The organism is Thalassovita autumnalis, from assembly GCF_001458255.1.
GTDB classification, from domain to species: Bacteria; Pseudomonadota; Alphaproteobacteria; order Rhodobacterales; family Rhodobacteraceae; genus Thalassobius; species Thalassobius autumnalis.
Map to the genome: position 1 here is coordinate 224,229 of NZ_CYSB01000030.1, position 48,975 is coordinate 273,203.

Annotated in this window: 48 protein-coding genes, 1 tRNA gene and 1 riboswitch (1 of these 50 cut by a window edge); of the genes, 30 read left to right on the forward strand and 19 right to left on the reverse strand. The window is 59.9% G+C overall.

Features of this window, described 5'->3' with window-relative positions:
• From TL5118_RS12720 to TL5118_RS12740, 5 genes are all read left to right on the forward strand, one after another.
• Positions 1 to 173 carry the end of a lysoplasmalogenase family protein gene (locus tag TL5118_RS12720; RefSeq protein WP_058244590.1) on the forward strand. It extends 466 nt beyond the left edge of the window, so 173 of the gene's 639 nt are visible here — the last part of the coding sequence; its start codon lies beyond the left edge, outside the window; it ends in the stop codon at positions 171 to 173.
• Positions 174 to 289: 116 nt separating this feature from the next.
• Entirely contained in the window at positions 290 to 1,468 is a 1,179-nt protein-coding gene (gene ftsY / locus TL5118_RS12725; protein WP_058244591.1) for a signal recognition particle-docking protein FtsY, read from the forward strand.
• Positions 1,461 to 1,898, forward strand: a complete 438-nt coding sequence (locus TL5118_RS12730; RefSeq protein ID WP_058244592.1) for a hypothetical protein — start codon at positions 1,461 to 1,463, stop codon at positions 1,896 to 1,898. Before ftsY ends, TL5118_RS12730 begins: the two co-directional genes overlap by 8 nt.
• 20 nt (positions 1,899 to 1,918) lie before the next feature.
• Positions 1,919 to 2,821, forward strand: coding sequence for an SMR family transporter (locus TL5118_RS12735; RefSeq protein ID WP_058244593.1), 903 nt, complete (start codon positions 1,919 to 1,921; stop codon positions 2,819 to 2,821).
• 53 nt (positions 2,822 to 2,874) lie between these two features.
• Complete coding sequence (locus TL5118_RS12740) at positions 2,875 to 3,516, forward strand: inner membrane-spanning protein YciB (RefSeq protein ID WP_082626371.1); 642 nt, start codon at positions 2,875 to 2,877, stop codon at positions 3,514 to 3,516.
• Positions 3,517 to 3,706: 190 nt separating this feature from the next.
• Here the strand turns inward: TL5118_RS12740 and TL5118_RS12745 are convergent, their stop codons facing one another.
• The gene (locus tag TL5118_RS12745; protein ID WP_058244594.1) at positions 3,707 to 4,414 is read right to left on the reverse strand and encodes a glutathione S-transferase N-terminal domain-containing protein; all 708 of its coding nucleotides are present in this window, start codon (positions 4,412 to 4,414) and stop codon (positions 3,707 to 3,709) included.
• Positions 4,415 to 4,538: 124 nt separating this feature from the next.
• Positions 4,539 to 4,617, forward strand: a riboswitch (SAM riboswitch).
• Between the two features lie 59 nt (positions 4,618 to 4,676).
• On the opposite strand from TL5118_RS12745, the gene TL5118_RS12750 reads away from it, so the two are divergent.
• The 5 genes from TL5118_RS12750 to TL5118_RS12770 all read left to right on the forward strand — a co-directional run bounded on the left by TL5118_RS12750 (position 4,677) and on the right by TL5118_RS12770 (position 9,766).
• The gene (locus TL5118_RS12750; protein ID WP_058244595.1) at positions 4,677 to 5,858 is read left to right on the forward strand and encodes an aminotransferase class I/II-fold pyridoxal phosphate-dependent enzyme; all 1,182 of its coding nucleotides are present in this window, start codon (positions 4,677 to 4,679) and stop codon (positions 5,856 to 5,858) included.
• Between the two features lie 179 nt (positions 5,859 to 6,037).
• Positions 6,038 to 7,129, forward strand: coding sequence for a GTP cyclohydrolase FolE2 (folE2, locus tag TL5118_RS12755; protein WP_058244596.1), 1,092 nt, complete (start codon positions 6,038 to 6,040; stop codon positions 7,127 to 7,129).
• A 290-nt stretch (positions 7,130 to 7,419) separates the two neighbouring features.
• Positions 7,420 to 7,644: a YjiS-like domain-containing protein gene (locus TL5118_RS12760; protein WP_058244597.1), complete on the forward strand. Its 225-nt coding sequence runs from the start codon at positions 7,420 to 7,422 to the stop codon at positions 7,642 to 7,644.
• 205 nt (positions 7,645 to 7,849) lie between these two features.
• Positions 7,850 to 9,298, forward strand: coding sequence for a TrkH family potassium uptake protein (locus TL5118_RS12765; RefSeq protein ID WP_058244659.1), 1,449 nt, complete (start codon positions 7,850 to 7,852; stop codon positions 9,296 to 9,298).
• 30 nt (positions 9,299 to 9,328) lie between these two features.
• Positions 9,329 to 9,766 (forward strand): hypothetical protein, encoded by a 438-nt coding sequence (locus tag TL5118_RS12770; RefSeq protein WP_207383451.1) that lies wholly within the window; start codon positions 9,329 to 9,331, stop codon positions 9,764 to 9,766.
• Positions 9,767 to 9,830: 64 nt separating this feature from the next.
• On the opposite strand, the gene TL5118_RS12775 is transcribed toward TL5118_RS12770, so the two are convergent.
• On the reverse strand, positions 9,831 to 11,582 hold the full coding sequence (locus TL5118_RS12775; RefSeq protein ID WP_058244599.1) for a trypsin-like peptidase domain-containing protein: 1,752 nt from the start codon (positions 11,580 to 11,582) through the stop codon (positions 9,831 to 9,833).
• Between the two features lie 185 nt (positions 11,583 to 11,767).
• Between TL5118_RS12775 and TL5118_RS12780 the strand changes: the two genes are divergently transcribed.
• The 7 genes from TL5118_RS12780 (at position 11,768) to folP (ending at position 21,280) form a co-directional block, all read left to right on the forward strand.
• On the forward strand, positions 11,768 to 12,718 hold the full coding sequence (locus TL5118_RS12780; protein ID WP_058244600.1) for a glycine--tRNA ligase subunit alpha: 951 nt from the start codon (positions 11,768 to 11,770) through the stop codon (positions 12,716 to 12,718).
• Positions 12,719 to 13,246: a DUF6446 family protein gene (locus TL5118_RS12785; protein WP_058244601.1), complete on the forward strand. Its 528-nt coding sequence runs from the start codon at positions 12,719 to 12,721 to the stop codon at positions 13,244 to 13,246.
• 1 nt (position 13,247) lies between these two features.
• Positions 13,248 to 15,512, forward strand: a complete 2,265-nt coding sequence (gene glyS / locus TL5118_RS12790) for a glycine--tRNA ligase subunit beta (RefSeq protein WP_058244602.1) — start codon at positions 13,248 to 13,250, stop codon at positions 15,510 to 15,512.
• 358 nt (positions 15,513 to 15,870) lie between these two features.
• On the forward strand, positions 15,871 to 18,420 hold the full coding sequence (locus tag TL5118_RS12795) for a putative PEP-binding protein (RefSeq protein WP_058244660.1): 2,550 nt from the start codon (positions 15,871 to 15,873) through the stop codon (positions 18,418 to 18,420).
• A gap of 178 nt (positions 18,421 to 18,598) precedes the next feature.
• Positions 18,599 to 19,255: a cell wall hydrolase gene (locus TL5118_RS12800; RefSeq protein WP_082626378.1), complete on the forward strand. Its 657-nt coding sequence runs from the start codon at positions 18,599 to 18,601 to the stop codon at positions 19,253 to 19,255.
• Positions 19,256 to 19,343: 88 nt separating this feature from the next.
• Entirely contained in the window at positions 19,344 to 20,264 is a 921-nt protein-coding gene (locus TL5118_RS12805) for a dihydroneopterin aldolase (protein WP_058244603.1), read from the forward strand.
• Positions 20,265 to 20,278: 14 nt separating this feature from the next.
• The gene (gene folP / locus TL5118_RS12810; RefSeq protein WP_058244604.1) at positions 20,279 to 21,280 is read left to right on the forward strand and encodes a dihydropteroate synthase; all 1,002 of its coding nucleotides are present in this window, start codon (positions 20,279 to 20,281) and stop codon (positions 21,278 to 21,280) included.
• Here folP and TL5118_RS12815 read toward each other — a convergent pair.
• Positions 21,270 to 22,175, reverse strand: coding sequence for a DMT family transporter (locus TL5118_RS12815; RefSeq protein WP_058244605.1), 906 nt, complete (start codon positions 22,173 to 22,175; stop codon positions 21,270 to 21,272). The two genes, folP and TL5118_RS12815, sit on opposite strands and share 11 nt — an antisense overlap.
• 121 nt (positions 22,176 to 22,296) lie before the next feature.
• On the opposite strand from TL5118_RS12815, the gene TL5118_RS12820 reads away from it, so the two are divergent.
• Together TL5118_RS12820 and TL5118_RS12825 are read left to right on the forward strand one after the other, a co-directional pair.
• Entirely contained in the window at positions 22,297 to 22,623 is a 327-nt protein-coding gene (locus TL5118_RS12820; protein WP_058244606.1) for an ArsR/SmtB family transcription factor, read from the forward strand.
• On the forward strand, positions 22,616 to 23,086 hold the full coding sequence (locus TL5118_RS12825) for an SRPBCC domain-containing protein (protein ID WP_058244607.1): 471 nt from the start codon (positions 22,616 to 22,618) through the stop codon (positions 23,084 to 23,086). Before TL5118_RS12820 ends, TL5118_RS12825 begins: the two co-directional genes overlap by 8 nt.
• Positions 23,087 to 23,128: 42 nt before the next feature.
• Here TL5118_RS12825 and TL5118_RS12830 read toward each other — a convergent pair whose 3' ends face one another.
• From TL5118_RS12830 to ilvC, 4 genes are all read right to left on the reverse strand, one after another.
• Positions 23,129 to 23,695, reverse strand: coding sequence for a hemerythrin domain-containing protein (locus TL5118_RS12830; RefSeq protein ID WP_058244608.1), 567 nt, complete (start codon positions 23,693 to 23,695; stop codon positions 23,129 to 23,131).
• A 77-nt stretch (positions 23,696 to 23,772) separates the two neighbouring features.
• Positions 23,773 to 24,225 carry a hypothetical protein gene (locus TL5118_RS12835; protein WP_058244609.1) on the reverse strand — a complete coding sequence of 151 codons (453 nt, stop codon included), beginning with the start codon at positions 24,223 to 24,225 and terminating at the stop codon, positions 23,773 to 23,775.
• A 25-nt stretch (positions 24,226 to 24,250) separates the two neighbouring features.
• Complete coding sequence (locus TL5118_RS12840; RefSeq protein WP_058244610.1) at positions 24,251 to 25,171, reverse strand: DMT family transporter; 921 nt, start codon at positions 25,169 to 25,171, stop codon at positions 24,251 to 24,253.
• 113 nt (positions 25,172 to 25,284) lie between these two features.
• Complete coding sequence (ilvC, locus tag TL5118_RS12845) at positions 25,285 to 26,307, reverse strand: ketol-acid reductoisomerase (protein WP_058244611.1); 1,023 nt, start codon at positions 26,305 to 26,307, stop codon at positions 25,285 to 25,287.
• A 141-nt stretch (positions 26,308 to 26,448) separates the two neighbouring features.
• Between ilvC and TL5118_RS12850 the strand changes: the two genes are divergently transcribed.
• From TL5118_RS12850 to TL5118_RS12865, 4 genes are all read left to right on the forward strand, one after another.
• Positions 26,449 to 26,904 carry an Lrp/AsnC family transcriptional regulator gene (locus TL5118_RS12850; RefSeq protein ID WP_058244612.1) on the forward strand — a complete coding sequence of 152 codons (456 nt, stop codon included), beginning with the start codon at positions 26,449 to 26,451 and terminating at the stop codon, positions 26,902 to 26,904.
• A complete protein-coding gene (locus tag TL5118_RS12855) occupies positions 26,901 to 27,485 on the forward strand; it encodes a DUF3885 domain-containing protein (protein ID WP_058244613.1) in 585 nt (194 codons plus the stop codon). The genes TL5118_RS12850 and TL5118_RS12855 overlap by 4 nt, the downstream gene beginning before the upstream one ends.
• Positions 27,482 to 27,952 (forward strand): Lrp/AsnC family transcriptional regulator, encoded by a 471-nt coding sequence (locus TL5118_RS12860; protein WP_058244614.1) that lies wholly within the window; start codon positions 27,482 to 27,484, stop codon positions 27,950 to 27,952. The genes TL5118_RS12855 and TL5118_RS12860 overlap by 4 nt, the downstream gene beginning before the upstream one ends.
• 69 nt (positions 27,953 to 28,021) lie before the next feature.
• Positions 28,022 to 29,149 (forward strand): aminotransferase class V-fold PLP-dependent enzyme, encoded by a 1,128-nt coding sequence (locus tag TL5118_RS12865; protein ID WP_058244615.1) that lies wholly within the window; start codon positions 28,022 to 28,024, stop codon positions 29,147 to 29,149.
• Between the two features lie 131 nt (positions 29,150 to 29,280).
• Here TL5118_RS12865 and TL5118_RS12870 read toward each other — a convergent pair whose 3' ends face one another.
• The 3 genes from TL5118_RS12870 to TL5118_RS12880 form a co-directional block, all read right to left on the reverse strand.
• Positions 29,281 to 30,495 (reverse strand): UbiH/UbiF family hydroxylase, encoded by a 1,215-nt coding sequence (locus TL5118_RS12870; protein WP_058244616.1) that lies wholly within the window; start codon positions 30,493 to 30,495, stop codon positions 29,281 to 29,283.
• A gap of 64 nt (positions 30,496 to 30,559) precedes the next feature.
• On the reverse strand, positions 30,560 to 30,772 hold the full coding sequence (locus tag TL5118_RS12875; protein WP_058244617.1) for a hypothetical protein: 213 nt from the start codon (positions 30,770 to 30,772) through the stop codon (positions 30,560 to 30,562).
• Positions 30,773 to 30,951: 179 nt separating this feature from the next.
• Complete coding sequence (locus TL5118_RS12880; protein ID WP_058244618.1) at positions 30,952 to 31,602, reverse strand: pyrimidine 5'-nucleotidase; 651 nt, start codon at positions 31,600 to 31,602, stop codon at positions 30,952 to 30,954.
• Positions 31,603 to 31,724: 122 nt separating this feature from the next.
• Here TL5118_RS12880 and TL5118_RS12885 point away from each other — a divergent pair, with 122 nt between their 5' ends.
• The gene (locus TL5118_RS12885) at positions 31,725 to 32,375 is read left to right on the forward strand and encodes a GntR family transcriptional regulator (protein WP_058244619.1); all 651 of its coding nucleotides are present in this window, start codon (positions 31,725 to 31,727) and stop codon (positions 32,373 to 32,375) included.
• Here TL5118_RS12885 and TL5118_RS12890 read toward each other — a convergent pair.
• Complete coding sequence (locus TL5118_RS12890; RefSeq protein WP_082626374.1) at positions 32,316 to 34,226, reverse strand: glycosyltransferase family 2 protein; 1,911 nt, start codon at positions 34,224 to 34,226, stop codon at positions 32,316 to 32,318. The two genes, TL5118_RS12885 and TL5118_RS12890, sit on opposite strands and share 60 nt — an antisense overlap.
• Before the next feature lie 97 nt (positions 34,227 to 34,323).
• Positions 34,324 to 35,478: a glutamine-hydrolyzing carbamoyl-phosphate synthase small subunit gene (gene carA / locus TL5118_RS12900; protein WP_058244622.1), complete on the reverse strand. Its 1,155-nt coding sequence runs from the start codon at positions 35,476 to 35,478 to the stop codon at positions 34,324 to 34,326.
• Between the two features lie 232 nt (positions 35,479 to 35,710).
• On the opposite strand from carA, the gene TL5118_RS12905 reads away from it, so the two are divergent.
• Positions 35,711 to 36,169 carry a GatB/YqeY domain-containing protein gene (locus TL5118_RS12905; protein WP_058244623.1) on the forward strand — a complete coding sequence of 153 codons (459 nt, stop codon included), beginning with the start codon at positions 35,711 to 35,713 and terminating at the stop codon, positions 36,167 to 36,169.
• A 98-nt stretch (positions 36,170 to 36,267) separates the two neighbouring features.
• On the forward strand, positions 36,268 to 36,945 hold the full coding sequence (locus TL5118_RS12910) for a hypothetical protein (protein ID WP_058244624.1): 678 nt from the start codon (positions 36,268 to 36,270) through the stop codon (positions 36,943 to 36,945).
• Positions 36,946 to 36,947: 2 nt separating this feature from the next.
• On the opposite strand, the gene TL5118_RS12915 is transcribed toward TL5118_RS12910, so the two are convergent.
• From TL5118_RS12915 to TL5118_RS12925, 3 genes are all read right to left on the reverse strand, one after another.
• Positions 36,948 to 37,457, reverse strand: a complete 510-nt coding sequence (locus TL5118_RS12915) for a DUF2244 domain-containing protein (RefSeq protein WP_058244625.1) — start codon at positions 37,455 to 37,457, stop codon at positions 36,948 to 36,950.
• Positions 37,458 to 37,594: 137 nt separating this feature from the next.
• Positions 37,595 to 39,253: a cytochrome c oxidase subunit I gene (locus TL5118_RS12920; RefSeq protein ID WP_058244626.1), complete on the reverse strand. Its 1,659-nt coding sequence runs from the start codon at positions 39,251 to 39,253 to the stop codon at positions 37,595 to 37,597.
• A gap of 268 nt (positions 39,254 to 39,521) precedes the next feature.
• The gene (locus TL5118_RS12925; RefSeq protein ID WP_058244627.1) at positions 39,522 to 39,971 is read right to left on the reverse strand and encodes a c-type cytochrome; all 450 of its coding nucleotides are present in this window, start codon (positions 39,969 to 39,971) and stop codon (positions 39,522 to 39,524) included.
• A 294-nt stretch (positions 39,972 to 40,265) separates the two neighbouring features.
• Here TL5118_RS12925 and argC point away from each other — a divergent pair, with 294 nt between their 5' ends.
• Entirely contained in the window at positions 40,266 to 41,174 is a 909-nt protein-coding gene (gene argC / locus TL5118_RS12930) for an N-acetyl-gamma-glutamyl-phosphate reductase (RefSeq protein ID WP_058244628.1), read from the forward strand.
• A 70-nt stretch (positions 41,175 to 41,244) separates the two neighbouring features.
• On the opposite strand, the gene TL5118_RS12935 is transcribed toward argC, so the two are convergent.
• A complete protein-coding gene (locus TL5118_RS12935; protein ID WP_058244629.1) occupies positions 41,245 to 42,156 on the reverse strand; it encodes a DMT family transporter in 912 nt (303 codons plus the stop codon).
• Between the two features lie 176 nt (positions 42,157 to 42,332).
• Here TL5118_RS12935 and TL5118_RS12940 point away from each other — a divergent pair, with 176 nt between their 5' ends.
• Positions 42,333 to 43,193: a helix-turn-helix transcriptional regulator gene (locus tag TL5118_RS12940; RefSeq protein ID WP_058244630.1), complete on the forward strand. Its 861-nt coding sequence runs from the start codon at positions 42,333 to 42,335 to the stop codon at positions 43,191 to 43,193.
• A 15-nt stretch (positions 43,194 to 43,208) separates the two neighbouring features.
• Here the strand turns inward: TL5118_RS12940 and lipB are convergent, their stop codons facing one another.
• Entirely contained in the window at positions 43,209 to 43,889 is a 681-nt protein-coding gene (gene lipB, locus TL5118_RS12945; RefSeq protein WP_058244631.1) for a lipoyl(octanoyl) transferase LipB, read from the reverse strand.
• 121 nt (positions 43,890 to 44,010) lie between these two features.
• Between lipB and TL5118_RS12950 the strand changes: the two genes are divergently transcribed.
• Both TL5118_RS12950 and TL5118_RS12955 read left to right on the forward strand, forming a co-directional pair.
• Positions 44,011 to 45,639, forward strand: coding sequence for a peptidoglycan-binding domain-containing protein (locus TL5118_RS12950; RefSeq protein WP_058244632.1), 1,629 nt, complete (start codon positions 44,011 to 44,013; stop codon positions 45,637 to 45,639).
• A 168-nt stretch (positions 45,640 to 45,807) separates the two neighbouring features.
• Positions 45,808 to 45,894, forward strand: a tRNA-Leu gene (locus TL5118_RS12955).
• 74 nt (positions 45,895 to 45,968) lie between these two features.
• Here TL5118_RS12955 and TL5118_RS12960 read toward each other — a convergent pair.
• Entirely contained in the window at positions 45,969 to 46,652 is a 684-nt protein-coding gene (locus TL5118_RS12960) for a YbaY family lipoprotein (protein ID WP_058244633.1), read from the reverse strand.
• Positions 46,653 to 46,834: 182 nt separating this feature from the next.
• Positions 46,835 to 48,975, reverse strand: a 2,141-nt coding sequence (locus TL5118_RS12965; protein WP_131727443.1) for a choice-of-anchor D domain-containing protein, incomplete at its 5' end; no start/stop codon positions are given.

Here is a 48,975-nt window from a genome sequence, read left to right on the forward strand (position 1 = left end):
TTCCCCAAACATGGGTGTTTTGGGGCGCATTGGCGTTCATTTTGTCGGATTTGGTGCTGTCGGTGCAGATTTTTGTCAAAAATGACGGTCCTTTCGGTCGGGTGGCGCCTTTTGTCATCTGGTTCTTTTACTACGTTGCGCAAGTGCTTATTTTTTATGGATTCATCGCGTGAAAATACATTGAGTCTCACAGGGTTTTCCACAGGCTAATCCCCAAGAAAACAAGGGCTTGGCCTTTCAAAGGGGGCGGGAACTGGCTAGGTGAAATCAAACACTTGCGGAGTCCCGGATGTCCTTTTTCGGCAAATTGAAACAGCGATTGATGAAGTCGTCCTCACGTCTTGAGGACGGGTTGGAGTCGATTGTTGAGGATGGTGGCGAAGTTGAGGAGGTTGTGGAGGCAACCCCCGAAGCGCAGCCAGAGCCGCAGTCTGCACCCGCGGACGAGCCTGAAGAGCAGGGCGCAGAAGAGGTTTCAGAGGCTGCTCCGGAACCTGAGGTGTCAGAGCCTGAGGCAGCGGAACAACCCGCCGCTGAACCCGCGGCAGCACCCGAGCCCGAACCTGAACAGCAAGCCAGCAAACCCGGCTTCTTCGGGCGCCTCATGGGGCGGAGCGAAACCAAACAGGTGACCCGTCGCGTGTTGGATGACGACATGCTGGAACAGCTCGAAGAGCTGTTGATCGCATCGGACATGGGCGTGGAAACCGCGACTCGCGTCACCGCCAATATCGCGGAAGGCCGTTTTGGCAAGAAGCTGTCGACTGATGAAATCAAATCCCTGCTGGCCCAGGAAGTGGCCCGCATCATGGAGCCGGTGGCCAAGCCGCTGCCAATTTATGCCAAAACCCCGCAGGTGGTTCTGGTGGTGGGCGTCAACGGATCCGGCAAGACCACAACCATCGGCAAACTGGCCAGTCAATTCCGCGCTGCGGGCAAATCCGTGGTGATTGCGGCGGGCGATACCTTCCGGGCGGCCGCGGTTGAACAGCTGCAGGTCTGGGGCGAACGTGCCGGTGTGCCTGTGTTGACCGCGCCCGAAGGTTCAGATCCCGCAAGTCTGGCGTTTGACGCTATGACCAAGGCCGAGGCAGAGGGCGCCGATCTGTTGCTGATCGACACGGCGGGCCGGCTGCAGAACCGCGCTGATCTGATGGAAGAGCTGGCCAAGATCGTGCGGGTGATCCGTAAGAAAGATGAAACCGCACCGCACAATACGTTGCTGGTGCTGGATGCGACCACCGGACAAAACGCTTTGAACCAGGTTTCGACCTTTGGGGAGTTGGCGGATGTCTCGGGTCTGGTCATGACGAAACTAGATGGGACCGCAAAGGGCGGCGTGCTGGTGGCCTTGGCTGACCGGTTTGGCCTGCCGATCCACGCGATTGGCGTGGGGGAGCAGATCGACGATCTGCAGGCCTTTGATCCCGAAGAATTTGCGAAGGCGCTGACGGGTCTCGATGCTTGAAATTCATGATTCACTGAAAAACGAACACGGCTGGGATATCGTGGCGCTGCATGAGGCGGTGGACGAGCTGCTGGATGGCAGCCGGTTGAGCCACCCGTTCCCCGGCGATGATATCTGGGGCGACGATCGCATTCTCTATGCGGAGGTCGTGGTGACCCATGGCGATATCCTGATCGGTGCGGGCCGTTTGATCTGGGATTCTGCCCAGGATCAGGCGCTGCCGCGGATCACTGATCTGTGCCTGCTGCGCCGCTATCGCAATGCCTTCACGGTTGAGACGATTGTGTCGAGCCTGATCGATGAATACGCCAAACATGCCGATGGGGGCCCGGTCATTCTGGGCCATGACGGGCGTGAGATCGATATCTCGGAACGGCTGGAGCGGCTGCGCGATATCGAAATGGGGCAGTTTGAACCCCGTGTGATCTGAAACAGAAGGCGTGAGTTGAGATGAGTGCGTGGCTGACATCTCTGGAAGGGACGGAGGCCGGGCACCAGTTGGCACTGGCCTTGGCTCTGACGGCGGCCTTCCTACATGCGGTGTTCGGTGCCCTTCAAAAGGGGCGGCACGATCCCTGGCTGACCCGTGGCGCCATTGATTTCAGCTACGGCGTCATGGCGGCGCCTTTTGCTTTCTTTGTGGTCCCATGGCCCGAACCACATATGTGGCCGATCCTTGGTGGTGCCTTTGTGATCCACGTCGGCTACAAACTGCTGCAGAGCTATGCCTACACCAAGGGCGATTTCACCGTGGTCTACCCGGTGGTGCGCGGCATGGGGCCGTTGTTTACCGTGGTTGGCGCCTATCTGGTGTTTGGCGAGACGTTCAGCTGGATGCAATGGGCCGGTGTCGGCGTGTTGTTGGCGGGTATCTTCGGGCTGGCGATCTACAATATGATCTTCCTGACCTCATCGCGTGACACGCTTGGGGTGGCGATGGTGCTGGCCTCTTTCACCGGGTTGTTCGTGGCGCTTTACACCACCTATGACGCCTATGGCATCCGGGCGACGGCGGATCCTTTTACCTTTTTGGCGTGGTTCTTCCTGATTGATGGTCTGGCGATGCCACCGATTGCTTACCTGCGCTGGCGCCGCATGGCGCATCCCCCGGCCGTGGCGCCGCTGATGCTGCGCGGTGTGATCGGCGGGTTAATTGCCTTCGCCAGTTTCGGCTCGGTCATGATGGCGACGCGGCTGGACAAAGTGGGTGAAGCCGCAGTGCTGCGGGAGACCTCAACCGTCTTTGCGGCAATCATTGGCTGGCTGTTTTTGAAAGAGACAGTGGGGCCGCGGCGCATCGCCTTGATGGCTTTGATTGCTTTGGGTGCGGTGATTGTTGAAATGGGCGGCTGAACACCCGATATAGGGCGGCACAGCCCGCGTTTGGGCCGCGATGAGGAGTGAAGATGTCAAAGACCCCCGAAACTGACGGTGCAGTGCCTGCCAAGTCGGTGAACCCGATGCTGAAATCCGCGCTGGAATTCGGCCCCATCGCAGCCTTCTTTGCCGCCTATATCCTGCTGAAGGATCAAAGCTTTGACATCGGTGGCACGGCCTATGATGGCTTCATCGTGGTCACCGCTGGGTTCATCCCGCTTCTTGTGGCCTCAACCCTGGTGCTGTGGCGCCTGACCGGCCATCTGTCGAAGATGCAGATCGTGACGCTGGTGCTGGTGGTTGTTTTTGGCGGCATGTCGGTCTGGCTCAACGATGAGCGGTTCTTCAAGCTGAAGCCGACGCTGATTTACCTGTTGTTTGGCGGTGCTTTGGGTTTCGGCCTGATGCGCGGGACCAGCTATCTGGAGGCGGTGATGGACACCGCGCTGGCGCTGACGCGTGAAGGCTGGATGATCCTGACACGGCGGCTGATGTATTTCTTCTTTGGGCTGGCGGCGCTGAATGAAATCGTCTGGCGCACCCAAACCACTGAGGCCTGGGTCTATTTCAAAACCTTTGGCCTGACCGCGGCTATATTCCTGTTCTTCATGACACAGGGCAAGCTGTTCAAGGACCACAGCCTTGAGGCCGAAGAAGAAACGGCGGAGTAACCCCCGCCGTTTTCGCATCTCGATCTTTCAAGGATCTCTAAGACTGGGTGTTTCGCGTCCGAACCGAGGGGCGAAGCGAAGCGCCCGCCCCGTGGGGGCGGTTCGGGCGCAGCCAAATCAGAGATTTGGCACCGTGTTCCCCGGCTCATGACCGTGAATCCTTAGCAGAGATGAAGGGCTGGCCGCTTGGTCAGCCTTTTTGTTTGAACAGCAGTTCCTGCGCTTTCTTGTTGTCCTGCAGGTTTGAGCGCATGTCCGCGGCCACGGCCCGGCCTTTGGCAATGCCATCGCGGGCCGCCAGTTGGTCCAGCCAGCGTTTCAGGTTCGGTTTATCGCTGAGGTCCTGCTGCTGCCCTTCCCAGAGCGACGCCCAGGGCCAGATCGCCATGTCTGCGATGGAGTAGAAATCGCCCGCAACATACTCATTTTCCGCCAGCTGGGTGTCCAGCACGCGGTAGAGGCGGCTGACCTCATTGCGGTAGCGGTCCTTGGCGTAGGGCAGATCATTGGGCGGATCCATCGCCGGGGCGTATTTCAGGAAGTGGTGCGCCTGACCCGCCATCGGGCCGACGCCACCCATCTGCCACATCAGCCATTGCTCCACGGCCACCTGCTCGCGCGCGTTGGAGCCATAGAACTGGCCGGTCTTGCGGGCCAGGTACTGCAGGATCGCACCGCTTTCAAACATCGCAATCGGGGCGCCATCTGGCCCATTCGGATCTACGATGGCGGGCATCCGGTTGTTGGGGGCGATTTTCAGGAAATCCGGCTCAAACTGCGCTCCAGCGCCAATGTCCACCAGATGCAGATTATACGGCAGGCCCATCTCTTCCAGCGCGATGGAGATTTTCCAGCCGTTTGGCGTGGGCCAGTAATAGAGGTCGATTGCGTTGCTCATGTCATACTCCCTAGTTGGGGGCGATGATGGCGCTTTGGCCGCTGGTGGCAAGGGGGCATCGCGTATCTCACGTATAGGTGTCGTGACGACAGGTAAACTTGACCTTGCCTCTGCTCTGTCCTATCAGGCGGGCCGTGGCGATTTGTTTACCGGATTGCGGGCCACGTAAAATATTCCGCTAAAGAGGTCAGGATGAAAGAGCCCCTTTCGCTTGACCGCGACGGGGCTTTTTTATTTGGGCGGGATGCCCGGAGGATTTGGAATGAGCGAGAGCTGGAACAAACGCACCAAACTGGTGCATGGCGGCACGCGGCGCAGCCAGTATAATGAGGTGAGCGAAGCAGTCTTCCTGACCCAGGGGTTTGTCTATGACACCGCCGAACAGGCCGAAGCACGGTTTGAAAAGGCGGGGCAGGATGAGTTCATCTATGCCCGCTATGGCAACCCGACCATGGCGATGTTCGAAGACCGGATTTCTGACTATCTGGGCTATGAGGATGGCTTTGCCTGTGCCTCTGGCATGGCGGCGGTCAATGGCGCGCTGATGGCGCTGTTGAAAGCCGGCGATCACGTTGTCGCCTCACGGGCGCTCTTTGGCTCCTGCCTCTACATCCTCGAAGATATCCTGACCCGTTTTGGCGTCAACGTGACGCTGGTCGATGGCACCGACAATGCGGCCTGGGCCCAATCGATCACTGCAAAGACCGATCTGGTTTTCCTTGAATCGATTTCGAACCCGACACTGGAAGTCATTGATCTGAAACATGTTTGCGATCTGGCGCACGAGGTTGGCGCGATCGTGGTGGTGGATGATGCGATGGCCACGCCGGTTTACTCCTATGCCAAGGCTTGCGGCGCCGATATCTCGGTTGTGTCGACCACCAAACATGTGGACGGGCAGGGCCGGATGCTGGGTGGTATCATTTGTGGGCCCAAGGATCTGATCCGTGGCCCGGTTGAGACCTATATCAAACACACCGGCGGCGCGATGAACCCCTTCACCGCCTGGACCCACCTGAAAGCGCTGGAAACCATGGAACTGCGGGTGCGTGCACAAGCCGCGGCGGCATTGGATGTGGCTGAAGCGCTGAGCGGCCATGACAAGCTGAACGTGGTGCGCTACCCGACCCACAAGGCCCATCCGCAGCAGGAACTGGCCCTGTCGCAGGCCCCGGCTGGCGGCACTGTGCTGACGATTGAGGTGAAGGGTGGCAAAGAGGCCTGCTTCCGCTTCCTCAACGCGCTGCAGGTGATCACCATCTCCAACAACTTTGCCGATGCGAAATCCATCGCCACCCATCCGGCTACGACGACCCACCAACGTCTGCCGCAGGAACAGAAAGACACGCTGGGGATCAGCCCCGGTCTGGTCCGCCTGTCGATCGGGCTGGAAGATCCAAGCGACCTGATCGCTGATCTGCTGCAGGCCCTGGATCAGGCCTAGGAAGAATTTCACTAAGAAACCGACAAGGGGGACGCTTTGTGTCCCCCTTTTGCCGTTCATGGGATTGCACCACCGCAGGGGCTGCACTAGTTCACGGTTAAATTTGGCAAACTGGCCCGGCTGCATTAGATTGAGGGTCCACAGTTGCCACGGCAACAGCAGGTCGGGGATCACCAGCTATGAACGTCCATACCTCCGAAATTGATCGGGTGATGCAGGCGGATGAGGCGCGCGATGCGTTGGCGCGGCTGCGGACCTGGGCTGAAACCGCCTCGGATGCGGAGTTGAAAGAGGTGGATGCAGGGCTGCTGGCGCTGCTGCGCAGCGGGCAATATCCTGAGCTAAGCCGTGAATATCCCGAAGATTTCACCGTTGATGCGGCCTATAAGGCCAGCCTGCCGGATCTGCAAAACGGGCCCTCCAGCCTGATCCGCGGCGCCAAGCGGGCGATCCAGCATGTGGGGATCTCCAACTTCCGTCTGCCGATCCGTTTCCACACCCGCGATGGGGCGGACATCACGCTGGAAACCTCGGTCACCGGCACAGTCAGTCTTGAGGCGGAGAAGAAGGGCATCAACATGTCCCGCATCATGCGGTCCTTCTATCGCCATGCGGAAAAGACCTTCAGCTTCGAAGTGGTTGAGGCCGCGTTGGAGGATTACAAGGCCGATCTGGAAAGCTTTGATGCGCGGATCCAGATGCGGTTTTCCTATCCGGTGAAGGTTCCGTCGTTGCGGTCGGGTCTTGCAGGATACCAGTATTACGACATCGCGCTGGAGCTGATCGAAAGCGCCGGTGTGCGCAAGAAGATCATGCATCTGGACTATGTCTATTCCTCCACATGCCCCTGTTCGCTGGAATTGAGCGAACACGCCCGCCAAACCCGCGGTCAGCTGGCCACGCCGCATTCGCAGCGTTCGGTGGCGCGGATTTCGGTCGAACTGGTGGGCAAGGCCTGTCTGTGGTTTGAGGATCTGATCGAATTGGCGCGTCAGGCGGTTCCGACGGAAACGCAGGTGATGGTCAAACGCGAAGATGAACAGGCCTTTGCCGAGTTGAACGCCGCGAACCCCATCTTTGTTGAAGACGCTGCGCGGCTGTTTTCACAAAGCCTAGAGGCTGATGCGCGGGTTGGGGATTTCCGTGTGGTGGCCAGCCACCAAGAAAGCCTGCACAGCCATGATGCGGTGTCCATCCTGACCGAAGGGGCCACCTTCGCCGCCGAAAGCTATGACCCCAAGATGTTTGCCACATTGCATCATCCGGGCTGAGCCGCTGCCTGAATTCGGGGCAATTGCCTAAATGCCGCCTGTTGAGGCGGCATTTTTCGTTATTGCGCATCCCAATCGTCGGCGACGGCACAGCTCAGATGTGCCAATCTGTGTAAATAATGTTTATTTTACATGGCTTTAAGTAGTTTTTAGTGAGGCTGTTGTTGAATTATTGCTGCATTGCAGCAGGCGCAGGGCTGATATTCCGAACCGGCAGTGGTATGGTCAATCACTCTGCCCTATTTTCAAGGTCAAGGGGGGGGACCAACGTAACAGAAGGTTCCAAGATCATGGCATTGAACGCTGTAAATCACATTGAAAACGCTGGTCTGGTTGCCCGTATGGGTCAACTGTGGTCCGGTCTGGTCCAGGGCATGATCGCCTATGGTGAAAGCCGTTCGCGTTTTAACGAAATCCAGGCACTGGAACGCATGAGCGACCGCGAACTGGCCGATATCGGTCTGAAGCGCGACCAGATTGTCCGCCACGTTTTCCGCGACCAGTTCTACCTGTAATCTGATACCCTGCGCTTGGCAGGGCAGATGGACAGGCGATAGGCCGCACCAAGGGGCTCCGCAGCATGCACAGCATGCCGGGGCCTTTTTGCTGTCTGATGCCGATGCATGACCTGTTGCGCGACGGTAGCGTGCAGGGGGCCAGATGACCGGCTTGGCCGCGCGCTGTCTTGACTCGCCCCTGTTCAGGGTCCATCGCTTCCTCATGTTGGATCTTCGACCCGTCGGATATGTGATTGGCCTGTTGGTGGCCGTGCTGGGGCTGACCATGCTGGCGCCGATGCTGGTGGATCTGGCCACGGGTGAGGAGCATTGGCGCGTCTTTGCACAAAGCGCCCTGCTGACCATATTTATCGGCGGCATGATCTCTCTGGCGTGTCAGAACGGTAACCAGGAGGGGCTGAACATTCAGCAGACCTTTATCCTGACAACCGGGGTCTGGCTGGCCCTGCCGATCTTTGCTGCACTGCCTTTCTATTTTGGGGAAACCCAGGCCACGCCGGTGGATGCGTTTTTCGAAGCGATGTCCGGGCTGACCACCACGGGGGCCACGGTCTTTGCCGGGCTTGATACCATGGCGAAGGGGCTGTTGCTGTGGCGGGGCATCCTGCAGTGGCTGGGCGGCATTGGGATCATTGTTGTGGCGATGGTGTTTCTGCCGGAGCTGCGCGTCGGTGGGATGCAGATCTTCCGCTCGGAAGGGTTTGACACCATGGGCAAGATCCTGCCCCGCGCGACCGAGATTGCAAGCCAGATTTCAGTGATCTACGTGGCGCTGACGGTGCTCTGCACCTTGAGCTACCTTCTCTTGGGGATGAGCGCCTTTGACGCCACAGTGCATGCGCTGACAACCATTTCGACCGGCGGGTTTTCCACCTATGACGCATCATTTGGGGCCTTCTCAGGACCGCTGGAATATGTCGCGGCGGTGTTCATGGTGCTGTCGGCGCTGCCTTTTGTGCGGTACGTGCAGATGCTGAACGGTCACCATGGTGCGCTGCTGATGGATCGTCAGGTCTATGGTTTCCTGCTGACCTTGGTGCTGCTGATCGGTTTTGCCACCACTGTTCTCATCACGCTGCAGGGACATGAGGCCGGGTCTTCGCTGCGGCAGGTGGTGTTTAACGTGACCTCCATCATGACCGGGACCGGCTATGCGTCGGTCGATTACATGGGCTGGGGCAACCTGCTGATTGCGATGTTCTTCTTCATCGGTCTGATCGGCGGATGCGCGGGATCAACCGCCTGTTCGGTGAAGGTGTTCCGCTACCAGATCCTCTTTGCTTCGATCAAATCGCAGCTTCTGAAAACCCAAAGCCCCAACGCCATGGTGCCGCCCCGCTATGAGGGGCGCAAAATCGACGATGATATTCTGAACTCGGTCATGTCGTTCTTTGTGTTCTTCTTTGTCACCATGGGGGTGCTGGCCGTGGCACTTGGGATGACGGGGTTGGATTTCATGACGTCGATCTCCGGCGCGGCGTCGGCCCTGGCCAACATCGGCCCGGGTCTGGGGGATGAGATTGGCCCCGCAGGCAATTTCGCCGGCCTTAACGACGCAGCGAAATGGCTGTTGTCGGTGGCAATGCTGATCGGACGGCTGGAACTGCTGGCGGTTTATGCAATGCTGACCGTGACCTTCTGGCGGGCGTAACGGATGCGGCTACTAACGGCAGGGCTGTTGGTGTCTTTGACCGCTGGTTGCGCCACGAAAGTTCAGCTTGAAACCTTCTTGAACGAGATTTTGAACCCGATCTGGCAAGGCGAAATAACCGATGCCTGTGTGTCGGCTCTGGCTGGTAGCGCTGGCTTCTTTACTTATGAAGCCGGTGTTGCCGGGCAGGTGGCAAAACCTGATAATTCAAACAGCGAAGGCCATTGGCACCGCGCACGCAGCTTGGCCGAAAGGGTTGAAACATGGGACGTAGCTAAGCGAGGTGCTGGTGCTGCAATGACGGTGTTGGACAACCGCGATTGTATCCGTAACCTACATCCTGAGGCGGACCGGCTGCTGTGGGGCGATGCGCCAGGCATCTACTATGTTTCAATTAACCGAGAGGTCATTGTCGTGCTTTATGATGGGGCTGAGCGGCTGGGAATGATCTTGGTGCAAGCACGGTAGTGGGCCGGCAAAGAAAAACCGGCGCAAAATGCGCCGGTTTCTTTTTGTCTCACCGTGGGGTGTCTTAGTCCCAGCAGTTGACCAGTACCGTCAGGCCGCTGGCCTTGGTGGTCAGGTCCTCAGGGGCCATGGTCGAGAGGACATCGGTTGCTGTCGCTGCAATGTCGAGCGTGCTGAGGAAACCCTCAATTGCCGCGGCATCCACCGCAAAGCTGACGTCCTGCGGCAGCTGTTTGCCACCGGCATTGCGCGGCAGCAGCATGCCCATGACCGCGCCACCGGCATCAAAGACCGGGCCGCCGGTGTCCCCGGGCAGAGTGGCCAGTGCCAGACGGGTCAGCTCTTCCTCACCGCTGAGGCCGGTCAGATCCGCCAAGGTGCCGAAGGTCAGGGTCGGCGCACCCAGAACACCACCGTAGGAGTAGCCGGAAACGGCTACGTCAGATTGCAGACGCGGCACTGCGCGCTGCAGTTCTGCCACCTGCGCCGGTGCCAGCGGTTGGGTTGGTATCAGCGCAGCCAGACCCAGCGCGGCATCGGTGCCGATCACCTGCGCCTCGACGCCATCGTCCAGCGTGATGCGGCTGCAGCTGCCAACAGCGTCAATGCTGGTCAGCACGGTGCCTGCGCCATCCACATAGAACCCGGACCGCGCCAGACGCGGTTTGCGGATCTGCAGACCCGAGAGCAGATCGATGCGCTGTTCCTCATTGCTGCCGGCGGCAGGGCTCATCACGCCATCAAGACGTGCAAAGCTTTCCTGCATCTGACCCAACAGACGGCTGCGGCGCTCTTCGTCACCGGCGGGCCAGATCAGGGTGAAGCCTTTGATTTCGCCATCTTTCAGCGCCACCTGGGTGTGCGACACGATCTGACTGTTGCTGCCGGTCAGCAGGAAGCTGTCTTTGCGACGCTCACGTTTGCCCTCCAGCGGTACGATTTCCAGCGTCTGCATGATGTCATAAAGGCCAAACAGCGTTTTCTGATCGCCGGGCTGCGAAATCAGCAGGGCGCGCGCCTGCGGCACAGCGCCCGAGGCGTCGAAATGGGCATAAGGCGCTTCGTACTTGTTGAAGGCCACCACACCCAGCGGCAGCATCATCTCGATGCCCGCGGTGGCATCGCGCACCAGCTGGATGTCCAACCCTTCCAGAACGGCATTATACTGACCCAGTAGTTCGGCGCGCTGGCCGGTGGTCAAAATGCCGGTTTCTTCATGGCCATAGGCCTGCTGCCATGCTGCCATAGACCCGCGGGTGCCACGACCAAAGGCGCCATCGATTGCCGAATTGTAAAAGCCGGCCCACTGCAACATGCGCTGCAGCTCCATCTTTTCTTCTTTCGACAGCAGCGACTCGGAGCGGCGGGCCTCTGCCTTGGTTTCATCCGGCAGCTGCGGTTCTGCTGGAACGGCAACCGCTTCGGGCTGCGGTGCTGCGGTGTCGGTCGCGCCGGAGGTCACTGAGGGGGTGACCGCTGCAACGGTGCTGCCGCCAACGGGCCAGAACTGTTGGCCATAGGCGCGGGAGAAGGCGATGTAGCTGTCGCGCGGGATTTTGCCCTCACTGCGCAGCACGTTCAGCACCTGTTCGGCGTCTGTACGGCTGTAAGGGCCCAGGGCCACGGCGTACCAGCCGCCCTGCATTGCAAAACCGTTGATATCCTCAAGCGCGGCAGAATAGTCGCGGATCCGGTCTTGGGCTGCTGCCAGATTGGGCTGGGCTTCGATCTGAACCCAGACCTGCCCTTCCTGGGCGGAGGCGATGCGGGTCAGCATCAGCAGCGTGATAAAGAAAGAAACAAATGTTCGCATCATAGTCAGAAATATCCTTACCTGTCGCGTCGTCACGATTGCGCGCTGTTTTATCAGGTTCCGTGAGGCTTGCACTTAAATAATGCGTCAGGCTGCAATTGACCCCGCGCTGTTGCCCTCGTAGGTAAGGCGAGCAAATTCACATGGGCCCCAGTGAGGGGTGCTTTTGGCCGGATAAGGCAGGGATCATGGCAGAGACGATCAGCAAACCGCGCAGTTTTCAGGAGATCATTCTGAGGCTTCAGGCCTATTGGGCCTCAAAGGGCTGCGCCGTGATGCAACCCTATGACATGGAAGTGGGGGCAGGGACGTTCCACCCGGCCACCACATTGCGCTCGCTGGGCTCCCGCCCTTGGGCTGCGGCCTATGTACAGCCTTCGCGTCGCCCGACCGATGGCCGCTATGGGGAAAACCCGAACCGTCTGCAGCACTATTATCAGTATCAGGTGTTGATCAAACCCTCGCCGCCGGATCTGCAGGAGCTGTACCTCGGCTCGCTGGCTGCGATTGGCATCGACATGGACATGCATGACATCCGCTTTGTTGAGGATGACTGGGAAAGCCCGACACTGGGCGCCTGGGGTCTGGGCTGGGAAGTCTGGTGCGACGGGATGGAAGTCAGCCAGTTCACCTACTTCCAGCAGGTGGGTGGTCATGACTGTGCACCGGTTTCGGGCGAGTTGACCTACGGTCTGGAGCGTCTGGCGATGCATATCCTTGGCGTGGATCACGTGATGGACATGCCGTTCAATGATCCCGATGGCACCATCGCGCTATCCTACGGGGACGTCTTCAAACAGACCGAAGAAGAATACGCGCGCTGGAACTTTGACGTGGCCAACACCGATGTGTTGTTGAAGCAGTTCGAAGAGGCCGAAGCCGAATGCGAAGCCATTCTGGCCAAAGACCACATCGACCCGAAAACCGGCAAACGCATCATCATGGCGCACCCCGCTTATGACCAGTGCATTAAGGCCAGCCACCTGTTCAACCTCCTGGACGCGCGCGGCGTGATCTCGGTCACCGAACGTCAGGCCTATATCGGCCGCGTCCGTGCCCTGGCCAAACAATGCGCCGACGCCTTTGTGCTGACCGAGGCGGGGGGATACGACGCTGCCAAAGCAGAGGCGGGCGCTTAAATGTCCGGAAAACTCTTTGGGGGGGCGTTGTTGGTTTTGTCGATCGTTGCTGGCATTGCGATGTATTATCTGCAGGTCTACGCCTATTACGATGAGGTGCAGGCCAATGGCACTGATGATGTGGTGATGACCGTGCTGGCCTCCGGTCAGGCGGAGCCGATCCTTTATGAGGATTATCAGGCCATCGATTCTGACAGCTCCCCGATCCGCTACCGCGCCTGTTTCACCACCACGATGAGCCAGGCGATGATGACGGAAACCTACGAAATCTTTGACCGCCCCGAACCGCTGGTCGCGCCCAGCTGGTTTGACTGTTTTGACGCCAAAGAAGTTGGCGCAGCACTGGAAAACGGCAAAGCCCTGGCCTTCATGGGACAGGAAAACTACCAATATGGCATTGACCGTGTCGTCGCCGTGATGGACGACGGACGTGGCTATGTCTGGCACCAGATCAACCACTGCGGTGAGGTTGTCTTTGACGGCAAACCCACCCCCGCTGATTGCCCCACACCTCCGGAAGGCGACTGATATGCCCGATTTGCTGATTGAACTCTTTTCCGAAGAAATTCCGGCCCGTATGCAAGGCAAAGCGGCGGAAGATCTGAATAAACTGGTCACCAACGCCATGGTTGGCGCCGGTCTGACCTATGCGGGCGCCGCTGCCTTTTCGACGCCGCGCCGCTTGACGCTGGCGCTGGAGGGTGTGCTGGCCGAAAGCCCCACCGTGCGTGAAGAGCGCAAGGGCCCCAAAGTGGGCGCACCGGAGAAAGCCATCGAAGGCTTCTTGCGCGGCGCTGGTCTGACCATGGATCAGCTGGAAGAGCGTGATACCCCGAAAGGGGCCGTTTACTTCGCCACCATCGAAAAGCCCGGTCGCCCGGCCGCCGCGATCATTGCCGAAGCGTTGGAAGGGGCGATCCGCAACTTCCCCTGGCCAAAATCCATGCGCTGGGGCGCTGGTTCGCTGCGTTGGGTGCGCCCGTTGCATTCGATCCTGTGCATCCTGACCAATGAGGCCGGTGAGGCTGAAGTTGTGGATCTGGACATTGACGGCATCACATCCGGCAACACCACCGAAGGCCACCGTTTCATGGGAGAGGGCCGCTTTGCCGTGACCTCTTTTGAGGATTATTCCCTCAAGCTGAAGCGCAACCATGTTGTGCTGGACCCCGTTGAGCGGGCTGAGGCGATCTGGCAGGACGCCACCAATCAGGCCTTTGCCTCGGGTCTGGAAGTGGTTGAGGACAAGGGCCTCTTGAAAGAGGTTGCCGGTCTGGTCGAATGGCCCGTGGTTCTGATGGGCGCGATTGATGAGGAGTTCCTGGAGCTGCCGCCAGAAGTCTTGCAGACCTCAATGAAAGAGCACCAGAAGTTCTTCAGCGTGAAGAACCCCAAGACCGGTCGGATTGAAAAGTTCATCACCGTCGCCAACCGCGAAACCAAAGATCAGGGTGCCACCATTCTGGCGGGCAACCAGAAGGTCCTATCGGCCCGTTTGGCGGATGCTAAATTCTTCTGGACGAATGACTTGCGCGTTGCGAAATCCGGCATGGAGACCTGGACCGATCAGCTGTCCAACGTGACCTTCCACAACAAGCTGGGCACCCAGGCGGCGCGGATTGATCGCATTGCCGCGCTGGCGCGTGAGATTGCGCCGGTATTGGGCGTGGACGCGGATCTGGCAGAACAGGCCGCGAAAGTGGCCAAGGCCGATCTGAGCTCGGAAATGGTTTATGAGTTCCCCGAACTGCAGGGCCTGATGGGCCGTTACTACGCGGAGGCCGCTGGCCTGCCGGCGGAGGTGGCTGCCACCTGTGAGGAGCATTATTCGCCGCTGGGTCCGTCCGATGATGTGCCCACCGCACCTGTTTCGGCCACCGTGGCGCTGGCCGATAAGATCGACACGCTGACCGGGTTCTGGGCGATTGATGAAAAGCCCACTGGCTCCAAAGATCCCTTCGCCTTGCGTCGTGCGGCCCTGGGGGTGATCCGTCTGGTGCTGGAGAACGGCGTGCGTTGGAAGCTTGATCGTTTCTTTGACGCTCAGGTGCTTGGGTATCGCTTGGAACAGATCAAAGATGTCGCCAGTGAGCAGGACGTCTATACGCTCGAAAGCACCCTGCGTGAGATCGCCAAATTTGGTGTATTTGGCGCTGCTCTAAACAGTGTCGCCGAGCACATTGCCAAAAGTGACCAGCACCCGTTTGAACCGGATTTGAGCGAAGGCGCTGAAATTGATCTGACGTCGAAATTTGTCCAGGAACGTTCTGCCGATCTCCTGTCCTTCTTCCATGACCGCCTGAAGGTTTACTTGAAGGACGAAGGTCTGCGTCATGATGTGATTGATGCCTGTCTGTCGATGCCGGGCAATGATGACTTGACGCTGCTGGTTAAACGCGCACGCGCGCTTGGGGCGTTCCTGAAAACCGATGACGGTGAAAACCTGCTGCAGGGTTACAAACGCGCCAACAACATCCTGACCCAGGCTGAGGCGAAGGATGGGGTGGAATATTCCTTCGGTGCGGATGTGAAGTTCGCGGAAAGCGATGAGGAAAAGGCGCTGTTTGCTGCGCTGGATCAGGCTGAGGCCGCGATCACCCCGGCGATGCAGTCCGAAGATTTCGAGGCGGCAATGGGTGCAATGGCTGCGCTGCGGGCGCCGATCGATGCCTTCTTTGAAGGGGTGCAGGTCAACAGCGACAATGATGTTGTGCGCCGCAACCGCCTGAACCTCCTGAGCCGTATCCGTCAGATCTGTGGCGGCGTGGCGGATCTGACCCGCGTCGAAGGCTAAGCGCTGCGACTTCAGAATGATAACCAAAGGCCGGGGCAACCCGGCCTTTTGACTTTTTGAACGATGCGACTCGCGAGGGCCCTTGGTCCGAGCTGCGCCCGACCCTCCCCATGGGAGGGCGCATTTGCAAAGTTTCAATAGCCGAAGTGCTTTGCACTGCGCTGCGCTGAACATCGCAATCGTGACCCTCAAGATGCGCCCACCCAGGGTCGGGTGCTGCTCTTGTTTATTGCAGCTGCTGCGGCAAATTTCCCCCGCGTTCCAATGTGATCACGCCCTTGCCTTGTGTCATATCCCCGTTATGCTGCGGTGACGCAGAAAGGATGCGGCAGTGCAGCACGACCCTGAAAATACCGAGATCCCCGAGATCCCCGAGATTACAGTCATTACGCCGACCGCCAAATTGGCGACCCAAACCCATGGTGGGCGGGCGAAATGCCTGCAGCGTCTGGTGCGGTTGGACCTGCCGGTACCGCAGACCGTAGCCCTGTCGTTTGATGAGGTGCATGCCATCGCGGCCGGGGAAATGCCGGATCTGCAGGCGCTGCTGGCACCATTTGGTGAGGATGCGTTGCTTTGTGTGCGCCCCTCGTCCGAGGATCCGGATTGGGGTGGTCCGGGGGCGGTTCTGAACATCGGCATCAACGATGCGCGTTATGTTGATCTGTGTGAACAGCTGGGCCGTGAGGCCGCGACCTCGATCTATCTGCGTTTTGTGCAGGCCTATGCGATCCATGTCGCGCGGCTTGATCCGGATATGTTTGACCACATCCTCCCCGACGGCCCCGATGCGCTGAGTGAAGCGCTGCGCGCCTATGAGGATGAGACCGAAGAAGCCTTTCCGCAGGACCCGGCGGTGCAGCTTTCAGAGGTGCTGCGCTCAATGGCGCGGGCCTGGGAAGGGACCACCGCGCGGTTGCTGCGACAGGCCAAAGGGGCACCGGCAGATGCAGGTCTTGGCCTTGTTGTGCAGGAAATGGCGCATGGTTTGGGGTTGGGCGAATGCGGCTCCGGTGTGATCCAGCTGGTCAACTCCAAAACCGGGGCGCCGCAGATCACGGGCCGTTACCTCAGCCAAAGTCAGGGGCGCGACGCGTTGCTGGATCGCTCGGCCTCGATGTATCTGGAAACGGACGATCGCGGTCCATCCCTGCAGGCGCAATCGCCTGAGCTGTTTGAGCAATTGCTGGAGCATACCAGGCTGATGCGCCGCCGCCTGCGCGAAGAAATGCAGGCCGAGTTTACGGTCGAAAACGGCAGGGTGCACATCCTCGATGGGGTGCGTGTGGCGCGCACCGCCCGCGCCGCCGTGCGGATTGCTGTCAGCTTGGCCGAAGATGGGATCATTCCGCGCGAAGAGGCGCTGACCCGGATTGATCCGCGCTCAATGAATGAGCTGCTGCACCGTCAGGTCGCACCTGATGCGGCCCGTGACACCCTGGCGACCGGGATCGCGGCCAGCCCTGGCGCGGCAACGGGCCGGATCGTGTTTTCCGCTGATGAGGCGCAGGCCAGCGCGGCACGCGGTGAGGCCTGCGTGCTGGTGCGCCGGGAAACCAGCCCCGAAGACATTCGCGGCATGCACGCCGCCGCCGCCGTTTTGACCGAACGTGGCGGGATGACCAGCCATGCGGCGGTGATCGCGCGTGGCATCGGTCTGCCCTGCGTGGTGGGCGCCTCTGACATCAAGTTTCATATCCGCGAAAAGCGGCTGGTCGCCCCCGATGGGCGTGAGCTACAGGCGGGCGACATGGTCACAATTGACGGCAGTAACGGTGAGGTCCTTTGGGGCGAGCCGTTGATGCTGGAGGCGGCACAGGATGATGCCTTCCGCCAGCTGATGACCTGGGCGGATGCGGTGCGTGACATCGGGGTGCGCGCCAATGCGGATACGCCGGCGGATGCCCAAACCGCCAAGAATTTTGCCGCAGAAGGCATCGGCCTTTGCCGGACCGAACATATGTTCTTTGAGGCGGATCGCCTGACGGTGATGCGGGAAATGATCTTTGCCGATACCTCGCCTGATCGGGCGGCGGCGCTGGAACGGCTGCTGCCGATGCAGCGGGCGGATTTTATCGAACTGTTCCGCATCATGCAGGGGCTGCCGGTCTGCATCCGCCTGTTTGACCCGCCGCTGCATGAGTTTCTGCCCTCTGACCGCGCCGGCCATCGTGAACTGGCCGAGGCGCTGGATCTGCCCCTTTCGGATGTGACCCGCCGGGTTGAGGCGTTGAGCGAATATAATCCGATGCTAGGCATGCGCGGCGTGCGTCTGGGCATCACCGTGCCTGAGATTTACGACATGCAGGCGCGCGCGATCTTTGAAGCAACGATTGAGGCCAGCGAAGAGGGCGATCCGGTGGTCCCGGAAATCATGATCCCGCTGGTGTCCGCCAAACGTGAGGTCGAGCTGGTCAAAACCCGTGTCGATGCCGTTGCTGCCGCTGTGCGCAACGAGAAGGGGCAGGATTTTGACTACCGTCTGGGCGTCATGGTTGAAACGCCACGCGCCGCGCTGAAGGCGGGGGAAATTGCCCCGCATACTGCGTTCCTGTCCTTTGGCACCAACGACCTGACCCAGATGACCTATGGTCTGTCACGCGATGACGCGGGGCGGTTTATGTCCGCCTATGTGCAGCAGGGGGTCTTCCCTGAGGACCCGTTCCACGATCTTGATACCGAAGGGGTGGGGGAGCTGTTGGAGATCGGCGCCAAAAGGGGCCGGGATGCCCGGCCTGATCTTGTGCTATCGATCTGTGGCGAACACGGTGGCAGCCCCGAATCAATCGCCTTCTCACGGGCGGCTGGGTTCAACTATGTGTCCTGTTCGCCGTTCCGGGTTCCCGTTGCGCGGCTGGCCGCTGCTCAATTTGCAGTCCTTGAGACGGTTGGGGTGCGAAAGATCTAACTCTCTGTGATCTTTGCGAATTTTAAATAAATTTGTGTCTTGATCAGAATCGATCAGATTCCTAGCATGCGCCGCTTTGACGCTCCCGGCTAGACCCGGGCGGCGATTTTGGGTATTCCGCCGCAGATTGACCCAGAGGATCGGGAGGCTCTGCGTCCCGGTGAACCAGGAGATCAAGATGAAACGCATGTTTAACGCCCCGGCCCGTTGGGCGGTGCCGGTACTTGCATTGATGCTTGCCGCTGTGACCCCGCTGGCCGGCCCCGCTGTGGCCGAAGCACAGGTCGAAGAGGTGCTGAAACAGGAACGTCGTGGCCTGATCGGTGTCAAAGGCGGCCTGCTGGACCGTCTGTTCAACCCGAAAAAAGCGCCAGCCAAGATCGACTATTCGCGCAGCTTTGTCGACGGCCTGCCCAAAGCCAAAGGTGACGAAGAATGGGCCTGCCTGGCCGAGGCGCTGTACTTTGAGGCGCGTGGTGAAAGCGTGAAGGGCCAGTTCGCTGTGGCTGAGGTGATCTTGAACCGTGTGGATTCCGCGCGTTTCCCCGATACGGTTTGTGGTGTCATCAATCAGGGCACTGGCCGCAAATACCAATGCCAGTTCACCTATACCTGTGACGGGCACAAAGAAGTGGTGCGCGAACCAGAGGCCTTTGATCGGGTCGCCAAAGTGGCGCAGCTGATGATCAACGGTGCACCGCGCGCCCTGACCGACAACGCCACCTATTATCACACCAAGGCTGTGCGCCCGAGCTGGTCGCGCAAGTTTGCCCGCACCACCACGATCGGCGTGCATCACTTCTACCGGCATCCGACTGAGGTTTCGATGAAGTGAGGCTCTTGCTGCCTGCACACAATTGAGCTAGCTGGAAAAGGGGGCTTCGGCCTCCTTTTGCTTGCTTAATTGACGTCCGAGGCAGCCCATGTCTACCCCCACAACGCCTACGCCTGAGCGCGACGCTGAGATCGCACTGGCCTTTGATCATCCTGAGGCCCGCGCCGTCGCGACGGCCGATCAGCCTCTGGACCGTATTTCCCTGCGCGATCACATCGTGGAGGTTGAGATTGGCGCCTTTCAGGTGGAACGGAATCTGACCCAACGGTTGGCGTTTAACGTGGTGGTCGAAGTAGCCCCGGTTACGGCGCCGCTGGAGGATGATGTGGACCGCATCCTGTCCTATGACAAAGTGACCGAGGCAATTGCGACGGAATTGGCAACGGAGCGGTTGAACCTGTTGGAAACGCTGGCCGATAACATCGCCGCCCGCATTCTGGCAGAGCCGCAGGCGCGGCGGGTTTTCCTAAGGATTGAGAAGCTGGATCGCGGTCCGTTTAAACTGGGTGTTGAAATTGTGCGCAGCCGGTCCGATCAGTCTGGTGCGACGTCCAAAGAAACTGTGCAGCCGCGGTTGGTTTTTCTCAGCCGTGCGGCGCAGGCCTCAGATCGGCTGTCAGATTGGCTGGATGATCTGCAGGGCGACGTTCCGGTCATCCTCAGCCTGGCGGAGCCGGAGGCCGAGGCCGGTGCAGTTGCAGAACCACGGGCGCAGTTGAACATTGATTTGTTGCGGCAGGATCAGGCGGCTTGGGCGCTGATGGCGCGGGATGCGCGTCTAAATGTGGCCAACACCCGCACCGAACTCGACTGGGCCATGAAGCAGGGTCATATCAGTATCTGGGCCCCGGCCAAGATGGTGTTGGACGCCACCGAGGCGCCGGGCGACCTTAGCGGTATTGGCCTGATGCAGTGGTTCGCGGCGGAGGTTTCCGCGGCTGAGCTGGTGCTGATTGATGCGCCGATCCTACCCGACCTGGATCTGCCGCAACGCCAGATCAGCCTGTGACGGAGGTGCCGCAGATGAAAGCTTACTACCGCCCGATTGTGCAAACCGACCCTTCGCGGCCTGACCATGCCCTGACGCTGGCCGGCGGCTGGGCGTGGTTTTCCGAGGTTGAGGTGCTCAGCCGCCATGAGGCGCCGCAGCGCATCTCAGCGCTGGATCTGCCTGCTGCCATGCGCGACCGGTTGACCGCGCCGCGTGCTGACATCACCCGATTGGACCTCAGCCAGCCGCAGATCATGGGGATCCTCAACGTCACGCCTGACAGTTTCAGCGACGGTGGCGAGTTTCAGGGTATTCAAAAGGCGCTACGGCACGCCCGTGACATGCGCGACAACGGTGCCGACATCATTGATATTGGCGGTGAATCCACCCGCCCCGGGGCCGAGGAGGTTGAGCGCGCGCGCGAGGTTGACCGCACAGCGCCAGTGATCAAAGCGATCCGCGAAGAAATGCGTGTGCCGATTTCGATCGACACCCGGAAACAGGCTGTGGCTGAGGCTGCCATCGCCGCTGGTGCTGATTTGGTCAATGATGTCTCAGGCTTCACCTTTGATGAAGCCTCGCTGCCTTATGTGGGACAGCACGTGCTGCCTGTCTGTGTGATGCACTCACTGGGCGATCCAACAACGATGCAGGATGATCCCAACTATGAGGCTGTTCTGTTGGACATCTATGATTTCCTAGAACAGCAGGTGGAGGCGCTGGTTGCGGCAGGTGTGCCGCGCGATCAGATCATGGTCGACCCCGGCATCGGCTTCGGCAAGACAATTGCGCATAATCTGGCGCTGCTGAAGCGCGTATCGCTGTTTCACAGCCTTGGCTGCCCGATCCTGATCGGTGTGTCCCGGAAGAAGTTCATCGGCACCCTGGGCAATGCCCCTGAACCACGTGACCGCGCTGCGGGCTCGGTCGCCCTGGCGCTGGCGGCTGTGGCGCAGGGGGTGCAGGTCCTGCGCGTGCATGATGTGTTTGAAACCCGGTCCGCCCTGAACCTCTGGCAGGCGGTCAGCGGCTGAACAGCCGTTTGAGCGCGCCAAGCTGTGAAATCAACACCCCACCCAGAATAAGGGCCAGCGCGCTCAGCAGACCCGGCGGCAGCGGTTCACCCAGAACCCATGCCCCCAGAAAGACGGAACAGACCGGCACGATGTAGTTGGTCAGCGACATGAAGGTGGAGCCTGCCGAGCGGATCACCAATACCCGCAACAGGTTGGCTGCCGCTGTGGGCACCAGACCCAGCAAGGCAAGGTAGCCCATCGTTTCGGCTGTGGGCATTTGTGGCACCCCTTCGATCACCAGCGCGGCGGGCAGGATGATCAGCGCCCCGATAATCATCAGATTGGCCGACAGGCCCAGCGGATCGATGGCCGGCAGGCGGCGGGTGATGATGGAATTCACCCCATAACACATCGCCGCCGAAACACAGGCGACACGGCCCCAGATCTCACCCTCCAGGCCGGAGCTTTCAAAAGCCTGCGCCCCGATAAGCATCGCGACGCCAGCAAATCCGGTGACAAAGCCAACCGACCGGCGCAGGGACATCTGTTCTCCGACCAAAAACACATGCGCCAGCGGCAGGACCATCAATGGGATCGCGGCCATCGACACCCCGGCAAAGCCGGAGGTCACAAATTGCAGCCCCCAACTGAGCAGCAAAAACGGGATTGCCGCGCTGAGGGCCCCTGACAGGATCAGCCAATGCCAGGGCCGTTCCTCCCCCAGCCACAGTTTGCCGCCGCGCAGCTGCCAGATCGTTCCCAATAGAAGTGCCGCAAAGCCAAGCCGGGCAAAGGTCAGCCAGAACGGCGTGATGCCACGCAGTGCCAATTCAATCACCATGAATGTGGCGCCCCAGACAAAGCCAAGGGTGATGACCATCGCCCAAGAGGCGCGGGTGATGACGGGCTGCATGGGGTGATCTTCCTAGGTTTTGGTCTCCGCTCAGGTGGGACCTGACGCGTTTCACCCCGCCGGGTCAAGGGGGCTATAGGGGGATCGACGAATCGCGTTAGTGAATACTAACGTATAAGTCATGACTAACGTAAATGATAGCTTTGCCGCATTGGCTGATCCTACCCGCCGTCAGGTGCTGGAGGGGCTGCTGGCCGGTCCGCGCCCGGTCATGGACCTGGCGAAGGATCTGCCGGTCAGCCGCTCGGCTGTTTCGCAGCATCTGCGGGTTCTGTCTGACGCCGGACTTGTGCGATCCGAACGGCAGGGGCGGCACAATTTCTATCAGGTGGATCCTGCACAGCTGGCCGCGCTGCGCAGCTATTTCGATGACATGTGGAACCGCGCTTTGGCGACCTATGCCCAAGCCGCCGAAGCGCAGTATGCCAAGGAGAGCCGTGATGACTGACCTGCACGCAGTGGATCCGATCGAAAAACATCTGAAAGTCCGGGTGCCGCAGGCCTTTGCCTTTGAGGTGTTTACAGAACGGATGGCGCTATGGTGGCCCGCCAGCACCCATTCGGTTGCCGCAGGGCAGGGTGCGCAGCCGACCGATATTGTGATGAAGGGGCGCCTTGGAGGGCGGATCTATGAGGTGCTGCCGGATGGTCGCGAAAGCGACTGGGGGCAGGTGACCGAATGGCAGCCGCCACAGCGTGTCGCCTTCACCTGGCACCCCGGACACCCGGTTGAACGCGCCACCCACGTCACGGTGCAGTTTGCAGCGCTTGCTGAGGCTGAGACGGAGGTGACCCTCTGCCACGACGGGTGGGATCGCATTGCCGATGGCGCAGCCATTCGCCCGCAATATGTGCCGGGTTGGGATCATGTGCTGAGGGAGTGCTATGCGGCTGCGCTGATCACCAGCTGAGGCCGGTTTCCCGACCTCAGCGCTCCGACGACGACGGGGTGATTACCCCCGCAGTTTGTGATGCAACAGGATCGGCACGGTGAGGTCTTCCTCATCCGTGAGGTGGCGATCCAGAAACCGCTGGATGGCCTGCGCGTTTGTCAGAACCTCCGGCAGTTCGCTGGGCGCATCCTGTCGCGACAGGTCCATCAGCTTGATGAACCGGTTCGAAGATTGCACCAGCCCATCCAGCAGGCCGTCCATCTCATGATGGTCTGCCTCCAGCATCTCCAGCCCGTCGATGAACCGGTCATCCGCCGCCATCAGCTCGGGGAAGAACTTGCGGTCTTCCCAAGTGTGGTGGCCATGCAGATTGCGCACCAGCGCATTGCCGAAATGGCCCAGACGCATCGCGTACCAGTCCGGATCCAGCTTTTTGTCCAGCATCTCTTCGGTATCGACCGCCACGATCTCAGCGATCTGGCGGAACATGGTATGAGCCCCCATCCAGCGTTCGATGGAAGCGGCGAAATTCGGGTGATCCGGCCAAGCGTCGCGCGGATACTCTCGAAGCAGGGTCTGCATGTCTTCGGGCAGCCCCTGTCCTACGGTGATGTCATATTGGGTCATGACAGGCAGATGGGGCGGTGTGGGGTATCATACAACCGCGCGGGCTGTGCGACGGTGAACCGGTGGTGTGCGGGGGCTTAGGGAGAACTGAGAACAGCATCAAGCGCTGCCAGACCCCGAATGGAAGCAAAAGCCGCAAAAAAGGATAGCAAGGCATTATTGCTGAGTTCGATATCTCTCCGATAATCGTTCAGGAAGCGTTGCAACGATGTCTTGTCGTTAATGTCGGCGACAGCATTGGTGTGCGTTAGGGAGAACTGGAACTTCTCAAAGGCCTCTTCCATCCTACCAAGATCGGCGAGTGCTAACCCAAGGGCAAAACTTTGGCCGACTTCTTGGTGCTTCGTATAAAGGAAGCCATTAAGCCTTTCAGCATTCGTGCATATTCTTAAACGTTCTGCTGGTGTGTTCTTGCCTTTGTAGCAACCGCCGGCATAGAGGCCGGTGACGAAGAAGTAGATCCAAGAGCCCAGGAACAGCCAGATCGCTATCGCTTTCAGCCAATCTTTCGCTGTGTCTCGCTTTTCCATAGGGTTACCGTTTCCGGCTGTTGAATCAGACTGTCGTACGACTGGGTTGGCGCGACAGAAGCAGCCCACCAAGGATCAAGGCCAGTGCCGCAAACAGCTGCGGTGGCACCGCTTCGGACAGCAGGAGGGCCCCGAAGATCACCGACCAGACCGGCACCTGATAGTTCACCGTCGCCAGGAAGGACGGTCCCGCCGAGCGCGCCACCTGCACCAGCAGGATCTGGGCGACGGCGGTGGGGAAGATCCCAAGGTAAAGGATGGCCAGCAATGGCGTGGTTGTCGGCAGGCTCGGCACCCCTTCCTGCCAGAGCGCAACGGGCACAATCATGACAGAGCCACAGATCAGTGCGGCGGCCGAAAGCGACAGCATGTTCACCTGCGGGCAGAGACGGGTGATGATCGCCCCAATTGCATAGCAAAGCGACGCCGCCAGGCAGGCAATGCGCGCCAGCGATTCAAAATCGGTCCCGGCAGAAGCAAAGGCATCCAACCCGATCAGCACCAGCACCCCAACAAAACCAACCGAAAAGCCCAAGGTGCGGCGGAAGGTCATGCGTTCCTCAGGTACAAAAACATGTGACAGCGGCAGCACAAACAGCGGCACAATCGCCATGCAAACGCCAGCAAAGCCACTGTTGACGTAGGTCTGCCCCCAACTGAGCAGCGTGAAGGGCAGGGCATTAGAAAAGAACCCCATGCCCGCGGCGGCAAGCCAGATGATGCGGCCCTCACCACTGCTGAGCGACGGCAGGGAAATCCCCATCACGCGGATCAGTGCCAGAACACTCAGCGCGCCGATCAGGATGCGCACAGCCGCAATGCTCATCGGTCCCATATCGTTCAACGCCACCGAAACCGCCATGAATGACGCGCCCCAGATGATGCCGAGGGTGATCAGTTTGATCCAGTTTATCAGGCCGGGTTGGTTGGGCTGACGGGCCGTCATGGCGCTGCTCCGAAAATGGTACTCTAAATTGAAGGGGCGCCCCGAAAACCGGCGCGCCCCAAAACCTTTAGGCGGCGGGGCAGAGCCCGCCAAGCCTTGACCGGAAAATCCGATCAGTTCTTTTCTTTGTCGACCATTTTGCCGGCCGAGATCCAGGGCATCATGGCGCGCAGTTTGGCACCGGTTTCCTCGATCATGTGCTCGTCGTTGGCGCGACGCGAGGCTTTGATGGTCGGCTGACCAACAGCGTTTTCCAGCATGAAGTCACGTACGAATTTACCCTGCTGGATGTCGGTCAGAACATCTTTCATGCGGGCTTTGGTTTCGTCGTAGTTCAGGATGCGCGGGCCGGTGACGTACTGGCCGTACTCAGCAGTGTTCGAGATCGAGTAGTCCATGTTCGCGATGCCGCCTTCGTAGATCAGGTCCACGATCAGCTTCACTTCGTGCAGACACTCGAAGTAGGCCATTTCCGGTGCGTAGCCAGCTTCGACCAGGGTCTCAAAGCCGCAGCGGATCAGTTCTACCAGGCCACCGCAGAGAACTGCCTGCTCACCGAACAGGTCGGTTTCACATTCTTCACGGAAGTTGGTTTCGATGATGCCCGAACGGCCGCCACCAATGGCGGAGCAGTAGGACAGGCCGATTTCCAGCGCTTTGCCGGTGGCGTCGGTGTCTACGGCGACCAGGCAGGGCACGCCGCCGCCTTTGGTGTATTCGCCGCGTACGGTGTGACCCGGGCCTTTCGGCGCCATCATGATCACGTCAACGCCTTCTTTCGGTTCAATCAGGCCGAAGTGTACGTTCAGGCCGTGGGCGAACGCGATGGCGGCGCCGGGGCGGATGTTGTCGTGAACGTATTTCTTGTAGGTTTCAGCCTGCAGTTCGTCGGGCATGGTGAACATGATCACGTCACACCAGGCCGCTGCTTCGGCGATGCCCATAACCTTCAGGCCTTCTGCTTCGGCTTTCTTGGCCGAGGCGGAGCCTTCGCGCAGGGCAACAACAACGTTTTTCGCACCCGAGTCGCGCAGGTTCAGCGCGTGGGCGTGACCCTGCGAGCCATAGCCCAGGATCGCAACGTTCATGTCTTTGATCAGGTTGATGTCGCAATCGCGATCGTAATAAACGCGCATGGGGCGCTCCTCTTCACTGTCAGATGTGTTTGTCTGAGGCTGAGCATAGGCACAAAATCTGCGTGTGCGAGTGTGAAGGGAATGGAAATTGTTCAATTTTTGCCATAGTTATTCATCAATTGGCAATTTTTCGGAAAAATCATGCTGGATGATCTGGATCGGCGCATATTGCGCTACATGCAAAGTGATCCTGAAACCTCGATCCCGGATCTGGCGGATCGGATCGGGATGACCACCTCGCGCCTGTCGCGCCGGCTGGACAAGCTGCGTGAAAGTGGTGTGCTGCGCGGCCAACAGGCCATCATCGATTGGCGCGCGCTTGGGTTTGAGGTGGAGGTGTCGCTGCGCATCACACTGGATAAAACCCAGACCCGCGCCTTTGACGAATTTATGGAGGCCGCGCGGCTGATCCCTGAGGTGATTGAGATCCAGACCTTTCTGGGCCAGGTCGATGTGCGCCTGTCGGTCATTGCCCGCGACATGGGTCACTATCAGGATATCTATCGCCGCCAGATCCTGACCCTGCCACACATCAACGACATCGAAGCGCTGATGCATGTGGCGCGCATCAAATCAGACGAAAGCCTGCCGATATGATTGAAAAATCGCGCGAACGTAACTTTTGGGAAGATTGGGACACGTTTCGTGAAGCCGATGATCCTTTGCGTTTCAATTCTTCGCTGAAAAACAATGGCTCTTGGACTCGATTCCATGCTCTGCCTAATGCAAAACGCTTCGCGACTACCAATGATGAGCAAAAGGTGGTTCTGAAACGAGCAAATACCATTGGCGGGGAGCTTTTTGGGGTTGGCTCTGAGGTTTGGTGTGTCTCATTGCAGTTTCGCGATTTTCGGGCCCGTCCAGCAGGGCTTTTACATGGATGGCCGTCGGGGTCGTTAAAACTGCAGCATTCAGTGGTTGGCGATCCATATGTCGACGAGGATGTGACTGTTGATGTTTATGCAGGGCTTGACCGATGGGAACCGGGTAGGTTCGACGCTCAGCTGCTTGAGATCGCCGACGCAGCTCTGAACGCTTTCTGGTTTGAACCTAGCGAAGGTATCGTTTTCAAACCTTATGACGGTGGGTTTGACCTCTATATGAAAACGGCAGAGCTCTTTTCTAGGCTTGAGAACCGCTATGTAGATTGGATGTCTACGAGGGATGACAAGTTATGATCGACCTTGACGATATCGACCACCAGATACTGCTGGCGCTGTCGCGGGATGCCACACAGAGCGCCTCGGCCCTAGGGCGGCGGTTCGGGCTCAGCCAACCGGCGACGTGGCGGCGGATCAAACGGTTGCAGGACGCGGGCATCATTGCCGGGCGCAAGCTGGATCTGGACAAGGAGAAGCTGGGCTTTGGTGTGACCGTTTTCCTTGGCGTGAAACTGGCTACCAAAGGCCGCGCCAGCCTGGAGGATTTTGAACGCGCCGTCTCTGCCATCCCTGAGGTGCAGACCGTGGAGCATGTCTTGGGCATGTATGACTACCGGCTGCGCGTTACCGCCCGCGACATTTCCGATTTTGAACGGGTGTTGCGCCGCAGGATCATGACGCTGCCCGGCGCCGGGAATGTTGAGGCCAATGTGCTCCTGTCCGAGGAACGCCGGCCCGGCCCCTTAGGTGCGGCACCCAGCTAGATTTATAATGCCCTTGGCCCCTGTCGCCGGGCCGCATAAACAGATCGCATAGAAAACAAAGGAGAAGCCATGCCTGCGCTGCTCGATACCGTTGATCCAGACGGTCTGCTTGAATTTTCGGTGGTCTTCACCGACCGCTCGCTGAACCACATGTCCGCCGCCTTTCAGGGGGTGATGACCGATATCTCATCGATGCTGAAAGGTGTCTACAACGCGGATGCCGTGGCCATCGTACCCGGTGGCGGCACCTACGCGATGGAGGCGGTGGCCCGTCAGTTTGGCCATGACGCCCACGCGCTGATCGTGCGCAACGGCTGGTTTTCCTACCGCTGGAGCCAGATCTTCGAGGCTGGCGATTTCACCGCGAAAACCACGGTGTTCAAGGCGCGACAAACCGGCAACGGGGTGACCGAACCTTTTGCGCCCGCCCCGATTGAAGAGGTGGTTGCCGCCATTCGTGAGGCCAAGCCAGAAGTGGTGTTTGCCCCGCATGTTGAAACCTCGGCCGGGTTGATCCTGCCGGATGACTACATCAAAGCGCTGGCCTCGGCCGCCCATGAGGTTGGCGCGCTGATGGTGCTGGATTGCATCGCCTCGGGCTGCGCCTGGGTGGACATGCAGCAAACCGGCGTTGATGTGCTGATCTCCGCGCCGCAAAAGGGCTGGTCGGCCTCCCCCTCGGCGGGTCTGGTGATGTTGTCGAAACGGGCGGAGGAACGGCTGGCCGCCACCACCTCGGACAGCTTTGCCATCGATCTGAAGAAATGGCGCGACATCATGGTGGCCTATGAAAACGGCGGCCACGCCTATCACGCCACCATGCCCACTGATGCACTGCGTGCCTTCCGGGACACGATGGTCGAAACCCGTGACTACGGTTTTGACAAGCTGCGAGAAGCGCAATGGGCGCTGGGCAACGGCGTGCGGGCGATGTTGGCCGAAAAAGGCATCATCTCTGTCGCGGCAGACGGTTTTGGCGCCCCGGGTGTGGTGGTCAGCTACACCAGCGATCCCGAGATCCAGAATGGCAAGAAATTCGCCGCCGAAGGAATGCAGATCGCGGCCGGTGTGCCGCTGGCCTGTGATGAGCCTGAGGGCTTCATGACCTTCCGCCTTGGTCTGTTTGGCCTGGACAAGCTTTATGACGTGGACGCAACGCTCGCCCGCCTGAAGACAGTCCTCGACAAGGTTCTCTGAAAACACGGGGCCGCTGCAAAAACGCGCGGCGGCCCTTTTCAATGATCCAAAAATACTCCGGGTGAATTGGGTCTAAATCCCATTTTGACCCAAGAGGGCAGCGCCCTTTTTGCGCGCCATTCAGGCTGGCGTCAGCCCTTCGCGCCAAGCCCCAATTGCATCATCAGCTTACGCACCTGCGGCATGGAATAGATCGCATTCAGCCCGGCAGCCCGCAGATCGCGCAGGGGCTGGGTTTCAATCATCGACGCCCGGTTCAGCAGATCAATGCCTGCGGCGCGGATCTGGACCTCACGGTGTCGCAAGCGGTTGAACTCTTTCAGCATTTTCGCATCCCCCAGACCCTCGGGCCGGGCTTCAGCCAGATCTAGAAGCACCCGCATGTCGCCCAGTGACATGTTCAGCCCCTGCGCCCCAATGGGCGGCACCACATGGGCGGCTTCAGCAACAAGCGCAACACGTTCGCCGTCCATCCGTTCTGCCACTTGGTTGATGATCGGCCAGACGGTGCGGCGCGATGCCAGTGACAAGGGGCCGAACAGCAGACAGGAGCGTTCGTTCATCGCGGCCTCAAACTCGGGCTCGGGCAGGTCCGCCAAGCGCTGCACCTCAGCGCCCTGTTCCATCCAGACCACCGCGGAGGAGGGCATGCCCTGATAATCCGGCAGCGGCACCAGCGTGAACGGCCCGCCCGAGCGGTGGATCTCGGTTGAGACATTGTCATGCGGGATGGGGTGGGTGACGGCAAAGGCCAACGCCTTTTGCCCATAACGGGTTGTTTTCACCCGAATGCCAGCCGCCTCGCGCATGGGGGAGGTGCGTCCGTCGGCGGCAATCACCAATTTGCAGGTGGTAGTGGTCCCATCCGACAGGCCGACCCGTGCCATCGTGCTGCGGGTAAACAAGGTGGTGGTGCCGGTTCCGGCGCGGAACTCTACGTTGTCCAGCGTCGCCAGATGTGCCGTCAACTCCCGCCGCAGCAGCCAGTTGGGCAGGTTCCAGCCAAAGGGTTTGTCCGAGATGTCGGAGGCGTTGAAATCTTTGACGATGCGCGGCTCTGGCAGGGCGCCGCCGGCATCCACAATACGCATGATCTGAAGGGGTGCTGCGTCATCCGCCAGCCGGGGCCACAGGCCTGCGCGGTCCAGCAGGGCCTGCGAGGGCTGCAAAAACGCGGTGGTGCGCAGGTCAGACCCTTGCGCATCCCGTTCCGTGACCGGGGGCGTGGGATCGACGCAAAGCACCGAAAATCCTGCCTGCCCGAAAAGCGCTGCGGCCGTCAGCCCGGCGACACCGCCGCCGGAAACCACAATATCAACATCAATGTTCTGCGCTGTGTTTTGCATTGGACTGCCTCTCTCTTGCCCGGCAACCTAGACCTATCTGGCGGGCAGTCCAAGCGGCATCCTGTCACCCGCGGGTGATCACCAGAAGCAGCAGGTAAACCACCGGCACTGCGGCAACGGCTGGGATGTAGAGGCCTGGGAGTCCGAAGGTGAAAATCGACAGGCCCCAGAGGGCCAGCAGCACAACAGCGATCAAAAAGGCGATCACTTCACCCGACAGGGATTTGCGGGGGCTTGCTGCGGTTTCAAAGCTGGTGTTGGCGTCTGCGATGCTCATTTTGGGGTCTCCAATCAACGTGGGGTCGGCGGGTGCTGGAGGGCATCAGCCGTTGGCTTGACCCCCAGATAAACATTCAAACCCGCCGCACCATTGGAAGGATTGCCGCAGTGCGGCAACGCGCCACGCGCCCTGCTGCGCAATGCCGCAGGGCGGAGCAAGGGCGTGTTTGCAAAGCTTTACTTCGCGTGCAGCTGTCCCAGGAAGTGGGTCAGATCATCGGTGTGATGGTGGATGTGATCGGCCTCATGCGGATCAGGGGCGACATGAACCGTGCGCATTCCCAGGGCATGTGGCACGGCCAGGTTGCGCGGGTCATCTTCGAACATGGCGCCCCGTTCCGTGCTGATCCCATCTTTGGCAAACACCATCTCAAAGGCTGCCAACTCGGGCTTGGGGCGGAAATCGGCATGTTCCACACCGTAGATTGCATCAAACAGGCCTGAAAGACCGCGCGCCGCCAGCACCCGCTCCGCATAGGGGGCGGAGCCATTGGTGTAGACGATCTTGCGGCCCGGCAGCGCCTGAATGTGGCTGGCCAGATCGACGTCAATCTCCAGATGATCCAGCGAGATTTCATGCACCTCGGTCAGGTAGGGGCCGGGATCGACGTCATGTTCGCGCATCAACCCGGTCAGCGTGGTGCCATAGGTCGCCCAATAGTGGGTGCGCAGGTGATCGGCGCGGTCGCGGTCCACCCCCAAAGCCTCCATGACATATTGGGTCATCTTGACCTCAATCTGATCAAACAGCCGCGCCTGCGGCGGATAGAGCGTGTTATCGAGGTCAAAGACCCATTGATCCACGTGGGAGAAGTCATTTTTAGGCATGGCCGCAAACTAGGCACGCGCGACAATAGGCGCAAGAGGGGAAGGGGTGAGTTTGCCTTGATCCTTTGGGCTGGGTCGCTACTGTGCCGGGATGACCCCAGTTGCCCCTCGGAGAGAGTTGAATGAGTGAGCTGAAATCGCAGAAAGACGCCTACACGCTGATCCTTGAGGCGATCGACACTGGCGTTTATCGCCCCGGCGATCGTTTGGTGGAAAGCGAGCTGGCCGAGCGTTTTGGCGTGTCGCGCACCCCGATCCGGGAGGCTTTGCAGCGGCTGGAGACACAATCGTTGCTGGCGCGGGATGGCCGCAGCCTGATCGTGGCCTCGCTGGATCACAACCAACTGTCCGAGCTATATGCCGTGCGCGCTGAACTGGAAGGTCTGGCTGCACGGCTGGCGGCGCGCCATGCCAGTGTGGAGGAGGTCAGCGTGCTGCGCGACATGGTCGAAGAGGATCGCAACCTGCTTGATGATCCGGCTGCGCTGAGCCGGGCCAACCGCCGGTTCCACAAACAGATCCATTTGGCATCCCACAACCGGTATCTGGTTCAGCAGTTGGATCTGGTGCACCGCACCATGGCCTTGATGGCGACCACGTCGCTGGCGGCTGAGGGGCGCGGCGTTGATGCGCTGGCCGAACATGAGGCGATTGTGAACGCGATTGAGGCGCGTGATGAAGATCGCGCGGACGAAGCGCTGAAAACGCATATTTCAAAGGCCTTCACCACCCGGTTGAAGCTCGACTCTGGGCGCAACAGCCGCCTGTCCTGATCCCCGAAGCGCCTGCGTGGGCGGCGAGATACCGTGTTGTGTTTTGTCCCAGTAAAACGGGGCAAAAATCAACTCGGCCAAAGCTTTGTATGCGGCCAGAACAGCCATGGGATAGTAGAGGTGCAGGCTGGGCACCCAAAGGATCAGATGCCGTAAATGCGCCGCGCGGGTGGCGATGATGCCGATCGTTATGGTCAGCAGCTCCACCGTGATGAACCCTGCTGCCAAAAGCGTCAGCGCAATCGGGGGCACAACGGCCTCCAACGGGTGGCTGAGGCCCAGCGGGACCAGCCAAAAACTCCAAAGCAGCGGCGCCAGAAAGAACTGCGACAGCGCGGTGATGAAGTGCAGCTGGACGCCAAGGAACTGCCGTGGCCCCAAATCACGGAACAATCTGATCGGTTGACGCATGTGCACCAGGTAGGTCGCCAGATACCCCTTCAGCCAACGGGATCGCTGACGCACCCAGGGTAGGGGGCGGCAATTGGCCTCTTCTTCAGTGGTGCTGGGCAGTAATTCGACGCGGTAGCCAAACCGCGCCAGCCGGATGCCAAGATCTGCGTCCTCGGTCACGTTGTGGGCGTCCCAGCCCCCGACCCGCAGCAGGGCATCGCGGCGGCAAAACACCGTGGTGCCACCAAGCGGTATCGCAAAGCCCAGCCGCCGCATGCCGGGCAGAATCAGGCGGAACCAGCTGGCATATTCGATGGTGAAACAGCGGGCGATCCAGTTGCGGCCGGCGTTGTAGTAATCCAGTACCCCCTGCACCCCGGCCAGATCGCTTGGCGCATCGGTCATGGCGTGGGCCACCTGCCGCAATTGGTCCGGGGCGGGGGCATCCTCCGCATCGTAAATGCCGATAACCTCACCTTCGCAGACATCCAGCGCGTAATTCATTGCCCGTGGTTTGGTGCGGGGCGTCCCGTCGGGCACAACAAGCGGCCGGATCCAGTCAGGCAGTGCGATCTGTTCTATCACCTCACGTGTGGCATGATCACATTCTTCCAGCAGAACCAGCACCTCCATCAGCTCCCTCGGGTAGTCCAGCCGGCTGAGCCGTTGGATCAGCGCGGGCAGCACCTCTGGCTCCTTATAAAGCGGCACCAGAATGGAGATGCTTAGGCTGGGGGCCGTTGTAGGCAGGGGCTTTGCTTTCGTGTTGCGACCCAGATGTGCCAGCAGCGCCAGGCTTTTGGTGAGGCTGGCAACCGCCTGCGTGAAGATGGCCCAGCAGGTCAAGGACGCCAGCACCAGCAGCGGGGCGATGGACAGTGCCACCAGAATGAACAGCGGTACGCTGGCAAGGCCAAGCGTCCGGCGTAGCGGGCGCTGCCCCCACCGCCGGCAGCTGTGATCCAAAGCGGTGCGATGGCTGGCGGCGTGGCACAGGCGCGGCCCCTGATGGGCGATCAGCGTGTCTTGGATGCAGCTGCGCGGGCCGAGGTACAGTTTGCAATTGCTGGGATGCAGATCTGCCCGCAGCGCGTCCGGGCGGAACTGTTCGGGGTGGGCCACCGCCAGATGGGTCACACCAGCCTCTTGCCAGAGGGGCAACACCTGCATCTGTAAGCACCTATGCGGATCGAACCTGTTCAGAAGCGCGGGGTCGTGGTTGAGGTTTGGACTAGGATAACGCTCCAGCCCCAGCCAATTGGCATAGTGTTCCTGCTGTGTCTCATTGCTCAGGATGCCGGCGCTGACCAAGACATCCCCAAGCAGAAGCGAGGTCTGGATCAGCTGCCCCTGCGCCCAGAGCAGCTGGCTGGCCGAGATTATCCCGCGATCGAGCAGATATTGCCCATAGCGGGGGCTGGTGACCTTAGGAGGGGATTTCGGATGGTGAAGCACCATGACACGCCAACAGATTGCAGAAACAGAAAACCGCGCCGGGCGGGGCCGACGCGGTTTACTCTGTCTCAACTGTGGTTAATGGCGCGTTAAGGCGCTGTTAGCCTCGGGCAGCCATGTTTTCGGCAAAACGCTCAAACAGGTAGAAGCTGTCCTGCGGACCGGGGCTGGCTTCGGGGTGATGCTGCACCGAGAAGACCGGGCGGTCGGCCATGCGGATGCCGCAGTTTGAACCGTCAAACAGCGACACATGGCTCTCGACCACACCTTCGGGCAGGGTTTGCGCATCCACCGCGAAACCGTGGTTCATCGAGGTGATTTCCACTTTGCCGGTGTCATGTTCCTTGACCGGGTGGTTGGCGCCGTGGTGGCCGTGGTTCATCTTGACCGTTTTGGCCCCCAAGGCCAGTGCCAGCATCTGGTGGCCCAGACAAATGCCAAAGACCGGCAGGTCTGCATCCAGCACACCTTTGATCATTGGCACGGCATATTCGCCGGTTGCCGCAGGATCGCCGGGGCCGTTTGACAGGAACACGCCGTCAGGATTGTGTGAGAGGACCTCTTCGGCGGTGGCAGTGGCCGGCAGTACGGTCACGTCACAGCCGGCGGAAGCCAGACAGCGCAGGATGTTGCGCTTGGCACCAAAGTCGATCGCAACAACCTTGTGCTTCGGTGCCTCCTGGCGCGGGTAGCCATCAGGCCAGGCCCACCGCATCTCATCCCATTTGTAGGACTGGGCGCAGGTGACTTCCTTGGCCAGGTCCATGCCTTCCAGGCCGGCAAAGGCGCGTGCCTTGGCTACCAAGGCTTCGATGTCAAAGTTGCCTTCGGGATCATGGGCCAGGGCCACATGCGGCGCGCCCTGCTGGCGGATTGCACGTGTCAGGCGACGGGTGTCGATGCCGCCAATGGCGATGCGGCCACGTTTGGCCAGCCAATCCGACAGGGTTTCCACGTTGCGCCAGTTGCTGGGCTCCGTCGGGTCCCACTTCACCACCATGCCTGCGGCGACCGGATCGCCGGTTTCATCGTCTTCCGGGTTGGTGCCGGTGTTGCCGATATGGGGGAAGGTGAAGGTCACGATCTGACCCGCATAAGACGGGTCGGTCATGATTTCTTGGTAGCCGGTCATGGCGGTGTTGAAGCAAAGCTCTGCCTCGGTTGCGCCGGTGGCGCCGAACCCTCGTCCGTAAAAGACGGTTCCATCGGCAAGGGCAAGGCACGCGGTGGGGCGGGTGTCGGGCTGCTGGGCCATGTGTCTGGTCTCCGATGTGGGCAAATTGGCGGGGTAATACGGCTGGTGACGCATGGGGTCAAGGCCCGTTAGGGTCAAGTGGGGCAGGTTTTTCGGGCATTCTGCCGCAGAGTGTGCGCGCAGCCAAGGCAGAAGGATAGGGCGTTGACGTGCACGGCAAGCCAATGGTTGTCAGACCCAAGGCAACAGGGTAGGGTCGGCGGCTATCGGAAACCCTTGGGGATGGGACCAAATGGAATTGCGTGAGCGTGTCATGGCCGGAATGAAACAGGCCATGAAAGACAAAAACACCACCCGTGTATCGACACTTCGCCTGATCAACGCAGCGATCAAAGACCGCGATATTGCGGCCCGTGGCGAAGGCCGCGAAGAGGGCGTTGGCGATGCAGATGTGCTGGCAATCCTTGGCAAAATGGTCAAGCAGCGTCAGGAAAGCGCCCGCCAGTACGAAGAGGCCAGCCGGTTTGATCTGGCTGAGCAGGAACTGGTTGAGATCAAAGTGATCGAAGACTTCCTGCCGCGTCAGCTGAACGACGATGAAGTGGCCGCCGCCGTAGATGCCGCGATCACCGCTGTCGAAGGGTCTTCGATTCGCGACATGGGCAAGGTGATGGGTGTTCTGAAAGAGAAGTACACCGGCCAGATGGACTTTGGCGCAGTGGGTCCGATGGTGAAAAATCGCCTGAGCTGACCCATCTGTCAGAGCTATTTACAAAAGGGGCCCTCTGGCCCCTTTTTCTTTGCGCCGGATCCATGTTCTAGTTCCCCCCGGAGTGAAGGGAGACGGTCATGTTTGCAGAAGTTTTGGCAGAGGTGCGCGGCCACCATCGTGGTTTGGCGGGCTATCTGGAGGCGGTTGCAGACAAGCCATTGCGATTTGACGGTGACAACGCCAACCAACAGTCTAGCTGGAACCACGAAACATTGGGCTATCTGGAACTACTCGCCCCTTCTGAGCCTTGGATCAACAGCGGTCTGCGCACACGTTTTGTCGAAGCGATCCTGCAGCGCTGGCAGGCGCGGTTGAAGGGCATGGCCCCTTATCAGGCCCAGGGCTATCGCCTCTATGTCTACGAATCGCTGGCGCTTACCGTTTCTGCGGTGGCGGAAACCAAAGGTGGGTTCCCCTATCCCGGCCAGCCAAGGTTCGTCGACCACCCGCGGGATGTGGCCAGGCTGTTTCATGGCGGTGGGCTGTTTGAACGCAGTGAGCTGGTGCCGGCCACCCCGAAGGAGGTGCTGGCCGCCGTGGAAAAGCACAACGGATCGATCAGCAAACCTACCGCTCAGGCGCTGGGTCTGCAGGTTGGTGATTTGCGCAAATGGATCGAGTTTCTGGGGCTGGCCGATCAGGTCAACGCGCTGCGCAAACGCAACAAACGCCGCCCTGCACAGTTCCGCAGTGAAGAACAGATGCCGGAGCACAGCTACCACATCTACGAACGCCGATTGCCTGCAGGGTATTAAGCTTAAACGCTGGGCGGGACTTGCAGGGCCTTGAGGTAATCCTTCAGCTCACCATGGAGCACTTTGCGCTCATCCTCGGAAAGGAAGCTGCCGATTTCCACCCGCCGCCCATTGCCGGACAGGGTGACATAGAACGGTACTTTACCGCCGCTCACATGCATCTCGGCCCGGGCCCAATAGGCATTGCAGCGCCATTCCTGTGCGGCCCCTTTCACAGGGGTGTGGGTGAGGATCAATTCGTCCTCTTCGAGGTGCAGCTCCTCCAAGATCTCACCGCTTTTGTATGATTTTTCCAAGCCCAGCCAAAGGGCGGCGACCATGATCAGGATGAAGGGCAAGATCACCCAGAGCGCCGTTGTGCCCAAAACCCCATAAAGCGGGATGAGGCTGAGGAAGAAGGCCATCAAAATCATCGCTGCAAATCCACGCCGGGGCAGGGACCGGTAGGGCCAGAGGCGCAGCGCCGGGGTGTCTGACGGAACCGTCGGGGAGGGGGACCATTGGTGCGGCATAGGGCGGAGTTTAGCGCCCTGTCCACGGAGGGAAAGTGACGAATTGATGCGTTTGGACATTATGCCGAGAAAGGGCACGGCATAGAAAAAGGCCCCGGAAAACCGGGGCCTTTGGTATCTCTTGGATCAGCGGTCGCTTAGTGCGACGGCGCTTTGTCCCAGTCTTCCTGCTTGGGGAGCGTTTCAAAAGTGTGCTCCGGCGGCGGGCAAGGCAGGGTCCATTCCAGGGTGTCTGCGTATTCGTTCCAGTAGTTGTTCTCTTCAACTTTCTTACCGCGCAGCAGGGCGTGGATCACAATGCCGAAGAACAGGATGAACGATGCGAACGAGATCATGGCACCGAAGGAGCTGATCTTGTTGAAGTACGCAAAGGCTTCCGGGTAGTCGATGTAACGACGCGGCATGCCCTGGCGGCCCAGGAAGTGCTGCGGGAAGAAGGTGACGTTCACGCCAATGAAGAACAGCCAGAAGTGAATTTTGGCAGCAAATTCATTGTAGTGACGGCCTGTCATCTTACCGAAGTAGAAGTAGATCCCGGCAAAGATGGTGAAGGCTGCACCCATCGACATGGTGTAGTGGAAGTGGGCCACAACGTAGTAGGTGTCGTGGTAGGCACGGTCAACGCCAGCCTGGCTCAGCACGATGCCGGTTACACCACCGATGGTGAACAGCACCAGGAAGCCCAGACCGAACAGCATCGGCGCTTTGAACTCCAGCGAGCCGCCCCACATGGTGGCGATCCACGAGAAGATCTTAACCCCGGTCGGAACCGCAATGACCATGGTGGCCAACATGAAGTAGGACTGCTGGGTCAGCGACATGCCAACGGTGTACATGTGGTGCGCCCAAACAACGAAGCCCAGACCACCAATGGCGATCAGCGCCCAGACCATCGGCAGGTAGCCGAAGACAGGTTTGCGGGCGAAGGTTGCGAACACGTGGCTGACCAGACCGAAGCCGGGCAGGATCACGATGTACACTTCGGGGTGACCGAAGAACCACAGAATGTGCTGGTACAGGATCGGGTCGCCGCCGCCAGCAGGATCAAAGAAGGTGGTGCCGAAGTTACGGTCGGTCAGCAGCATGGTGATGGCGCCAGCCAGAACAGGCAGGGCCAGCAGAATCAGCCAGGCGGTGACAAAGATCGACCAGGCAAACAGCGGGACCTTGAACAGGGTCATGCCAGGGGCACGCATGTTCAGGAAGGTGGTGATCATGTTGATCGCGCCCAGGATCGACGAAGCGCCGGAGACGTGGACAGCAAAGATCGCCAGATCCATCGACATGCCGCCTTCGGTGGTGGACAGCGGCGGGTAGAGAACCCAGCCAACGCCCGAACCCAGCTGGCCGTTGCCGCCGGGGCTCAGCATCGAGGCAACACCCAGCGCGGTACCGGCGAAGTAGAGCCAGAACGACAGGTTGTTCATCCGCGGGAACGCCATATCCGGTGCACCGATCTGCAGCGGCATGAAGTAGTTGCCGAAGCCGCCGAACAGTGCCGGGATGACCACGAAGAACATCATCAGCACGCCGTGATAGGTGATCAGTACGTTCCAAAGATGGCCGTTCGGGGTGCAGGGATCGGCCATGAAGCCTTCCTGACACATGTACTGAACGCCGGGCTCCATCAGCTCCAGGCGCATGTAAACGGTGAAACATACCGAGATCAGACCGACGATCGCCGAGGTGATCAGGTAAAGGATACCGATATCCTTGTGGTTGGTCGACATGAACCAGCGCGTAAAGAAGCTACGCTCGTCCTCATGGTCGTGGCCGTGGATGGCTGCGTCTGCCATTCTTGCCTCCTGTTGGTGTGTTAAACGGCGCAAGAGGGAAGCCCCCACACGCCGGTGATCAATTCACGTTTTAGAATGATGGGCCTTAGGGGGCAATTGCGGAATTTGACGTAGATCAAAGTATTTTGTCGCACCCCCACCCCTCAGACCCTTGCAAAGCTGAGGGTTTTCTGTCTGGAGACGTGAAAACAGGCACCCGATGGGGTGCCTGTCCGGCAAATGCCTTGAAAATGTGGGAATCACTGCCTACGGGCGGTGTCCGTTCTGGTTAGCTGTCGGAGGCTGCAGCCTCTTCCTCAGCCGGGGCAGGGGCCAGCGACGCCAGATAGGCCGCTACATCTTCGCCGCCCTTTTTCAGTTTGAAGGTCATTTTCGATTTGGCCTTCGAATCGCCGGTTACATCTTTCAGGTAAGCTTTGGGATCTGCGACATAGGCCGCCAGGCCCGCTTCGTCCCAAACGATGCCCGCTTCGCCGGCGGCCACGATGCTTTTGCCGTATTTATAGCCCTCGACCGAGCCCAGCGGCTTGCCGACGATACCGTAGAGGTTCGGGCCGGTCTTGCCGCCCTTGACGATCATGGTGCCGTCATCGGCTTTGATCATGTGGCAGGATTTACATTTCTTGAATGCTTTTTCGCCTGCTGCTGCATCACCTTCGGCCAGGGCAGGGGCGGCGAGGGCAGCCAGGGTGGCTGTGGCGATCAGAAGATTTTTCATTGCGTGCCTCTTGTTGATATGGGTTCGCGTCCCAGCAATAGATAGCGCCAGCCCCGTTGCGGCAATAGGTTTCTGTGTCTCACGGCCATGGTTGAATTGTCGCAGGGGGCTACGATCAAGGTGGGATTAGGTGTCTGCTGAGGTGCAGTTCAGCGCTTTGGGGTCGGAAATTCGTCAGGACTGGCACTTAGGACTTCTGATTCTCGCCCTTTCCTTGTAGGAAGCGGCGCAGTTGACGTGGGCCGAACGGCTCGGGACGCCAACACTCACACAAGATATGCAAAGGGTAAGACAATGACCACCAAGGTATTCATCGATGGCGAAGCAGGCACGACGGGACTCCAGATCCGCGATCGCCTGATCCGCCGCGATGACATCACTTTGGTGCAGATCGACCCTGACCTGCGCAAAGACGCAGAGGCGCGGAAGGCCGCATTTGCTGAGGCGGATGTGGCGATCCTGTGCCTGCCGGATGCGGCGGCCAAAGAGGCGGTAGAGCTGTCCAAGGATCTGGACGTGCGCATCATTGATGCCTCAACCGCGCACCGGGTGAACCCGGATTGGGCCTACGGGCTGCCGGAACTCTCCGCCGCGCAAGAGGCGCAGATCAAATCGGCGCGCTATGTCGCCAACTGCGGCTGCTATGCCACCGGCGCAATTGTGCTGCTGGCCCCGCTGGTGCGCGCCGGGCTGATCCCGGCGGATGCGGCGATTTCGGTCAATGCGATTTCTGGCTACACCGGCGGTGGCAAAGGGCTGATTGCTGAATATGAAAGCGGTGAAGCCCCTGATGCCTTCCTCTATGCAACGGGGATGGCGCATAAACACCTGCCCGAGATGATGAAGTTCGCAGGTTTGACCGCCAAACCGATCTTCGTGCCGTCGGTGGGGAATTTTGCCCAGGGCATGGCCGTGTCGATCCCGCTGCATTTGTCGCAGCTGCCTGGTGATCTGACCATGGCGCAGGTGCATGCCGCCTTGGCCGAGGCCTATGCAGGCGCGGCCCATGTGAAGGTCGCTGATCTGGCGGATCAGGACAGCCGGATTGATCCCACCGCGCTGAACGGCACCAACGATCTGATGGTGCATGTCCGTGGTGACGCCGAAGATGGCCGTATCGTGCTGGTGGCCGTGCTGGACAACCTTGGTAAAGGGGCCTCTGGCGCAGCGGTACAGAACCTGGATCTGATGATCGACGCCTGAGCTGACATTCCTCTTAACTAGCAACGCCCCGGTGATCATCATCGGGGCGTTTGCGATCTGGGTGTTTGGTTCAGGCCGTGTTTTGCGATCTTGTCCTGGGACGCAGGCGGCTGAGCCAGTCCACAGATGCAAACATCACCAGATTGCCGCAGAGCGCCAGTGCCAGCCCGGCGCTGTTCATCAGTCCCCAGACATATCCTTCAAACACGGTTGAAATTGCCAAGGCGACGATCGGGAACATCACGGTCGCATAGGCCGCCTTGGCTGAGCCGACCCGCGCCACCATGACCAGATAGGTGGTAAAGCCAACGACCGATCCAATCACCGCCAGATAGAGCATCGCACCGATATAGATCGGATCACCGGGCAGGATGATTGGCGTGCCGGTGGCAAAGATCAGCGTCAGCAGAAACAGCGCGCCATAACACATGCCCCAGGCGTTGGCCGTGATCGGCGTCAGCCCATTGGCTGAGTTCCGGCGCGACACCATGTTGCCGAAGGAAAACATCAGCGTGCCACAGCTGGCCAGGGCGATACCGATCCAGGCATCCTCGGCCCCGGCGCCTGACAGATCGCCGGCAAATAGCAGCGCCAGGCCGCTGAGGCCCAATAGCCCGGCCAGCAGCGTTTTGCCGCTGACCCGATCGCCAAAGAAGATCCGCGCGTTGACCGCGTTGAAGATGGTCGCCAGCGAAAAGATGACTGAGATCACGCCTGATGCCAGATAGCCCGCGGCGACGTAGAAACACAGGAAGTTCAGGCTGAACAGGCAGAGCGCCTGCGCCAGAACCCATTTCTGCTGCCGCGCGGCGGGCACCTGTAGCCGGCCCAGCAGCGCCAGCCCCAGAACAAACACCACACCGGCTGTTGCAAAGCGATAGAACACCGAAACCATCACCGGCACGTCACCCACCTGTAGGGCGATGGCAATCCAAGTGGTGCCCCAGATCAGAACGGTGGCGATATAAAGGATAAGGGTCATGGCGGTCTCCGGTGTCTTTTGGGCCGGGATAGACGGGGCAGGGGGCGCGTGGATTGCACAATCTTGCGGTAAAGGCGCGCGCTGGTCAGATTGGCCATTTCACCGGGTCGCACACCGCCGCTATAAGGGGTCAAGCCAAGCTGACCGTGCCAAACCATGCCAACCCGTGAGAGACCATGCCCCTTGATCAACCCTCTGTTGCCTCTTTCCTGACGGCGTCGCCGCAGGCGCAGCAGCGTGGGCATATCGATCTGGGCTTTGATCGGCAGGCATCGCTTTGGCACAACAGCGACGATCGGATCAGCTATGTCGCCCCCGAAGGACACTGCCTGAGTTTTTATGCGCAGGGCGGTATGGGAACCCGCCGGATCGATGGCGCGCCGGTCCATGGTTGGGCTGGGGCCGTGTGTATTCTGCCCCATGGGATGGACAGTGAGTGGGAGATCACCGATCCCTTCGACTTTGTACATCTCTACCTCAGCGATGCCGAGTTGCGCCGCGCCTTTGCCGAAACGTTTGACTGTGACGCCCGGCTGATGGAACTGACGGATGAAACCTATTTTGACGCGCCTTGGCTGGCGGGGCATTTCCTGACCATCCAGCAGGCCACCCAGAGCGGCAATCCGGTGCAGGCCGAAGAGGCGGTGAGCGAGCTGGTGCATGGTATCTTTGCTGAAGGCATCGGGGTAACCCGGCGCAAACGACAGCTGGTGGGTGGATTGGCACCACATTTGATGCGGCGGATCCGGGATTTTGTGCGGGCAGATCTGTCGGCGAAAGTGACCCTGTCAGATTTGGCGCAGCTTTGTGATCTGAGTGAGTTTCATCTGCAACGCAGCTTCCGCGCCTCCTTGGGGCTGTCACCCCATGAGTGGATCCAGCGGCAACGGCTGGAAGAGGCCAAGCGGCTGATCGCTGCGGGGGAGCCTTTGGCCCAGATCGCCAGCAGCTGCGGGTTTTCCAGCCAGAGCCATTTGAGCCGCAGCTTCAAGGCGCAGATGGGGATGACACCGGGCGCTTATGGGTGCCTGATCTGAGACGTGTGCAGCTGGTCAGGCGTCTAAACCATCCTTTTTGACCGGCGTGTCCCCGAACATCGCGGTAAATTGACGTTCCAGCGCCAGATCCAGATCCGCTATGGTCACCGGCAGGCCAAGATCGACCAGGCTGGTGACGCCAAATTCGGTGATGCCGCAGGGCACGATCCCGTCAAAATGGCTGAGGTCAGGCTCAACATTGATCGAAATCCCGTGGAAACTGACCCATTTGCGCAGGCGAATGCCGATGGCCGCGATCTTATCTTCAGCGATCTGGCCGGTGATGGTTTTCGGCTTGTCCGGACGTTCCACCCAAACCCCAACCCGGCCACAGCGAATCTCACCCTTCAGATTGAACTCATCCAGGGTGTTGATCACCCACTGTTCCAGCTGTTGAACAAACTTGCGCACGTCGTGGCCGCGCTTGCCCACGTTCAGCATCACATAGGCCACCCGCTGGCCGGGACCGTGATAGGTGTATTGCCCGCCGCGCTTGCTGGTGTGGACCGGAAAACGGTCAGGATCGGTCAGATCATCGATCTTGGCCGAGGTTCCTGCGGTGTAAAGCGGCGGGTGTTCCACCAGCCAGATGCATTCCTCAGCGTCGCCTGCGGCGATGGCGCTGGCGCGGGCCTCCATGAAATCGACCGCCTCTTGGTAGTCTGTCAGCCCTTCGGTGGTGATCCATTCGACCATGTAACGATTCCGCAGATTTGGTGCCCTCTTAAGGATGTATTCGCCGCATTTTTTTGCTGCGAAGCCCTAAGGATGCAGTAGAGTGATTCCATTATTCAAAGAGTTATATGGAGGAAGGCTGATGTTTTCCAAGCCGATTAAGACCGCATTGGCGGCAAGTTTTGTTCTGACCACAGGCAGTGCGCCTGTGCTGGCTGATAACCTGGGCGCGGCGATTGTCGGCGGGTTGATCGGCGGCGCGATCATGAACGAAGCCAACAAGAACAAGCGCAAGACCTACAGCAGCTCTGCCAATACGGCAGCGCGGGCGCAGAACCGTGAAACCCAGACATCGCTGAATTACTTCGGCTTTCCTGCCGGTACACCGGATGGGGTCATGGGTAAACGGTCGCGTCAGGCGGTGGCGCAGTATCAGGCTTTCATGGGGTTCCCCGCCACTGGCAAACTCACCCAGTATGAGCGTGACTTCCTGATCTCCTCCTACAGCCGTGCCCAGATCGGCGGCCCTCAGGTCATCAAAGCAATGCAGGGACCCAACGGTGTGCGCAGCCTGTTGCAGACCTGGCGCAACGAATCGCTGGGGGGTAACACCACGATGGTCGGCATGTCCAACAGCTATGGCGGTCTGCCGGTTGAGGTGAGCCAAGCCATTGATGAGATCGCCGCCAGCTCTGACCCCAGCGCCGATCAGCTGATGCAGCGCACCGGCTTCATGCAGTTGGCCGATCTGAACGGTGATGGCAAAAACGACTACATTCTTGATACTGCTGTGTCTGGCAGCAACTTCTGGTGCGGCCCGTCGAACTGTACGGTGATGGTCTTCGCTTCCAGCCCGCAGGGCTATCAGCGCAATGATTTTCTGGCCCGTGGCGTGACCACCGCCAGCTTCCAGTGTCAGCAGACCGTCTGCCGCATGGTCGATGCCCCCAGCACGACAATGGCGGCGACGCAGGTGCAACCGGCGCAGCCCGCCCAGCCCGTGGCGCAGCAGCCGGTGACCCAGATGGCCGCTGCCACGGCGACCCAACCCGCGGCCCCCTTAGGTGGCATCCAGGCCTTTAACCTTGCCGGGGATGATACGCCTGAGGCCTCATTGGCCAGCCATTGCAGCAAGATCAGCCTGATGACCAATTCAAACGGCGGTTTTGTCACGCTGGCCAACCTGCGTGATCCTGATCTGGCGCTGGGCGAGCAGTTCTGCCTGACACGCACCTATGCGATCGGCAATGGCGAAACCTTGGTGGCCAAGGTGAAGGGCGCAACCGCTGCCCAGATCGATGCGCAATGTGATGCCTTTGGACCCGCTGCGGCACCCTATATCGCGATGCTGACGCAGAAACCGGCGATGGACGTTGTTGGCGAAGTGCAGAAGTTCGTGCTGGGCTCGTCGATGTCGCTGGAACAGCTGCAAAACACGGCACAGATCTGCCTCTACTCAGGCTATCGCCGGGACACGCTGGATGTGGCGCTGGGCTCGGCCATGCTGATGGTCGGCACGGGCCAAGCCCCCTATGCGGAGCTGATCGGCCACCACCTGTCGCAAGGGTTCGGGGTTGAGACCAACTCGGATCTGGCACGGGGCTGGTATGAACTGGCTGTTGCAGCCTTGGAAGCAGGCGCAGAACCGGCTTTTGCACCTGCCCAACCAGAGCGTGTTGCGCTGATCAAAGCTGCCTCCGAAGGTCTGGGGGGGGCGATTGCAATGCCTGCCAGCTCGGAAGGTGGGCTGCCAAGTTTCAGCTTGGAATAAGCGCCTAACGCGCTGACTTTTCTGAACATGTATCGGCCCGGGGCATTGCCTCGGGCCGCGTTATTTTTGGCTGGTTTTGGGGATGCTACAAAATCAGCAGAAAGCGCGAATTGCCTCTTCACATCCCTGCACAGCTGATTTATACGCGGCCCCACTACCTGATCACGTGCGGTCGTGGCGGAATTGGTAGACGCGCAGCGTTGAGGTCGCTGTTCCTTAACCGGAGTGGAAGTTCGAGTCTTCTCGACCGCACCAAATCATCCCAAACATGATTTGATCTGATGATGACCTGCCGCGGTGCGACAGGTCGAAATTTGGCATATTCTACATTATCCCAGCGTTTCGCGGAAGCGCATCAGAACGCGGTTTTCTTCGTCCATCAGCTGCAACAGCGCCCCGCTGCGCTCATAGCGCACAACCCCCTGCACTCCGGACAGCAAGGCCCGCTCCAGCGCCTCACGCTTAGGGGGGCAGGCCATCAGCGTGCCCGCCATTTGCGCGGGGAAGCGCACCTCCGTGCCATCCAGCGTCAGGCTACCATTGAAGCGGTTGCAGCCGCCAAAGAGGGAAAAGCTGCCGTCGGGGTTCACCGCCAGAGTTGGCGGATCACTGTCAACGCTGCTGCGCCCGTCCAGTTCGAAAAGCGACCAGCTGATCCCAAAAATGGTGTCGGGTATCGCTGTGTTGGCCTGCACCAAAAGGATCTCAGCCGTTGTATCATCGGCAGTTTGCAACACCGGAATATGGTCAACACTGCGGAACATCACGGCGCCATCTGTCACGATCTGAGCGCTGAGCGCGTAGCTGAACCGGGTATCGACCACGCCGGTATCATAGCTGAGTAACACGGTTTGGGGGGAACCCTGCATCGCATACACCTGCTGCGACAACCGCCGGGAGGGCGCATCCGCACGGGAGACATCCCTAAGCTCGACCACCAGTTGGGCGTCCGGCGGTAGCGCGATCCGTTCACGGTAGGCTGCGGTGACCTCCAGGCTGGCATTTTCAGCCAAGGCTGGCAGCGAAATCGGGGTCAGGCTAAGGGCAAGGCTGGCCGTAAGGGCCTTGGGTGAAAACTTGTGAGGCCTCCTGATGAAACGTTTGGGCGTCAAATACCCAAGGACCTAGGGCCGCCTAAAGGCAGAACAACCATAACCGGTCCTCGTCCGATCGCATTTTCACACGTCCACCGCGCCTAGAAATCCAGATCGTAGCGCAGCGACAGACCATAGACCTCATAGGCCGCCGCACCGATCCCATCATAGAACCCCGACAGTTCCAACCGCCCACCAGCCGCGCTCAGATGCGAAACTCCTAGCTCGACCCGGCCACTGCCGCCTTCATAATCGGTGCTGATCGGAACGGATCCACCGCTGTCTGATTTGAAAGCATAAGATCCCTGCAGCCCGCCCTGCAGGCTCCAGCCCGTGCGGCCGTCACCCAGAGGGGTTTCAAAATCCAGCCCAAGGGCGATCTGCCCATATTCCAACCTCTGTGCCGCAATCGGATTGCCCAGGCTATCGGTGTAGGCCCTTTGGTCATCGGTTGTGTAAGTGGCTGACAAGCTGGGGAAATAGGTGACCTTGCCGCGCTGAACTTCCCCGGTGACGGCGGTGTGCAACAACCACCGTTCGGTGTCGAACTGGTCGGTGTAGGTGCCAAAGGGGGAGATGTCATTTTCGCTCTGCCCGTAAAGCAGATAGGCCTCAAAGAACAACGGCTGTTCTGCCGCCCGCGCCGCGACATAGGGGCCAACCAGCCAGCCGCGCCCTTCGATCGACAGCGGGCCATTGCGTTGCTCGATCTTATCGACCTGCAGCATTGCGCCGACTGCAACACGGTCGTTGACCCAGGTGTGCCCACCAAATGCCCCGAACAGGTAATCCGCCTTGCGATCCCCGGCATTGGAGCGCGCCCCCTGCAGTTGGAACCACAGCGGCGCCCCGCTGCGTGAGTTCAAGGCGAAGTTCAGCTGTTCACTTTTGGACGACAGTGTAAAGCCACCGGATGCACCACCAAACACAATCGAACGCAGATCAGGCTGGTTGCCGATCAGAAGGTTTGCGCGGGTGTTGAGGAAGGTCGCGATTTCACGCTCGGTCTCCGCGGCGGTTTGATCCGCAATCGTGGTGCTGGCGGAGGCCTCATTCAGCGCCCCTGTGCTGGCGCTGCTGGCAATTCCTGCCGGGATGGAGATGCTGACGTCACCGCCGGTTGGCGTGATGGTGATCGTGTAGCTTGCGCCGCTGCCACTCAGCCCCGCGACGGTGCCATTGCTGACATTGACATCAGCCGCCACAAAACCGGTGACCGGTTCACTGAATGTCGCGGTTACATCGAAGTTTCCGCCGCCGGACAGCGTGCTTGGCGCACCGGAAAGGACCACGGTTGGCGCCGCAGCGGCACTGCCACTGACCAAAATGTCAAAAGGCGCCTCATCTGGATCGTTGTTGGCCAGGCTTAGGGTGAAACCAAAGGCGCCACCGGCCGTAGGTGCGAAGTCGACCACAAGCGTAGTGCTGTTCCCCGGTGCCAACATGGTGCTGGCGAGGGTCAGCGCGCTGACGGTGACATTGCTGCTGGCGGAGACGGCCGTGGCAACGGTTGGCGTGGTCAGTGTCAAAACATCCGTGCCGCCATTGCTGATCGTATAGGTGATTTGACTGGTGACCCCTTGGGCTGTGGCGGTGCTCACCGTGTCGGTGCCGCCGTCCGCCAAAGCGCCGCTTTCTGACGAACTGACGCTGATCTCCGGCGCGCCGGTGGCCGTGCCGGAGACGGTGATGTTGTAGGGGTTCTCATCGCCGTCGCCATTGACCATGGAGAGATCGAAGGAGAAGGCACCGGCCACGGTGGGGGTGTACTGCACGGTGAAGGTTGTGCTGCCACCGCCCGCCGCCACGCTGCTGCTGCCCGGGGCGGAGATCGTGCCAACGACCACATTGCTGGCGCTGGAACTGGTTGCGGTGCTGAGCGTGAGCGCATCGGTGCCGGAGTTGGTGACGGTATAAGTCACGGTGACCGGGCTGCCGGCGGCACGGCTGCCCTGGGCGTCTGTCCCACCATCTGCCACTGCACCCGAGACCGAGGAGCTGACGCTGATCTCCGGCGCGCCGGTGGCGGTGCCGGAGACGGTGATGTTGTAAGGGCTCTCATCGCCGTCGCCATTGACCATGGAGAGATCGAAGGAGAAGGCACCGGCCACGGTCGGCGTGTACTGCACGGTGAAGGTTGTGCTGCCACCGCCCGCCGCCACGCTGCTGCTGCCCGGGGCGGAGATCGTGCCGACCACCACATTGCTGGCGCTGGAACTGGTTGCGGTGCTGAGCGTGAGCG

Coding starts and splice junctions, on each gene's coding strand:
- ftsY (WP_058244591.1), top strand. CDS start 290: ATGTCCTTTTTCGGCAAATTGAAACAGCGATTGATGAAGTCGTCCTCA.
- TL5118_RS12730 (WP_058244592.1), top strand. CDS start 1,461: ATGCTTGAAATTCATGATTCACTGAAAAACGAACACGGCTGGGATATC.
- TL5118_RS12735 (WP_058244593.1), top strand. CDS start 1,919: ATGAGTGCGTGGCTGACATCTCTGGAAGGGACGGAGGCCGGGCACCAG.
- TL5118_RS12740 (WP_082626371.1), top strand. CDS start 2,875: ATGTCAAAGACCCCCGAAACTGACGGTGCAGTGCCTGCCAAGTCGGTG.
- TL5118_RS12745 (WP_058244594.1), bottom strand. CDS start 4,414: ATGAGCAACGCAATCGACCTCTATTACTGGCCCACGCCAAACGGCTGG.
- TL5118_RS12750 (WP_058244595.1), top strand. CDS start 4,677: ATGAGCGAGAGCTGGAACAAACGCACCAAACTGGTGCATGGCGGCACG.
- folE2 (WP_058244596.1), top strand. CDS start 6,038: ATGAACGTCCATACCTCCGAAATTGATCGGGTGATGCAGGCGGATGAG.
- TL5118_RS12760 (WP_058244597.1), top strand. CDS start 7,420: ATGGCATTGAACGCTGTAAATCACATTGAAAACGCTGGTCTGGTTGCC.
- TL5118_RS12765 (WP_058244659.1), top strand. CDS start 7,850: ATGTTGGATCTTCGACCCGTCGGATATGTGATTGGCCTGTTGGTGGCC.
- TL5118_RS12775 (WP_058244599.1), bottom strand. CDS start 11,582: ATGATGCGAACATTTGTTTCTTTCTTTATCACGCTGCTGATGCTGACC.
- TL5118_RS12780 (WP_058244600.1), top strand. CDS start 11,768: ATGGCAGAGACGATCAGCAAACCGCGCAGTTTTCAGGAGATCATTCTG.
- TL5118_RS12785 (WP_058244601.1), top strand. CDS start 12,719: ATGTCCGGAAAACTCTTTGGGGGGGCGTTGTTGGTTTTGTCGATCGTT.
- glyS (WP_058244602.1), top strand. CDS start 13,248: ATGCCCGATTTGCTGATTGAACTCTTTTCCGAAGAAATTCCGGCCCGT.
- TL5118_RS12800 (WP_082626378.1), top strand. CDS start 18,599: ATGAAACGCATGTTTAACGCCCCGGCCCGTTGGGCGGTGCCGGTACTT.
- TL5118_RS12805 (WP_058244603.1), top strand. CDS start 19,344: ATGTCTACCCCCACAACGCCTACGCCTGAGCGCGACGCTGAGATCGCA.
- folP (WP_058244604.1), top strand. CDS start 20,279: ATGAAAGCTTACTACCGCCCGATTGTGCAAACCGACCCTTCGCGGCCT.
- TL5118_RS12815 (WP_058244605.1), bottom strand. CDS start 22,175: ATGCAGCCCGTCATCACCCGCGCCTCTTGGGCGATGGTCATCACCCTT.
- TL5118_RS12820 (WP_058244606.1), top strand. CDS start 22,297: ATGACTAACGTAAATGATAGCTTTGCCGCATTGGCTGATCCTACCCGC.
- TL5118_RS12825 (WP_058244607.1), top strand. CDS start 22,616: ATGACTGACCTGCACGCAGTGGATCCGATCGAAAAACATCTGAAAGTC.
- TL5118_RS12830 (WP_058244608.1), bottom strand. CDS start 23,695: ATGACCCAATATGACATCACCGTAGGACAGGGGCTGCCCGAAGACATG.
- TL5118_RS12835 (WP_058244609.1), bottom strand. CDS start 24,225: ATGGAAAAGCGAGACACAGCGAAAGATTGGCTGAAAGCGATAGCGATC.
- TL5118_RS12840 (WP_058244610.1), bottom strand. CDS start 25,171: ATGACGGCCCGTCAGCCCAACCAACCCGGCCTGATAAACTGGATCAAA.
- ilvC (WP_058244611.1), bottom strand. CDS start 26,307: ATGCGCGTTTATTACGATCGCGATTGCGACATCAACCTGATCAAAGAC.
- TL5118_RS12850 (WP_058244612.1), top strand. CDS start 26,449: ATGCTGGATGATCTGGATCGGCGCATATTGCGCTACATGCAAAGTGAT.
- TL5118_RS12855 (WP_058244613.1), top strand. CDS start 26,901: ATGATTGAAAAATCGCGCGAACGTAACTTTTGGGAAGATTGGGACACG.
- TL5118_RS12860 (WP_058244614.1), top strand. CDS start 27,482: ATGATCGACCTTGACGATATCGACCACCAGATACTGCTGGCGCTGTCG.
- TL5118_RS12865 (WP_058244615.1), top strand. CDS start 28,022: ATGCCTGCGCTGCTCGATACCGTTGATCCAGACGGTCTGCTTGAATTT.
- TL5118_RS12870 (WP_058244616.1), bottom strand. CDS start 30,495: ATGCAAAACACAGCGCAGAACATTGATGTTGATATTGTGGTTTCCGGC.
- TL5118_RS12875 (WP_058244617.1), bottom strand. CDS start 30,772: ATGAGCATCGCAGACGCCAACACCAGCTTTGAAACCGCAGCAAGCCCC.
- TL5118_RS12880 (WP_058244618.1), bottom strand. CDS start 31,602: ATGCCTAAAAATGACTTCTCCCACGTGGATCAATGGGTCTTTGACCTC.
- TL5118_RS12885 (WP_058244619.1), top strand. CDS start 31,725: ATGAGTGAGCTGAAATCGCAGAAAGACGCCTACACGCTGATCCTTGAG.
- TL5118_RS12890 (WP_082626374.1), bottom strand. CDS start 34,226: ATGGTGCTTCACCATCCGAAATCCCCTCCTAAGGTCACCAGCCCCCGC.
- carA (WP_058244622.1), bottom strand. CDS start 35,478: ATGGCCCAGCAGCCCGACACCCGCCCCACCGCGTGCCTTGCCCTTGCC.
- TL5118_RS12905 (WP_058244623.1), top strand. CDS start 35,711: ATGGAATTGCGTGAGCGTGTCATGGCCGGAATGAAACAGGCCATGAAA.
- TL5118_RS12910 (WP_058244624.1), top strand. CDS start 36,268: ATGTTTGCAGAAGTTTTGGCAGAGGTGCGCGGCCACCATCGTGGTTTG.
- TL5118_RS12915 (WP_058244625.1), bottom strand. CDS start 37,457: ATGCCGCACCAATGGTCCCCCTCCCCGACGGTTCCGTCAGACACCCCG.
- TL5118_RS12920 (WP_058244626.1), bottom strand. CDS start 39,253: ATGGCAGACGCAGCCATCCACGGCCACGACCATGAGGACGAGCGTAGC.
- TL5118_RS12925 (WP_058244627.1), bottom strand. CDS start 39,971: ATGAAAAATCTTCTGATCGCCACAGCCACCCTGGCTGCCCTCGCCGCC.
- argC (WP_058244628.1), top strand. CDS start 40,266: ATGACCACCAAGGTATTCATCGATGGCGAAGCAGGCACGACGGGACTC.
- TL5118_RS12935 (WP_058244629.1), bottom strand. CDS start 42,156: ATGACCCTTATCCTTTATATCGCCACCGTTCTGATCTGGGGCACCACT.
- TL5118_RS12940 (WP_058244630.1), top strand. CDS start 42,333: ATGCCCCTTGATCAACCCTCTGTTGCCTCTTTCCTGACGGCGTCGCCG.
- lipB (WP_058244631.1), bottom strand. CDS start 43,889: ATGGTCGAATGGATCACCACCGAAGGGCTGACAGACTACCAAGAGGCG.
- TL5118_RS12950 (WP_058244632.1), top strand. CDS start 44,011: ATGTTTTCCAAGCCGATTAAGACCGCATTGGCGGCAAGTTTTGTTCTG.